We start from the raw sequence: 56399 nt of genomic DNA on the forward strand, positions 1-56399 counted from the left end.
ATCGAGGCAACGAAAGCAAACAGCAGAAAGGGCAGTAATGACGCCATGATCGGGATTCCCTGAAAATCAACACAGGTATCCATGATCGCCAGACGGCGTGCGTCAGTCTGGAAGGTTTGAGCAGCGTTTGCGGTAATCCGCCGGCGTCAGTTGATAGGCACGCCGGAACCAGCGACCGAGGTGGCTCTGATCGGCAAAACCGAGCACGCTGGCGACTTGTGCCGGCGTTTCACCGCGCGCCAGCAACTGCCGCGCCTTGGCCAGGCGCAACTGGATCAGGTAGGCGTGCGGCGCCAGACCGAAGGCAGACTTGAACGCCCGGCTGAGACGGAAACGGTCCACCCCGCAGACCCGCGCGAGATCATCGAGACCGATATCTTCATATGTGTGCGCGTGCAGATAATCCCGCGCCAGTTGCGCCACCAACGGCAGGCGCGGATCGAAAACCTGGCGCTTGCGCCAGTCGAGATGACGCGTGAGCGAGCTAAGCAGACCGTCAATGGCGGTCTGCCGGACGATGCGCAGATCGCCGTCATGCAACGCATGGAAAGCGTGATTGATCGCTGTGGCCAGACGCGGGTCTTGACTCAGCGTGTCGGCAAAACCGGGCTGACTGTCGGACGGTGCGTCTTCGAACAGCGCGTGCATTTCACGCTCCAGCCAGTGCGGATCGAGGTAGAGCATCGAATAGGTAAAACCTTCCTCGGTCGGCGCCTGGCCATCGTGGATTTCCCCCGGCTCCAGCAGGAACACATTGCCCGGGGTACTGCGATGGCGTACTCGGCGGCAATTGAATTGCTGCACGCCTTGCTCGGTGACGCCGACGAGGAAGCTGTCATGCCAGTGTGGATCGTAGGCATGCCCCTGAAAATGAGCACGAATCGATTCAATCCCGGTGTCGGCATCCTGGGACAGCTCGATCCAGTTGCGTTTATCCACGAAGGCTCCAGTGTTCGCCATTGAACGGTGCGGCCCCATAAAATACCGCGCAATGATCATCGACGTTTAGAAGATTTGTGCAGATGAGGGGGCTAGACTCTGCAGGTCACGAGCCCTTTGGCGGCAGGTGGAATGCGATGATTAACCGATGCTCGCGCGGGGTTTTACTCACCTTGATCGCCCTCAGCCTGGCGTTGGCGGCAGGCTGCTCAGGCCGCAAACACTATCCGCCTTCCGGCGTCGGGGACGCCTGCTACGCCAAAGCCTTGCCCTCGGTCGGTGAGGGCGGTCTGGCCTGGGGCTCCAGTTTGAACATGGCCCGGCAGAAGTCGATGAGCAACTGCATCCGCTATGCCGGGCGCTCTGGGGGCACGCCGGACACCTGTCAGGTGGTGTTGGCCAAGTGCCGATAGCTTTCTGTTGACATGGTTGCTTTTGGCAAATATATAGTTGCTTTAAGCAATTAACTGAGCGTTTGCCATGTCCAGCAGCCATCTCCTCGAGCAAGCCGACGTTGTGCGCGGTTTCAACCGCTTCTACACCCATCAGATCGGTGTATTGCAGGAGCATCTGCTGCAAAGCGACTATTCGCTGACCGAGTTACGCATTTTGTATGAGCTGGCGTCGCGCGGTGACCTGACCAGTGCTGAACTGCGCCAGATGCTCGGCCTCGATGCCGGCTACATGAGCCGCATCATCAGCGGTTTCGAAAAGCACGGCTTGATCCAGAAAGTGCCGTCGCCTACGGACGGCCGCGCTGCGCAATTGCACCTCACCGACCTCGGGCGCGAAATTCTGGTCCCGCTGGAAAAGGCTTCCCGCGAACAGATCGCCGCCATGCTCGAGCGATTGCCTGAACCGCAGCAGAAACAACTGATCGGCGCCATGACGCTGATCCAGACACTGCTGCAAGGCAACAGAGACTCAACCTACGTATTACGCGATCCGCAACCCGGTGACATGGGTACGGTGATGCAACAGCAAACCGCACTGTATTCCCGCGAATACGGCTGGAATTCGGAGTTCGAGGTGCTAGTGGCCGAGGTGGTCGCCAAGTACCTGCGCGATTACGACCCCACCTGTGAGCGCTGCTGGATTGCCGAAAAGGACGGCAAGGTCATCGGTTCGGTGTTCATCGTCCGCCAGGACGCGACTACCGCCAAACTGCGCATGCTCTACGTCGACGCCAGCGCGCGGGGTCTGGGCATTGGCAGTCGTCTGGTCGAGGAGTGCCTGCGCTTTGCCCGGCAGATGGGTTACCGGAAAATGACCTTGTGGACGACCAGCAACCTGACGGCTGCACGCAAGATTTATCAGCAGGCCGGGTTTGAGTTGGTGGAGGAAGAAGCGGTTCACAGCTTTGGCAAGGATCTGCTGAGTCAGACGTGGGCGCGGGTGTTGTGAGCTGTTTTTCGTCGTCGGGTGCAGTAAAAAGACAGACGAAAAAAACCGCCTTTGCGGGGCGGTTCTTTTTGTAAACCCTGGTTTGCGACCGAGGTTTGTTGCTTCACTAGCTGCTATGACATGTGCTCATGGTATGAGTCTTTGCGTCCCCTCGCAACATTAATATTCTGTATCAGGTGGATGCATACGTTATCCAATGTTGAAAAGAGCAATACTGGCAGAAATAACGTTTTACAAAGCCGATGAATTACCTGGTCATGTATCGTTCTATTGAGGGTTATGATGCTGACGCTCACATGTCTGAGCAGCGACGAGGTTTGGCTGGCAACTCAACGGTTTCATTCCCTCTGACACGGTTTTGCACCCGTGCCGGGATGATACTTCGGAGGGCTTTCAACCGGCCGCCTCACTAGCTGCTATGACATGCCAGCTGAAGACAAGCATGATCCGGTAAGCTTGCTGGAGGTTTGGCCCCCAGCCCTGGAGGCCAAAACGTATGAAGCTTTTGCTGCGTACGCTGAGCCTTGTATGGAGATTGTTTAAAGCATTTCGCTTTTACGAGTTCCTGCGAGACCACTTTGACGACCTGAAGTAACGGCCGTTAATGTGGGAAAAGCCCGTTCCGGTTTCGACTGGAACGGACTTTTTTTGCTCTGGAATAGCTGTCAAAAGTATGGTTTTCCTACATTTGATTTCTTTGTTGCGTAGGCCGTTTCTTCGGCACGTGTAGGCTTAGTTCAAAGCCTTCACTCTAACCCTCTTTCGGAGGGAGAGGGGACTGACCGAGGTGATCTCAAACGCTACGCCGACCTGAATGTTTTCTTACCGAATCGATTATGGATTCAGTGAAGGAAAAACAGGTCGAGGTCGGTTTTGATTCAGTGAGCCATGCTCAGGTCGGCGTAAATCTCCAATATCCCCGGATCGGTTCCCTCTCCCTCTGGGAGAGGGTTAGGGTGAGGGGCTTCTGATTCTAGAAGGACACCTCCGCCGGCTGCGACAACCGCAGCACCGACAAGTCCCCCGTAATACGCTTGTAAGCCAGGCGAATCGCTTCAATGTTGCCCGCATTCTTCGGGCTGTTCTCATGCAAGATCACAATCACCTTGGTGCTCAAGCGTTCAGGCTCTTTCGCGCCCTTATCCCGCCACTGCCCATAAGCATCGAACACACTGAAACCATCAGGAAATCGCGACGTCACCTCCTGATCAAGAAACTCGCGCCAGCGCGCCGGGCTGACTGCACCGTCCTTGCCATCGATCGAACCAACGGAGAAGTACAACTCGGTGCGAATCCACTGCGCCTGCGCCGGCCGCGAAATATCACCTTGCAAGGTCGAACTGGCGGGATCATGGGTGTGAACGGACGCAGGAGGAGGGCTGGCACAACCGGCGACGGCGACGAACAGCGCCGCCAGTAGAAAACGTCGAGGCATGGAACATCCTTATTGAACGATGAGTAAACCGCTCGAGTATAAGGTTGCCGTCTGACCGCCAATAAAGACCTAAAAAGCAGGCATTTAGGCGCTTCCGGAATAACCCTTCACCGCGCAAAAATTGTGGGAGCGAGCCTGCTCGCGAAAGCGATTTTTCAGACAGCGAAAATATTCCATGCCAGAGCCTTACCGATTCATTACGCACTCGCCGGCGGTTTCGCCAACGCAATCTCTGCCGCACCCAGCCGCTTGAGAATCTCGAACAGCAAATCACTTTTGGTCACCCCGACAATCCTCGGGCTAGCCACGTACCCGGTCACCGTCAAAGTAATTCCGTCAGGCGACAATTTGCTGAAGCGCACGAACGGTGCCGGTTTATCGAGGATGGTTTCGTTCTCCCGATACGTGTTGAGCAACAGGTCTTTCACCTCTTCAGGATCGATATCCAGCGGGAACACCAGTTCCAGTGACGCCACGCCTTGCGCGCTGCCGCCCAGGGTGACATTGCGCAGGTTCTGCGAGATCAGTTGCGAATTGGGCACGATGACGATCGAGCGGTCGCTGAGCTGGATTTCCGTGGCGCGCACGTTGATGCGGCGGATGTCGCCTTCCACACCACTGATGCTGATCAAGTCGCCGACCTTCACCGGTCGTTCGGTGAGCAGAATCAGCCCCGAGACAAAGTTCTTCACGATCTCTTGCAAACCGAAGCCGATGCCCACCGACAACGCACTGACGATCCACGCCAGATTAGTCCACTGCACGCCCAGCGACGACAGCGTCAGCAGAATCACGAAGGCGTAACCGATATTGGAAAACAGCGTGCTCAACGAGGCACACATGCCCGGGTCCATGTCGGTCCTGGGCAGGAACTCGTTGTCGAGCCAGCGACTCAGGGCACGGATCAGCCAGATGCCGATCATCAGCGCCAGCACGGCATTGAGCAGGTGGCCGGGGACGATGTTCAGCTTGCGCAGCCCGGCGCCGCCAAGGATCGCCATGATATTGCTCGCCAGTTGCCCGAGCGTAGTGCCGATGCCACCGACAAACAGGGCGATCACCGCCAGCAGCATCAGCGCGGCCCGACTGAAGCCGGACAGCAGGATCGAGATCTGATCGAGGCGGCGATCACCGATGCCCAGTAACTGTTTGAGCGCTTTACCGCTGGCGTGCCGTGGCGAAAAAACGTGCTCGCAGACGTCCTTGATCAACTGGATCAGCAGGTAGAAACCCGACAAGACAATGTACGCCCACACCAGCTCATAACTGATGAACCGCGCCAGCGACACATAGCCGGCGAGCAGGGCAATCGCCGAGACAAACATCGAGACGCTGGCAAGGGTGTAAATCACCCCGGCAAACGTACTGTTCGCCGCTGCCGCATCATTGGCCGCGACCAGCGCCTTGCGCACCTTGCCGACGCGCAACAACAGGACCGTCACGATCGCCAGCACAACGATCGAAATGACCCCGCGCCCGGCAATCACGATCTGGCTGCTCATGCCGGTGGCATTGCTCACCTGCACCAGCGTCACCAGCACCAATAACGTGCAGGACAGGATGCGCGGGTAGGGCCTGAGCGCCAGCGCCACCGAATCGGCAATCGCCGGCAGGCGCCACGAGGGATGTTCGGTCGACAGCAACGCGCGGCTCAACCCGGTGAGCAGCACGCAGGCATACACGACTTTTTCGAACTCTTCGGAGAAGGTTTCCAGCACTGGCGGCAAAGGTTGATGACGGGTGCAGGCGTAGAACAGTAATTGCAGGGCAATGGCGGTGGTGGCGATGGTCGCCAGCGCCGAGGCGAACGCCAGCGCACTGCGGCGCAGACGTCCCTCGGGCATGCGGTAAATGCACACCCAGGTCAGACCGCGTTCGGCCAGCCGGCGGCCGAAGGTCCAGATGATCAGTGCCAGCGCCATCAACATACTGGTGTAGATGCGTTCGCCTGGTGCCCACACGGTGGCCCAAGTGTCGCGCACCTGCGCGACGAAAAAGCGCAGACGCTGACGATCATCGTCACTCGGACTCACCAGCGGCGACCAGAAACTGGGGCTCAGCACGCTGTCAGTGCCCAGCGTCAGCTCACTTTCCAGCAGTGTGCGGCGTATCCCGGCGATCTGCGTAATCAGATCCGCCGCGCTCTGCTTCAGCGCCGCCAGGCTCTTCAATGTGCCGTCGACCTTGCTCTTCTGCTCGGCCAACGACGCCCGTTGCGCGACGATGTCTGCCTGCTCTTCCGCTAGATCGGCATCCGGCGCGGCCCCCAGCACCCCCAACTGCACTGCCAGTTGCGCCTGCTGCGGCAACAACGCCGCCGACAACCGATCGACATCCAGAATGAACGCCTGCACCCGATCCTGCGGGCCTTCGAGCTGGTTGTAATTGTTCGCTGCGGAAATCTGTTGCTTGAGGCCGTCGAGGCGTTGTTGCAGCGCCTGCAGTTCGCTTTGCGAAATCACCGGCAGCGGCGCGGCGGCGGTGGTTGCCGGCGCCGGCAAGTCGGCGGCCCATAGCGTCGGACTGCCGCCAACCGCCAGCATGAATGCGAAAAAAAACAACGACTTCAATGTGTTGCGCATGGGTGAGGCGGCTCGAATGGATCACACAGTCTATGAGGTTAGGTGATCGAGGCGATTGGCGCGCAAAAGTTTCCCGCAGAGCAGGGCCGGTGAGCAGAACTTGCAGACGCAAAAAGCCCGACGGGAGGTCGGGCCTTTATTCGGTGACGGCGGTAAAGCGCTGCACTCAGACGGCGCGGCGTTCGAGCAAACGGTCGGAACCCCCTTCGGCAACGGCATCGCTGAACAGCGGGTCGGTTTCGGTGGCGGCGGCAACGGCATCGCTGAACAGCGGGTCGGTTTCGGTGGCGGCGGCAACGGCATCGCTGAACAGCGGATCAGTCTGGGTGGCGGCGGCTACTGCGTCGCTGAACAGCGGATCGGTTTGAGTCGCGGGAGCGGCAACAGCATTCAGGGCGAACAGTGAGAAAGCGATGCTGAGAAGGGCTTGGCGTTTCATGAGTGTGTGCTCCGTGATGTAGTGGTGGGGTCTGGAGCCGATGTTACGCCGCGCATTTGATAAGAGAACTTCATTGAATCAATGGTTGTTATTGATGCGGTTAATGGCTGTGCTTTGTGAAGGCGCAACCCTGCACTCAGTCATAGCCGATCTTGACCTGCGCACTGATCAGCTCGGCCAGCATCCGTACAGGTTCGGTGAAGGTCTGGCGCGATCGGTGCACCAGCCCGATATCACGGTGGAACGTGTGCTGACCGAGGTCGAGCACCCGGACGCCGGCAGGCCAGGCAAAGCCGGGCGCCGTCTGCGGCACCAGCGCCACGCCGACACCGTTTTCGACCAGTTTGATAATTGCCTCCAGTTCATCCAGCTCGCAGACCTCGTGCAGGGTGAAATGCATCTGCCGTAAAAAGCGGTCGACCTGCCTGCCGCCGAAAGAGGAGCGGTCATATCGTATAAACGGCTGGCTACAAAGTAATTGGCTCCAGTCATCGCCCGGCACATCGCGTGGCACGATCAACCGGTAAGGCTCCAGCGCCAGCGTGGTCCAGCGCAGATCACTTTGCAGTGAGAAGGGTGGGCGGATGATCACGGCCATGTCAATCTCGCCAGCATCCACCAGATTGACCAGTTCCATCGACAACCCCGGAACGATCCGGGATCTGCACTGCGGGCAGTGCTGGTGAAACTTCGCGAGTGCATCGGGTAGATAAGAGCGCTGCACCGACGCAATGGCGCCGATGTTGACCAGCACGCTGGGCGGCAGCCCCACCGTTGTCGAGCCGAGGCTGTCGTAGAGCCTGAGCAGTTCTTGCGCTTGCAGCAGTATCTGGTGGCCCATTCTGTTGAGGTGTGCCGAGCGCCCCTTTCGGTCGAAAAGCTCGAAGCCGAGTTCGGCTTCCAGGCGCTGGATCTGGGCGCTGACGGCAGCCTGCGTGAGTCCGATCCTGTTGCCGGCTGCAGCGAAAGTACCTTCGCGTGCTACGGCGATGAGTGTCTTCAGTTCTTTGATCATTCACAAATATTAATTGTGTTTCTAAGAAATATATATTGATTTTTATGTTTGGTTTTCCGCCCTAGGATGTTTCCCATCCCCCGGCAGCGGCTGAACCCAAGGCGCCGATGACGGCAGGAATGTTCACCAACCAACAAAAACATGATTGGAGTTTCTGATGAGCCTCTCGCCTTTTCACCTCGCTATCCCCGTTTACGATCTGGCTGCAGCGCGCACCTTTTACGGTGAAGTCTTTGGTCTTGAAGAAGGGCGCTCCAGTACTCAGTGGGTCGATTTCGACTTTTATGGCCACCAACTGGTTATTCATGAACACCCGAAAACCGCGTCCCAGGAAAGCGTTCACAGCAACCCGGTCGACGGTCACGACGTCCCTGTTCCGCACTTCGGCATCATTTTGGGATGGCAACAGTGGGAAGCATTGGCCGAACGTCTGAAGTCCTTTGGCACCGAGTTTGTGATCGAACCTTACATCCGCTTTCAAGGGCAGGTGGGTGAGCAGGCCACCATGTTCCTCTTTGATCCTTGCGGTAACGCCTTGGAGTTCAAGGCGTTCAAGGATATGAGCCAGCTCTTCGCCAAGTGACAACCGTCATGGCACAACCCGGTTGTGCCATTTGGTCCCTAGTGAGCTGGAAGCTCATGACTCTAGCAACTGCCGCTGACGCAGACCTTTCCTTCCAACAAAAAGGCTAGACATGAAACGTATTCCCCTGGTGTGGCAAATCGTTGCCGGGCTGTTGCTTGGCGTGCTCGTCGGTTGGTATTTCAATACCCATCCGCAATATCAAACGTGGGTCAGCACGGAGATCCTCAAGCCCCTCGGTGACATCTTTATCAAGATGATGAAGATGGTGGTTGTACCGATTGTCTTCTGTTGCATGATTCTGGGCATCGCTGGCGGTGGCGATAACAAGTCGTTTGGCCGCATGGGCATCAAGTCGCTGGGTTATTTCTTTGCTATTACCGCGCTGGCCATTGTCATCGGCTTGTGTTTCGCAAACCTCTTTGAACCGGGTAGCGGCACCGATATTTCCGGCCTGTCGCATGGCACGGCATCGATCAACATGGAGCCCTCGAAAGGCGCGCTGGTGATCGTGCAGAACATCGTGCCGGACAATGTTCTGGTGGCGATGTCGGAAGCGAAATTGCTCTCGGTACTGTTCTTCGCCGTGCTGTTCGGCCTCGCTTTGAATGCGCTGCCAAGAGAAAAAAGTGCGCCAGCCATCGCGGTGGTTCAGAGCATTTCCGATGCGATGTTCAAAGTGGTCTCTATTGTCATGGCCTACGCGCCGGTTGGTGTCTTCGGCATGATTGGCGCCACGGTCGCGACCTTTGGTTTTGCCTCGCTGTTGCCATTGCTCAAGTTGATCGGCGTGGTTTACCTGGCGCTGGTGGTCTTTGCATTGGTGATACTCGGTGGCATTTGCTACTTGATTGGGGAGAACATTTTCAAATTGATTCGCTACTTCCGCAGTGAATTGATTCTGGCGTTCTCAAGTGCCGCATCCGCCGCCGTCATGCCGCAGTTGATGAGCCGTTTGGAGCGCTACGGTGTACCGCGGCGGATCGTCAGTTTCGTGGTGCCGGTGGGTTATGCATTCAATCTGGACGGCGCTTCGATTTTCCTCGGTGTCGCGACGATCTTTGTGGCGCAGCTCTATGGCATCGACCTGTCACTGTCGCAGCAGATCCTGCTGGTGGTGACGATGGTACTGACGTCGAAAGGCGCGGCGGGGGTGCCCGGGTTTGCCATCATCATCCTCTCCGCTACGTTGGCTTCGGCCGGTCTGCCCCTGGAGGGCGTGGCATTGATCGCGGGTATTTTCAGGATCATCGACAGCGGTACGACCACGCTGAACGTATTGGGCAATGCCATCGCACCGCTGGTGATTGCCAAGTGGGAAAGAGCCGCGCTTGAACCGTCAGGTGTTCATCCCGCTGCCGAAGTGTGAGCCTTCAAGCGTCGGCCCCTCACGTTTGAAACCGCACCGATAACGAGTGCACGCCCGCTGGCGCAGGGGCGTTTTTTTTGGGTTGCTTTACTAGACGACCGGTCTATTGAATAGGAGTGCTTATGATTGATAACGCTGTTGATACCGACCTTTTTTCGCCCATGCAGATGGGCGCGCTGCAATTGGCCAATCGAATTGTCATGGCCCCCGTGACGCGCAGCCGGATGGCCGACGACGGCGTACCGAATGAAATGCATGCGACTTACTACGCTCAGCGTGCGAGTGCAGGTTTGATCATCGCCGAGGCGACGAACATTTCCGCTCAGGGACGTGGCTATGCGATGACGCCGGGCATCTGGTCGCAAGCGCAGGTCGCCGGGTGGAAACAAGTCACCGATGCGGTGCACGCGGCCGGCGGAAAAATCGTCTGCCAGCTGTGGCACGTCGGGCGTTTTTCCAGTGTCGAGTTGCAGCCCAATGGCGAAGCGCCGGTCGCACCCTCGGCCATCAAGGCTGAGGGCAGCACGTATACCGAGAAAGGTTTTGTCGAGGTATCGATGCCTCGCGCGCTTGAGACCGCGGAAATTCCCGGAATCATCGAGCAGTACAAACTCGCCGCCGAGAATGCCAGGCAAGCCGGGTTCGATGGCGTCGAAGTGCATTCGGCCAACAGTTATCTGCTCGACCAGTTTCTGCGTGATTCGACCAATCAGCGCACGGACCTCTATGGCGGCTCCATCGAGAACCGTGCCCGGCTGACGCTGGAAGTGACGGAAGCGGTGGCGTCCATCTGGGGCAGCGACCGTGTCGGTATCCGCCTGTCTCCGGTGACGCCCGATGCCGGCAATACGCCGCCCGACAGCAACGTCATGGCGACTTACGGCTACCTGATCCAGCAACTCAATCGATTCAATCTGGCCTACCTGCATTTCGTCGAAGGCGCCACCGCCACTTCTCGCAGCGTTCCTGCGGGCGTGGATCTCGACGCGCTGAGTGCGCAGTTCGACGGCGCGTTCATTGGCAACAACAACTATGACCTGGCGATGGCGCTTGAGCGTCGGGCGCAGGGCCGTATCGATGCGGTGGCGTTTGGGCGTTTGTTTATTGCCAACCCCGACCTGGTCGAGCGCTTACGCCATGGTCTCGAACTGACCATTGCCCCGCGTGAGAGTTACTACGGCGGTGGCGCGAAAGGCTACATCGATTGGCCAACCGCTAACGCCTGAATGGCAACCCTGACACCGACCGGGCGCAATCGCATTCACTGCAAAGAGGAACGAAACATGAATTATCTACACAACAAAGTCGCCATCGTCACCGGTGCATCTTCCGGTATCGGCGCGGCCACGACGCGTGCGCTGGCGGCACAAGGGGTTCGTGTGGTTGTCGCTGCGCTGGACGAAAAGGGCTTACAGGCTTTCGTCGCCGAGTTGCGTGAGGCCGGCCATGACGTGGTCGCTTTTACTGCTGATGTGACCCGGCTTGAGCAAACCAGAGCACTCGCCAGGTTCGCGCAGGACACCTATGGCGGTGTCGACATTCTGGTGAATAACGCCGGGCTGATGCTGTTCTCCAATTGGGTCGATCTGGTCGTGGAGGATTGGGAAAAGATGATCGACGTGAACATCAAGGGTTATCTCAACGCTACCGCGGCAGTGCTGCCTGTGATGCTGGAGCAGCGGTCCGGGCAGATCCTCAACATGGACTCGGTGGCCGGCCATCAGGTCGGGCCGGCGGCGGGTGTTTACAGCGCCACCAAATTTTTTGTGCAGGCCATGACCGAGTCCATGCGCAAGGAATTGGGCGTACAGCATGGCATCCGCGTCAACACGGTCAGCCCCGGCGTTATCAATACCGGTTGGGCGGACAAGGTCAGTGATCCGCAAGGGCGCAAGGCCGCCCAGGAACTCAACCGCATCGCCATCGCGCCTGACGATGTTGCCCGGGCGGTGATCTATGCGCTCAACCAGCCGGGAAACGTCACCGTCAACGACCTCATCATTTCGCCGACGCGCCAGGACTGGTGAGTGTTGGCTGCTCCAGCCGCCGGGTGCCAGCCTTGGCTTCCGGTGGCCTTTGTAACTCCCCCCCAACGAAAGGAAACAACCATGTCGAAGAACATCAAGGCTGTACCGACCGCCGAATACACCGCTGTCATCGCCACCGCCAATCAATACGTCGAAGGTCTTCGGGTCGGTGATGCTCAAGGCGTCGCTCAAGCCTTTCATAAAGAGGCGGTGATGTACGGTTTCACCAACGGCGAATTGCTCGGCGGCCCGATCAAGAACCTGTTTGATTTCGTCGAGAAAAACGGCGCTGCCCCGCAAATCAGTACGCGTCTAGACGTGCTGGCGATCACACCGACCACCGCAGTGGTGCGCGTGGACATGGAAACCGATGCGATCGGTGCTGACTACAACGACTACCTGACCCTGATCAAAATTGGCGGCGTCTGGAAGGTCATCGCCAAGGTTTATCACCAGTTCGAGGCCTGAGTATCGGTCGATCCCGGTAGTCCGCTGCCGGGATCGGCGGATGATCAATTACAAGGGGATACGAGATGTCGAAGGTTGAGTTTTCCGCTGTCGTGGAAGGCGCTGCACAACAGGTCTGGAACGTGGTGAAGCAGTTTGGCGAGATCAAGAACTGGCACCCTTCGATTGTGGACAGCCATATCGAAGGCGCAGGACCCGAGATTGTGGGCTGCATTCGCACGCTCACGTTGAGCGATGGCGCCGTTGTCAGAGAGCGCTTGTTGTCGGTTGATGACTCGACGTTGAGGCTGTCCTACCGTTTTGAAGAGTCGCCCTTACCGCTGGACAACTACGTGGCCAGCGTGGAACTGGTTGCTTTGTCAGGCCAGGACAGAACACTGGTCAGTTGGCTGGCCAGTTTCGATCTTCGAGAACCGAACAGTGCCGAGCACTATCAGGCACTGATTCGCAGCCTGATCGTCGACGGCCATGGTGGGCTGCAGGCGCTGCTTGCTCGGTAATACAAAACCCAGGTTCACATGCCCCGCATTCCCGCAAGGAATGCGGGGCATGAAGCGAATGAATTTTCCCTCTCGCGCTCTTCGGCGTAGCGTGCTCGAAAAACCAGGAGCATTGCCGTGAGCCAAACCTCGACCAGCCCCGCAGAAAAATTCGACACCTCCCGCGCCAGCGAATACGCCCGCCAAAGCCGCATCGCGCTGGCCGGCTACGACGCCTGTCATGATCTGGCGGCCTGCATGTTGGCGGCGAGCCTGGGTTCGCGTCCGGCCAACATACTGGTGGTCGGCGCTGGCGGCACGGCGCAGGAAATCATTGCGATGGCGGCGCTGGAGCCGCAATGGCATTTCACCGCAGTCGACCCTTCCGTACCGATGCTGGAAACCGCGACAGCGCAACTGCAGGCCAACGACTTGCTGCACCGAACCCAGGTGCATCTTGGCCACGTCGAAGACCTGCCGGCTGCTGCCTCATTTGATGCGGCAACGTTGATCGGCGTGCTCCATCATCTGAACGGTGATGAGCCCAAGCGCCAGATCCTGCAAGCGATTCAGGCGCGACTCAAACCGGGCGCACCGCTGATTGTCGCCGGCAACCATTACGCCTATGCCAGCCAACCGTTATTGCTCCAGGCGTGGGGACAGCGTTGGCGGCAGCAGGGCGCCAGTGCGGAGGAGGTGAAGGCCAAGCTGGGCAAGATTCTGCAAGGCGCCGACCCGCCGCATTCCGAAGCGGCGGTTCAGGCGTTGTTGCATGAGGCCGGGTTTGGCGAGGCGACGCGGTTTTTCAGCAGTTTGTTCTGGGGGGCTTGGCTGGCGTGTAAAACGCCTTCTTGATGCGGACTGGTTCGCAAGGTGCGCTCAGACATGCCATTAACGTCACCGTCGGCGTTCGGTCCATTGTTCCTTGGTCAGCCCATAGCACTTGCACAGGGCCGGTGCACTGGAGAGGCTCAACTCGGCGTCGTACAAGTATCGGCGCAGAAAAGGAGAACCGCTCACATGTCCGTTCTCACAAGCCTATTAATGTTTTTGTTCCGGATCCTGCCATATTGTGCATTGCAAGAAGAAGTACCCCAACAACGTACCTATTGGAAAACCAAACATCAATAACGCACCTATGAACTCTGATGCTTTTCTCGAAGACTCAAGTCGGTTTCTGCTTCCATAGGCAAGCAGTAAATGGACGAAAACGGCTGCTGCGCAAAACACAGGTATGCCTATTGAGGTGCTTTTATCAATCATGCATAGCCATGCAGAAAGTGAGCAGATGAGGAAATAGAATAATGCCAGGGTGATATGAAATCTCATCAGTTTAATATGATTTTTTTCATAGTTTGGCGAGCTATTTGTCATCGTGAGTCTGGCTCCGAAATAGGCGCAAGCATAAAAATAAATGTGTCGTAAATTTGGTCGGTAAACGCCCAAAACGGACAGGAAAAAAACGACCACCCGGCCCGGTCAGCGAAACGCGTGGCGCCGGTGGCGGAGAAAGACCTCTACATTGACCGGGCGCTGGCGAATATTGCGCCGTTCTTGTAGAGCAGGGATCAGCTCTCGCTGGAATCGATTGATTCCACTGCTGCCTCAGCCTCCAGTTTCGCCCGCTCAGCCTTGCTGATGTACTTGGGCTTTTTCGGCGCCAGTTTGGCGCTGGCCTTCTTGGCCTTTTCCTTGAACAACTGCTGCAGTTTCTTTTGACGATTCATGTTTTCTGTCCGGCCTGCTCTTGCGCGCAAAAGGGGCGAATCCTGACGTAAGCGTCGGGCCAAGGCAATGCCCATTCTTCACATTGCGATAAAGTCGCGCACTGCCTTGATGGTCGGTGCCGGCGCCTCTTCCATCAACCAGTGTCCCGCCGCCGGTATCACCACTTCGGTCACGTTGTCCGCGGCATTGCGCATGACGATCGCTTCGTTGTTGCCAAAGGACTTTTCACCGCCCACGGCGAGCACCGGCATGGCCAGGTGTTTCTGCAGAACGGGGGCGTTGTCGAGGGCGTCCTGACGAATGCTGCGGAACTGGGCGAATGCGGCGTGCATGGCGCCGGGGCGGGCGTAGAGCTTGGCGTAATGCTGGCGGGTGCCTTCATCGACTTTGGCCGGGGTGCCGGCGAACTCGTTCCAGAAGCGGTCGAGGTAGATGCGTTCGCGCCCGGCAACCAGACGCTCCATGTCCGCGCCGCCGAAGTCGAAGTGCCAGAGCATCGGCGAACGAACGATGTCGTTCCACGGTGTGATGCCGGGCACGGGCGCATCCATCACCACCAGGCGCTCGGTCAGCTCGGGATAGCGCGCGGCATAGGCGAACGCGACCATGGTGCCGATGTCATGCCCGATGACCACCGAGTGCTCGATCTTCAGCGCGCTCAACACCTGACGAATGTCGCCGGCCTGGGTCTTCTTGTCGTAGCCGTCCTGCGGAATCGACGATAACCCCATGCCGCGCAGATCCGGCACCACCACGGTGTGATCGCGGGCCAGATCCGCCGCCAGCGGCGCCCACATGTCGCCGGTATCACCGAAACCATGCAACAGCACCACGGCCGGACCCTTGCCACCAACTCGCACATGCATTGTCGCGCCTTCGACTTTGATGTCCTGAGTGTGGAAGGTGGCGGGGAAGGGAGTGACGTCGGCGTGGACCTGGAAACTCAGGACGAGCAGGGCGAGGCCAGTCAGCAGTGGGCGGGTCATGGCGAAGTCTCCAAGCGTGGTGGCGATGGAGAGAGCGTAGACGTATCGATCAGGGGCGGCGGAGTTTCATCCGCAAGCAAATGCTGCCTCGATAAATGCCCCCAGCGCCTTCTCTTCGAGAATCTCGATCGAGAAATGCCCGAAGCGCTTGGGCAACCAGATGATGCGGGTTCCGGACGGCGATTGCAGGTTCTCGCGAGTCAGCGGCTGGCCGTTCTCGTCTTCCGGCTGAACTCCGCTGGCGAGCAGTTCGTCGTAGGCCAACTCGATATCAGGTGTCGTGTAGCAATGACGGTAAATCATGCCTTCGCCCACTGTATCCAACAGTTCCTTGAGATTTCCCGCCAGCGGCTGGACCAGCATGAAGCGTTCCTGACCGATCAACGCCACGGCATAGCGTACGTGCAGGCCCCCGCGATTCCAGGTCTGCGGTGTGGAGATCCGCGCCTGAAGGATCTGCGCGTAATAGGCACAGGCTTCTTCAAGGTCTTTGACCAGTACGTCGATGTGGCTGAACTTCAAATCCATGAAATAGCTCCTGTCAGGCAGTGTCGATGGGCTGGGCGTAATCGACGATCGGTCAGCCGGAATAAACTAAGCTGATGTGTAACGTCAAGATGACACAGGAGCAACCCACCATGAAGGCGCGCCGCATGAACAAGTCACGCACGTTGATTGCAACGATTTCCTCTCTTGCGCTGGTTGTCAGCTCGGCGATGGCATTGGCTGATCCCGGTAATGGAAAGGGCCAGGGCAATGGCAATGGCAATGGCAAGGGTAATTCGCAGAATATGCAGGGCCACGGTAACCAGAAAGGCAATGGCAACAAGGGCAACAACTCTGGCGGTGACTGGAGTCATGCCCCTAGTATCGATCGCGGCAATGTGCTCGGGATTGTTGGCGGCTACCGCGACTACTGGAACCCGGGACCTGCGCTGCCACCGGGCATTCAAAAGAATCTTGCACGCGGCAAACCGCTGCCGCCCGGGATCGCGAAAAAGCTCGATGGACGCCTGGTCGGTCACCTGCCGCATTACGATGGCTACGAATGGCAGCAGGTGGGCACGGATCTGATATTGGTTGCGCTGGCCACCGGCCTGATTTACGAGGTGCTCAACGGGGCGTTTGATTAAGATTTCCTGCCCCGCTGCGCACCACCTACCCCGATCAGACGATTTTCAAAGCGCTCAGCACGATCAGCGATTGCTCGGCAAAGGCCTGGGCCTGCTCGGTCAGCGCGGCGATGTTGGCTTCAGCGGTGGTCAGCGCTTTGCCGTCCTTGACCAACACTTCGTTTTGTTCGGCGATGACGCTCCACGCCAGTTGCGCCCACTCCGCCGGGTGCTGCTTGCCCTGACGGATCGCAATCAGGAACAGTTGCTGGAAACGACTGACGGTGACGCCACCCCCGGTGACCGGGCTGCTCAGCACTTGAATGTCGGCGTTGAACAGCGCGCGTTTGCACAGTTGCAGGTTGAACGCAGCGCAGCGTTCATACACCAGAGCCTCGGCAGCTTCGCTCTGGCACGGGGCTACCGCGCCCATGCTGACCAGGATGGCGATGGCCTGTTCCAGATCGTCATAGGCCATTGGTGACACCGCATCGAGCAACTGCTGCATCGTTTTGGCTTCATACATCTGATCTGCGAGGGCATTGAGGAGCGGGCGGTAAATTTCCGCTTGCAGCGTCGCTGCGCCAGCGGGGCCGGTGACGCTGGAGGCTACGTTTTCTGTCGGCTGCATCAGCACGAATCGCGTATTGAGCATGCGCGAACGGCGCTCGGTCGCGCTGAGTCGGTTGGCACCGCGCACGTACAGGTCGCGACGGAAAGCCTGGTTGACGAAATAGTCACGCGCCTGCTCGCGCATCACCGGGTGTTCGATACCGTCGAGAAAGGCCAGGCCTTCGGCGCTCAGGTTGAGTGCGTCGACCGAATCCATCGGCACCGCGGTCGTGACGTAATCGAGCTTGGCCGGGGCCAGTGCATCCACCATGTCGGCGAAATACATGCAGTTCCAGTCGCGATTGAAATATTCGTGGGCGACGTATTGGCGGTCCTGACCTTTGATGGTCTGCAGCCGGGCACCCAGACTCGGCGCGGCAATGGCGTACTTGGGGTTGGCCGCCAGCAGCGCTTCGGAAAACTGCAACGCGGCGTCGATGCGCTGATCCGCCCGCGTCGAGTGATTGGCGAAGCGGTCGTGCAGGCTGAACAATTGGCGCAACGGCGCAGCAGGCGACCAGCCCGGGAATGCGTTGTAGCTGACGTAGAGATGACCACCCGGTTTGAGGTGGCGTCGGGCGAATTCGACGATCAGTTTCTGGTTGTCACGGCTGACCCAGGTCCAGATGCCATGCAGGCTGATGCTGTCGAACTGCGGCAAATCATGGCGCGCCAGCAGTTGCTCGAAGCTGTCGTCGTAGAGTTTTGCGCCATTGTTGCTGAGTTCCGCCAGCTCAATGGCATGGGCCGCCTGACCGGGGTGGAAGTCCGTCCCGACGAAGCCACCAGGGTTGGCCGTGGCGTGGATATTGATCGACACACCCTGGCCAAAGCCGAGTTCACAGTGGTAACCGTCGGGATTGTCCAGCCCGGCAAAGCCGCGCAACAACAGGCAGTAACGCTGGAATACCGGATTGATTTCCCGGCTATAGCTGTAGGTGTAGCCTTCGTCGGTGAAATAACCTTCGTTCCAGGCGTTGCTCATGGGTGCAGCCTCTTGAATCGTAATGGAAAGTGGCTCTTGTAAAAGGATGGACGTGCGTCGTTCAGTCTTGCGCAGGTCATCAGCATGTTGTCGGCAGGATCGAACCATCCGATAGGGTTCGTGCTGATATTTTGCCGGGTTTATTCATGATCGGAGTTGGCCGCTCCTCACAAACGCACGCCCATCTCCAGGGCACGGGTTTCGAAGCCGAACTCGGCATACATGCGTACCGCGCGCTCGTTGAATGGCCACACCGTCAGGCGCAAGTCCTGAGCATCTTGCTCGATAGCCCAGTCTTTCACCCGTTGAATCAGTGCGCGGCCAATGCCTTTACCCCAGAACGGCTCGGCGACACACACCGAGCCGATGCGCACCACATTCTGCGGCTGCATCAGCGGGCCGGAACTGGCGGACAGGATGGCCGTGATGAACGCCACGGGCCGTTCACCTGCGCTGGCGATGAAGACGATCTGGCCAGGCTTTTCGAATACCCCCGCCCAGTGCGGCAAATCGCGGGCAAAATCTTCGGTGGCGGCGGCGTAGATGTCAGGGCGAGCGGCGTGGTGTACCGAGTTGAGCAATTGGCCCAGCTCGCACATCGCCAGAGCATCTGCAGCGGTGGCGGTGCGGTAGGTAATGACTTCTTCCATGAATAGCGCTCGTTGATTTCGTGAGGGATCTGGCGTTGTGGTTGAAAAAGAAGTCATCGGACACACGCGGGCGGTGGTCGACAGCACGCGCCGCATGTTCGTGAGCCAGTGAAAAACTCCGGCAAAGGCGTCAACGTTCCGGTTGCTGCGCCGCCCAGTGCTTCATCTCTTCTGCGATGAAGTGATTGATCAGGTCGCTGTACATTTTCTCGATCGCGTCTGCGTTCAAACCTTCGGCGCAGGCCCATTCGCGGCGGGTGGCCAACATGGCCTGGAAACGCTCAGGTGCTCGAACCGACGTCGTTGAGGTTTTGAACTTCGACGCGGCAATGACGTACTGGAAACGTTTGCCCAGCAGTTTGATAACCGCCTGATCGAGACGATCGATTTCACTCCGGATGCCTTGCATGTCCGCACAATCGGCGGGTTGTAATGTGTTGATCACTTCCATGTACGTCGTTCTCTCTTCGGGGGAATCTTTGCCGGGCAGGTGACACGCGAAAGAGGTGCCGAGGATACCGGCATCCATCACTAAGATACGCTTCGCCAATGCAACCTCCCTGTTGTCGCCTGGCCGGCCGTATTGCGGTGTGCAGCATAGATGAGGTTCTAGCGGCCTGACTACGATGCTGAGTTATGACTGACATGCTTGGGCCCCGCCAACGCCCAGGCAATCAAGCCGAACAGCGGCACAAACACGATCAGCACAATCCATACACCTTTGTTGCTCGCTTTCCCCTCGCTCTTGCGCACCCGATTGATGGCCCAGAGTTCGATTAGCAGAAGAACTGCCGCCAGTACGATCCACACGGTTTCGATTTGCATTGGCTACCTCCTGATGGTCTGTTCGTTAGGTGGCGTGCGGTGCGACGGGTTCATTTATTTTTCTTCAGTGCATTGAGCAGGCGGGCCAGTTGCAAGGCGACGCGGCCGCTGTTGTAGGTTGGCAGCAGGTGGGTGAAAGGGATCTCGATGATGCGGTTCTCGCGCACCGCGCGCAGTTGCGAGAGGACCGGGTCGTGGGCCAACAGGTAGCGTTTGCGGCGGGCGGGCGACCATTCGGCGTCGGCCAGCAGGATCACGTCCGGGTCGCTGGCCAGCAGGGTTTCGCTGTTGACGGTGACTCGATAGAGGTTGATGTCGGCGAACACATTGCGTGCTCCGGCAGCCGCCAGCAGCGGAGTGACAAAGCCACGCCGACCTTCGCTGTCGAGACCTTTGACTTCGCTGTCGAGATAGAACACGGACAACGGTTTACCTGCACCGGCCAAGGCTCGGGCGCTGGCAATGTCCTTTTCCATGGAGTCGATCAATGCTTGGGCTTTTTGCTGCTGGTGCAGCAGCTTGCCCAAGGTCAGCAAGTCATTGCGCACATGCGCGAAATAATCCAGCGAGTGCCCATTGCAGGCGGATTCCAGCAGATACGTACCCACGCCATTGCGCGCAAGCCCCGAGCGCGAGGTCACCCCGTCGCCGAACGCCGTGGCAAAACCGCCGATCACCAGATCCGGCTTCGCAGCGTAAAGCACTTCGCTGGCCGGGTACTGCCGCGCGATTACCGGTACGCCGAAATACTCGGCTTGGCGCTGACCGGCACCGGTGTCATCCAGATACGCCACGCCGACCAGCGCTGGCCCGGCACCCAGTGCGAGGACGAGATCGGCCGCATGCTGATTGAGCGCGACGATGCGCGAAGATTGATCGGCGCTCCATTCTTCGCCGCAATTGCGGTAACTGTCGGCGAGTACAGGCATTGAGCAGAGCAGGGCGCCAAGTACGTACAGAATCGATCTCATGTCTGCGCCTTGATCAGCAAATCCGCAACCATTTCACCGCCCACCAGATGCCCCTCGACCAGCCGCTGCACATCTTCATGGCTGCGCACGCCATACCAGCAGCGTTCCGGGTACACCGTCACAATCGGCCCCAGATTGCACGGGAACTGACAGTGCGTACGGGTCAGCAAGACGCCGCCCGGCGTCTCGATGCGATCGTGCGCCAGTAAGTGCCGGCGCAAGGTTTTCCATAACTGCAACGCGCCGCGCTGGGTGCAACGCGGGCCGGTGCAGACGAATACATGGCGCGCATGCTCGGGCACCTGCGACCAGTCCGGGTGCGTGTCGACGCCGTCGACGGTTTTGATGTCACTCATCAGAAGCGGTACGTGTAGCGCACTTCGGAGGTGAACGGCCGGCCGAGGTTATCGACGTTGCTCGAACGGCTGGTGACGTAATCACGGTCGAACAGGTTCTCCACCAGCAGGCTTACGCGGTGTTGGTGGGCGTTGTCGAGGTAGCGATAGGCGTCGGCGTCGACCACTGAATAATTGCCGTACTCGACCTGCTTCGAGCTTTTGATGTCGCGGATATAGCGGATCGCACCGCCGGCACCCCACAGGCGGCTTTCCGATTCATAGCCCACGCGCGAGCGGGCGAAGAAGCTCGGGATATCGTTGAGGGTCACACCGCTGCGCGATTCGGTGAGGTTGCGGGTCATGTCCGCTTGCAGGCTCCACTGATCGTTGAGCGCGAGTTTGGCGTCGGCCTCGAAACCACGCATACGCACCTGGCCTTCACCGTTGACCCATTGAATGTCGTCGAGGGTGATCAAGTCGTCGATCTTGCGTTTGAACAGGGTCACGCTGGCGCTGAGTTCGCGGTCGAGCAGAAAGCCTTTGTAGTCGACACCCAGCTCCGCATTGCGGCTTTTTTCCGGCTTCAGGTTGCGATTGCCGATCTCGTCGCCTGGTTCATTGACGAACAGCTGCTCGGCGTTCGGCAGTTTGTAGGCGCTGCCGTACTGACCGCGCACCGACCAGTTGTCGTTGAGGTCATACAGCGAAGTGAGCATGCCGACCGTGGCACTGTCGCCGCCGCTCATGGCTTCGTGGCGAACGCCTATGCTCGGGTGCCAGTCGGGCAGGGCGTCGATCTGCGGACGCAGTTGCGTGTAGAAAGCGTGGGCTTCGGCCTTGTCGTTATCGATGATCAACACATCATCCTGGCCCTTGAACCATTGATTGTCGGTGCCAAACACCAGTACATGATCGCCGGGCAATTCAGCCTTGCCTTCGGCCTGCACACCCCAGTCGGTGAAGCCCCAATAGTCGTTGTGGTTAATGACTTTGGTGCCGCCGCCCTCCCGGTTGTTGACGCGGGTATAACGCGTGTCCCAGTCGTTGATATGGCCTTTGACGAAGTAGCTCAGGCGCTCATTGACGGCCTGCTCGAAGGTCGCCGTGGCGATCTGCTGCACGCGGTCGTTAGTGGTCTTGTGGTTGTCGACCGGGCGGGCGAAATCGAGGTTGGCGTCGGCGTATTGGTAAAACAGCTCCAGCCGCGAATCATCGTCGAACGACTGAATCGCCTTGCCGCCGAACGTGGTGACTTCGTAGGCGCGATCCTTGCCGGAATCGTTTTTCATGTCGCGGTTGCGATAGGGCTGGTAACCGTCGGAGACGTTGTGACTGACGTACGCCAACAAACCGAGGTCGCCGAAGCCGTTAGTGAAGATATTCTCGACGCGGGCGTCTTCGGTGGTGCCGCCAAAGCTGTCGACGCCTAGATTCACTTCGCCGGCGGCTTTGCGCGATTGCGGGCTGCGGGTGACGATGTTGATCACACCGGACACGGCCTGGGTGCCGAACAACAGGCTCTGCCCACCCTTGAGCACTTCGATGCGTTCGATGGCGTTGGCCGGCAGGGTGTCCAGATAGAGGCCGCCGTACAGGCGATTGTTCAGGCGCACGCCGTCGAGCAGGATCAGCGTGTCGTCGTTGCGCCCGCCGAGCAGCGAATAGGTGCCGTAGTCGAAAGGGCCGTTTTTCGGCGCCACATACAAGCCTGGAATGAACATCTGCATCACGCGGCTGACATCGGCGCTGGGGCCGGCGCGTTCGATCTGTTCGCGGCTGACGATTTCGACCTTGCTGCCGAATCTGGCCATGTCGGCGACGGTGGTGGACTCCACCGACGGTGCGGAAACGATTTGTTGATTGAGTTCCAGCGGCGCGTCGTCGGCCAGTAGCAGCGGGCTGAACAGGCAGCCAAGGAACAGGGTTGGAGCAGAAGTGTTGAAAGGTCGAATCATTGTCTTCTCGAAAAGGATCTTCGCAGAAGAGCATGCAAGAGAAGGCATCGCGCACAGCCAATACCGGCCCATGCCCGCCCACCGCAGGATTTTGCCAAACGAAATTCCAGGCCGGTCTCCGGGCTCGCGCGTATCGAGGTTTTCACCTTCCCATGGCCGTCTGGCCACAGTGGTGTATTGAAAACATCACGCGCATACCGTTGCGGGGGCAGCACCGGACTTGTTCGAAAAGAACGTACCGGTTTCCCGTTTCACCCCATGCACGGCGGCATGGGACACCTGAAACTGGCCGGCATCTGAACATTCGAGGAGCGTCTCGTCAATGTGGCAACCAACGGGGGGGAGCTATTGGATGCGTTCCAGAGCGACAAACTGGCCACTCAACCACGCATAAAGCTGAGACACCGCCGGGGTGATCTGCTTGCGATGCGGGCACACCAGACTCAACGGTGAGGCATTGCCGGGAAAATCCTTCAGTAGCACGACCAGTCGCCCTGCGATCACGTCTGCACTGACGTCCAGCCAGGATTTGTTGGCGATGCCTTCGCCGCTCAACGCCCAGCGGCGCACGATGTCGGCGTCGTCGCTGAACATCGGTCCCGAGACCTGGATCGTTTCACTGCCCAGGCTCCACTTGTCGTAGATCCGGCCGCCTTGCTGGTAGAGCAGGCAAGCGTGGTTGTGCAGATCGTCCGGCGTTTGCGGGTATCCGTGGCGCTCCACGTATTCCGGTGCGGCGACCAGCACCCGCCGGTTCCACGGTGCCAGCGGCAGCGCCACGTAGTTGGCATCTTCATTCGAGCCGTATCGAATCGCCACGTCTACCGGGTCACGAAACAAGTCGGCCATCTGGTCCGACAGGGAAAAGCGCAAGGTCAGTTCCGGGTGCTGGCGGCGAAACAGTGTGAGCCACGGCAGCAAAATGTTGCGCCCCAGATCGGACGGCGCCGTCACTTGCAACACGCCGCGCAACGTGGCGTTTTCACCGCGCAGGTTTTCCTTGCCTTGCTTGAGCGCCTCCAGCACCGAGTGGGCGGTGGGCAAGTATTGCTCGCCCTCGGCGGTTAATCGCAGGCTGCGGGTGGTGCGCGCAAACAGGCGCACGTCCAGCTCACGCTCCAGACGCTTGATCGCCGCGGCAACCTGACCGGGCAATAAATCCGCCTCATGGGCGGCAGCGGTGAAGCTGCCCAGCGCGGCGCTGCGGGTGAACAAACCAAGATCATCGATGCGGATCATTTTCACTCCTGCAGTGAAAGTGTTGGCGCATTCTGCTGGTTTTTCTTTGTGCTTGGGAAGTCGAAGATGGCGGCAAGCGAGCACATCAGCTCTTCAGACAGCGAGTTTCCATGAAAGCCATCACCTTCACCCAACACGCTTTGCCCATTGAAGATCCGCAATCGTTGCAGGACATCGACCTTCCGGTGCCAACTCCCGGCCCCCGGGATTTGCTCGTAGAAGTTCGTGCGGTGTCGGTCAATCCGGTCGATACCAAAGTACGCGCCGGAACTTTCACCAAAGAACCGAAAATCCTCGGCTGGGATGCCGCCGGTATTGTCCGCGAGGTCGGGGCTGAAGTGACGCTGTTTCAGCCTGGCGACGAAGTGTTCTACGCAGGCTCCCTTGCCCGCACCGGCAGTTATAGCGAATTTCATTTGGTGGACGAGCGAATCGTCGGGCACAAACCGCGTTCGTTAAGTGCTGCGGATGCCGCGGCATTGCCGTTGACCTCGATCACCGCCTGGGAGCTGTTGTTTGACCGTCTCGGTGTCACCGAAGGTTCAGGGCAGGGCAAGTGCCTGTTGATCACGGGGGCAGCGGGCGGCGTCGGTTCGATGCTGGTGCAATTGGCCCGACAGTTGACGCAGCTGACTGTCATCGGCACCGCCTCACGGCAGGAAACGGCTGACTGGGTCCGGCAATTGGGCGCGCATCACGTCATCGATCACAGTCAGCCGCTGCTCGCACAGTTGCAGGCACTGGGCATCGACGAGGTCAGCCATGTCGCCAGCCTGACCCATACCGAGCAGCATTTTGCGCAGCTGATCGAAGTGCTTCAACCACAAGGGCGTCTGGGCGTGATCGACGATCCTGAAAGCCTCGACGTGATGCCGCTCAAGCGCAAGTCGCTGTCGCTGCACTGGGAGCTGATGTTCACCCGTTCGCTGTACGAAACCCCGGACATGATTGAGCAGCATCACCTGCTCAATCGCGTCAGCGATCTGATTGACCAGGGCATTTTGAAAACGACTGTCGGTGAACATTTTGGCGCGATCAACGCGGCAAACATGCGCCGTGCCCATGCCTTGGTCGAGAGCGGCAAGGCCCGAGGCAAACTGGTGCTTGAAGGTTTCTGATTTCACTCATTCAGACGGGCCTGCAAGCGGGCCGGTCAGGAGCAGCTCATGCGTATGAAAAAGCTTTCTGCTGCATTGGCCATGGTCATGGCAGCGCCGTTCGCCCATGCAATCAGCGCCGTCGCGTTGCCGGCCAATGCCCCCGCCGACCGATCCTTCGGCAAGCTCGAACAGGTCCATGCGTTCTACGACGCGATGCCCACCGGCGTGACCGTCACCGAGACCGGGCGCATCTTCGTCAACTTCCCGCGTTGGGGCGACAACGTGCCGTTCACCGTGGGCGAGATCCGCGACGGCAAAGTCGTGGCTTACCCGAACGCGGCGATCAATCAGGAAAACCTCAACGATCCCAGTGATGGTCTGATCAGCGTACAGAGCGTGGTGGCCGACGGGCGGGGCCGTGTCTGGTTGCTCGATACCGCCGCGCCGGGTTTCGCAGACCCAAAACCTAAAGGCGCGAAGCTGATCGCGGTGGATCTGGTCAGCAACAAGATCGTCAAGCGTCTGGTGTTCCCGGACAACGTCATGTTGCCGAGCACCTACGTTAACGACATGCGTTTCGACTTTCGCACAGGCCCGGAGGGAACGGTCTATCTCACTGACTCGTCCCTGCGTGGACCGGGCGCGATCATCGTCATGGACATCGCCAGCGGCAGTGCCATGCGCCGTTTGAGCGGTGTGCCGGCGACCTCGGTTGACCCGACGTTTGTCCCGGTGGTTGAAGGCCTGCCACTCACCGTTGAAGCTCCGGACGGCAAGCGCAAACCGCTGGGCGTGGCCTCGGACGGCATCGCGCTGTCGGCGGACGGCAAGACACTGTATTTCACTCCGCTGTCGAGTCGGCACCTGTATTCGGTGTCCACCGCGTTGCTGCGTGATGCCAACTTCAGTGAACAGCAACTGACGGCCGCCGTGCAGGATCTGGGGGAGAAGGGCGCGTCCGATGGTCTGGAGGCTGACGCCGCCGGCGCCATCTATGCCGGCGATTACGAGCACAACTCGATCCGCAAGCGTCTGCCGGACGGCCAATGGCAAACGCTGGTACACGACCCGCGTCTGCTCTGGCCAGACACATTGTCCATTGGCCCCGACGGCTATCTGTATTTCATCGCCAACCAGTTGCACCGCCAGGCGGCATTCCGTTCCGGGCAGGATCAGCGGCAAAAACCTTACAGCCTGATGCGTCTGAAGATCGACGCAGCGCCGGCGCCGACGCGCTGATTTCCAAGCGGCATTGAGTTTTGCGTTTTCACTTTTCAGATCAGGAGTTCAATCATGGATCTCGTTTCTCTGGCCAAGCGCCGTTTCACCACAAAAGTTTTCGATGCCGACCGCAAGATTCCCAGGCACACACTGGAGTTGCTGCTGGAACAACTGCGCAACAGTCCGTCGTCGGTCAACTCTCAGCCTTGGCATTTCGTGGTTGCCGAGAGTGATCAGAGCCGGGCGCGAATCGCCCACAGTACTCAGGGGCCGTTCAGCTTCAACCAGCCGAAAATACTCAACGCGTCGCACGTCATCGTCTTCTGCACTCGCACGCATCTGCCGGAGGAATACCTGCAGGCGTTGCTGGCTCAGGAAGCCATGGACGGGCGTTTTCACAATGCCGAGGCGCGAGCAGGGCAGGAGCGTGGACGGCGCGGTTTTGTCGATCTGCATCGCTTCGATCAGAAAGACCTGCAGCACTGGATGGAAAAGCAGACCTACCTCGCGCTGGGCACATTGCTGCTGGGTGCCGCCTCGCTGGGTATCGACGCGACGCCGATGGAAGGTTTCGACAGCAAAGTCCTCGACAGTGAACTGGGCCTGCGCGAACAGGGCTTCACCAGTCTGGTCGTGGTGAGCCTGGGCTATCACAGCAGCGAAGACTTCAACGCAGGCCTGCCCAAGTCCCGCTTGCCGTCCCAGTCGCTGTTTACCTTTCTCTGAATGCAGCCGGTCCCAGGAGTATTGAAGATGAGCCAGTCCACAGAAACATTGATCTCGATTGCCGTGCTCAAGGCCAGGTCAGGCCAGGAACAGGCCTTGAAAGAAGGCTTGCTGGCGCTGGTTGAGCCGACACGCGCAGAGCCGGGCAATCTCGACTATGTGTTGTTTGAACTGCGCGACCAGCGCGGCACGTTCTACATGCGCGAGGCCTTCAAGGATCAGGCGGCATTGGATGCGCATTTCGCCATGCCTTACTTCAAGCGCTTTGCCGCCGCGGCGGATGACCTGCTGGAAGAGCCGCTGCAACTGATATTTCTTGAGCACGTGTCGAACTGATCCAGTCGTCCATTCAACCTGTCAGGGTGTGCAGCCATGAAAGATACCGCGCAACGGCCGACCCACGGAACGCCGGTTCACGAAGACATCGATGCCATTGAAACCAACGAGTGGCTGGAAGCCCTGGCAGGTGTCGCGAAAGTCGGCGGCAGACCGCGCGTGCGGTTCTTGCTGCTGCGACTGGCCGAGCAGGCCAGCCGTCTCGGCGTGCAAACGACGGCGAGTGCGTATTCGCTGTACCAGAACACCATCGCGCTCGAACAGCAGCCGGTTTATCCCGGGGATCTGGTGATGGAGGAGCGCATCACCTCGATCATTCGCTGGAACGCCCTGGCCATGGTGGCGAAGGCGAACAAGGCCTATGGCGAATTGGGCGGTCACATCGCCAGTTACGCCTCGGCGGCGGAAATTTTCGAGGTCGGCTTCAATCACTTTTTCCGTGCGGACAGCGAAGCCGGGCGCGGTGATCTGGTTTACTTCCAGGCGCACTCTGCCCCCGGGGTGTACGCGCGGGCCTTTCTTGAAGGGCGTTTGCAGGCGTCGCAACTGGAGCGTTACCGGCAAGAAGTGAAGGGCGGCGGATTGTGTTCCTATCCGCATCCTTGGTTGATGCCCGACTTCTGGCAGTTTCCCACGGGCTCAATGGGTATTGGTCCGATCAATGCGATTTACCAGGCTCGGTTCCTGCGGTATTTGCAGCACCGTGGGATTGCCTCGACGGAGGGGCGGCATGTCTGGGGCGTTTTTGGTGATGGCGAGATGGACGAGCCGGAGTCCATCGCCGCGCTTTCGCTGGCAGCGCGGGAGAATCTTGACAACGTCACCTTCGTGATCAACTGCAATCTGCAGCGTCTCGACGGCCCCGTACGCGGCAACGGGCAAATCGTTCAGGAGCTGGAGTCACTGTTCAGCGGCGCCGGCTGGAACGTGATCAAGGTGTTGTGGGGTTCGGACTGGGACCCATTGTTTGCCCGCGATGACGGCCATGCACTGTTGCGCCACTTCGCCGGGATGGTGGATGGCGAGTACCAGAATCTGGGGGCCAATGACGGTGCGTATAACCGCAGCCATTTCTTCGACCAGGACCCGCAGTTGCAGGCGTTGGTTGCAGACATGAGCCCGGAGCAGATCGACGCGTTGCGCCGGGGCGGTCACGACTTTCGTAAGTTGCATGCCGCGTTCGAGGCCGCGCGCAAGCACAAGGGCAGGCCGACCGTGGTGCTCGCCAAAACCAAGAAAGGTTTCGGCATGGGCCAGATCGGCGAGTCGCGCAACACCTCGCACCAGCAGAAAAAACTCGATATCGAGGTGCTCAAGGCATTCCGTGATCGTTTCGCCTTGCCGCTGGATGATGAGGCCGTGGCAGAAATGCGCTTCTACAAACCGGCTGACGACAGCCCCGAGTTGCGATACCTGCATCAGCAGCGACGGGCGCTCGGCGGTTACTTGCCCAAGCGCAACGGTGTGTCAGCACCAATAACAGTGCCACCGCTCGACAGCTATGGCCGTTTTGCGCTGAAGGCCGATGAGCGTGAAAACTCGACGACCATGGCGGTGGTGCGACTGTTCACCCATCTGATCCGGGACAAACAATTGGGGCCACGCATTGTGCCGATTGTCGCCGATGAAGCGCGCACATTCGGCATGGCGAATCTGTTCCGGCAAATCGGGATTTATTCATCCGTCGGCCAGTTGTACGAGCCAGAAGATGCCGGCGCGCTGCTCTATTACAAGGAATCGACCGACGGGCAACTGCTCGAAGAAGGCATCACCGAAGCCGGCGCGATTTCTTCCTGGATCGCTGCGGCGACGTCCTACAGCGTCAATGGCGAGCCGATGCTGCCGTTCTACATTTACTACTCGATGTTCGGCTTTCAGCGCATTGGCGACCTGATCTGGGCTGCCGCCGACCAGCGCGCCAGAGGCTTTTTGATCGGCGCCACATCGGGGCGCACAACGCTGGCCGGTGAAGGACTGCAGCATCAGGACGGCTCCAGTCAGTTGATGGCAGCCACTGTGCCCAACTGCCGCGCCTACGACCCGGCATTTGCCAGCGAGGCGGCGGTCATCATCGACCATGGCGCCCGGCGCATGCTGGAGCAGCAAGAGGATGAGTTCTATTACCTGACGGTAACCAACGAGAACTACGTTCAGGCCTCACTTGAACCAGACGAACACGCGGACGTGATTCGCGGCATGCGCCTCTATGCGCGCTATGGCGAGGAGGTACCGGCGGTTCGTTTACTGGGTTCGGGAGCGATTCTGCGCGAGGTGATTGCCGCCGCACATATGCTGGATCAAGAGTGGCAAGTCAGCAGCGAAGTGTGGAGTGTGACCAGCTTCTCCGAACTCGCCCGGGATGCCCGCGAGGTGCAGCGTCAGCAAGTGTTCGGCGGCGATGTCGAGTGCCAGAGTCACCTGCTGCATTGTCTGCCCGGTAACGCTCCAGTCGTGGCGGCCAGTGATTACGTGCGCGCCTATGCACAATTGGTGGTGCCGTATTTACAGGCACCGTGCATCTGCCTGGGCACCGACGGATTTGGACGCAGCGACACACGCTCGGCGTTGCGCAGCTTCTTTGAAGTGGATCGCTATCACATCGTTTTGGCGGCGCTGGCTTCGGTCGATCCGCGGGCACATGCCCAGGCTCGGGCGAAATACGCTATCGACGCCGATGCCGAAGCCCCCTGGAACTGCTGAGCCTTCACGTTGTGTGTCCCTTCTTTCATCAACCAACAATCGCGACGGCACACTCTGGCTGCCTGCTGCGCAAATGGATCGCGTCGGCTGGCGAGCAACTGATCTGAATGGCCTGCTGACGTTCGGCCCTATATCCTTCCCGCCTGTTTGATGAAATGACTTAGGGAAGAATTGCATGCCGTTCAGGGTGATGGTGGTCGGGGGTTACGGAAATTTCGGCAGCATCGTGTGCAGACATCTGGCGCTGATGCCGGACATCGGGCTGGTGCTGTCGGGTCGTGACCCGCGCAAGTTGCAGCGCAAACTCGATGAGCTCAACAGCCATTCGGGAAACGTCTGCGAAGGCTGGTGCGGCGATGCCATGGGCGCGGAGTTCGAAGCCGCTTTGCGTGCGCTGAACATTCAGTTGGTCGTCCATACCGGCGGGCCGTTTCAGGGGCAATCCTATGCCGTTGCGCAGAGTTGCATCGATGCCGGCGTGAACTATTGCGACCTCGCGGACTGCCGCACCTTCGTCAACGGCATCGACGTGCTCGATGCGCGGGCGAAACAAGCGGGCGTGGCGATCCTCAGTGGTTGCAGCTCGGTGCCGACACTGTCTTCAGCGATCATCGATGAGCAGCGCCAGCGCTTTTCGCGCATTGACTCGATCGAGCATGGCATTTCTTCCTCGGCGAAAATGCCCGGGTTGTCGACCATCGAAGGTGTCCTGGCTTATGCCGGCAAACCGATCAAGCAACTCAAGAACGGCAAAGTCCATGAAGTGTCGGGCTGGCTGGACCTGACCCTGCGCAAGATGCCGCAGATGGGCACGCGATTGCTGGCCAACGTCGATGTCCCGGACATGGACATCTTCGCCGGTCGTTATGGTGCGCAAACCCTGAGCTTCAAGGCGGGCGCCGGTCTCAAGCTCGGCGGTTTCGCCAACGGCTTGCTGGCTCAGGCGCTGAAAGTCGGGCTGGTGCGCGACCATGCCTTGTGGGCCGGAAGACTGCATCGGCTGGGCATGCGATTCGAGCGATTCGGCGATGGCAAAAGTGCGATGTACATCGACGTGCAGGGCCTTGGTGTTGACGGCAAGCCGCTGTCGATGACCGCACAACTCACGGCTTTGAACGACAAAGGCCCGGAAATCCCCAGCTGCGCCGCCGTGGCCCTGGCCACGAAAATGGCCCAGGGCCACGTGCCAACCGCCGGCGCCAGACCGTGCGTGGGCGAAATCAGCGTCGCCGAGTACATGGCCGCGATCAACGACCCGGACAACCTGAGCCTGGCCGTGCATTTCTCGGACGGGCAGCGCTGACATGCTCTATCTGTGCCTCAAGTACCTGCACATCATCGCCGCGATCTTCCTGTTCGGTTTCGGCATGGGCTCCTACCTCTACCTGATCGCCGCCAGCCGCACCGGCAATCCGCACGTGATAGCGCACGTCGCGCGCATGGTGGTGCGCTTCGACACCTGGATCACCACGCCGGCCGGGTTTGTGCAGATCATCACAGGTTATCTGCTGATGCGGCTTTCGGGGTTGTCGATGAGCGCCGAGTGGGTGCTGACCTCGCTGATCGTCTTCTTCTGCGTCGGCTCGCTGTGGCTGCCGGTGTTGCTCCTGCAGAAGCGCCTGTATGTGATGGCGTCGAGTGCGAGCGAGGCGGGGACGGGGCTTGATGAGCAGTATCAAGCCGTTTACCGGAAGTGGTTCTGGATGGGCGTGCTCGGGTTTGCCGGGATGTTTGTCATCGTGCTGATGATGGTGACGAAGATGACGCCGGTGCAGTTGATTAGCTTTCTGGCGTAGTTGTTTTCAGAAAGCGCTGTTGATGATCCGGGGTTGGCAGCAGGCAGGTGTCGTACTTGCCGAACAGTCGGTATCGGTTCAGCGCGATGCGGTCGTAGGCCCAGTCGCGCAGGCCGCGCGGGAATACGCGTAGCAGCCGCAATGGCTGCCAGCGGGCGGGTAGTTGGCTGATGACTTCGAAGAACGCGTCTGAACGTTCCCAATAGTGACGGTCACGGATTACCGCCATGGTGTCGAATTGATCGACTGGCAGGCCGGCCCACGCGAGCAAGGCTTGTCCCTCCGGCGACTGCACCGCTGCCAGACGCACGCGACGTTGATGATCATGGCGAATCAAAAAACGCGCCCAGCCGTTGCAGAGTTTGCACACGCCATCGAACAGGACCACGGATTCGCCGGGGTTGAGAAACGGGGCGGGGGTAGGGCGGGTTTTCGGGGTGGGCATGGGTTTTGTGTTCAAGACGTCGGGTGTTGCGATCATAGCGCCGCCAGCAGTGGTTCGCGAATGACTGCGCTCGCTTAGGCACATGAATGTGAGAGACAGGCCACGTTCAGCAGCGCGATCTGTCGCCTGTCGCCGTCAAGCCGTTGACTCACTTGCCCGAACGGCCCCCACTCGATCCTTGGAGCCGGCCCGAAGTTTATGCCGAAACTTCAACGCTGGCCGCTCGACGCAGTAATACGAAACACCACTGAGCAAGAACGACAGCACCAACACCGTTGCAACCTTGGACCAATCGAATGAGGTGATCGGCCAGAGGCCGTGCAGGAAGTAAATCACCAGGAAGTGATTGAGGAATACGCCATAGCTGATGTTCCCGAGAAACTCGTCAATCCGGTGAAATTTGAGTGTTGTCAGCCCGTACACCGCAGGGATGCCCAGGGCAATGCCGGCGGCCACTTCGGCGTTGGACGGCCGACGTTCGATCCAGCCCATCATGATCGCTGCAAAGATCAATGCCGCTGCCACAGCGGTACCGCCAGCAATCGCGAAACCCTTCGCCTGCGGTTTGTAGAGGTAGCTGCCGCACAGGAAGATGAACAGGACACCCGGCAACAGACGGTAGCCGTAGTAGTCGGTGTTGATGAATCCAAGGCAGGCGGGGATGAAGACCGCAACCGACAAGGCGAAGGCCGCGCCCCGTAGTCTGTAGATGAGCAGGAACGGGATCACCAGGTAGAAACACATCTCCAGTCCTAGCGACCAGGCCGGTGGCACGATTCCCGCTCCGGTCACGCCGAACATATAGAAACCGAGGGGCACTATTGCAAGGCTCGCGGCGATGTTTTTGACGTTCAGTTCAGCCCATTGCGGCGTGCCAGGCAGGAGGAAATAGATCACCGCACAAGAGAGGATGAAGTAGAACAGGAATTGCGGGTAAAGGCGCAGGGCGCGGTCCAGGTAGAACCGGCCAACTTTCTCGGGCGCCTGGTAATTGCGCTCGATCAGTGAGGTCATCACAAAACCACTGATGAGCAGGAAAGAAATCACCGCCACCACGCCCGGGTTGAACCCCATGAACATCTTGCCCATATGCGAAACAGCGACCAGGACGGCCAACAGCAGACGATAGGCTCCCACGTGTATCCCCAAAACGACCTTGTAGTTATGGCGGGTAAATTACGATGGTTTATGGGTGGATAACAGGTTTTTCTATGCGTTCGGGCGGGACACGGCGTGGCCAGCCAGCGCTTCGGATACCCCCAGCCCGGTCGCCATCGGCGTCAACAGGTTGGCCGGAAGGTACTCAGCGGGCAGCAAGCCAAACACGGCCTGGCCTTTGGGGGGACCCCGGTGGCGTGGTCGAACTGGGTCGCCTGCGCGGTCCCCGACCAGGCGGAAACGGGGGGATGGTGGTAGCGTCTGTACAGTCGGCCATCGCCACAGACGCAGCTGCTGGTGGGGCAATGTTTAGCTCTCCAAGCGGAGCCGATCCGCCATAGCGGCTCTCTACTCCGCCAGCTACCGGCGCCCCAAAGATGACAGAGCTGAGGCTCAGGTTGAGCCTGAACAAGCCGGTTACGCCCCCGGTTGGACCGCCGGCGTAACCCCGACACCCCCGGCTGCTAGGGCGTGGGTGCCCTTGTCACTGGGCTCATGAAATATCGATCTGGTACCTGAACCCCTCGGCCGCCGCGCGGGAAATTCGGTATTCGAGCGGGGAGCGGTCATAGCCGAGGGCGGTGCGCTCGATGGTGACGACCGGGGCGCCTTCTTTGATTGAAAGGGTCTTGGCGGTGGCCCGGTCGGCTTGCTCTACGGTGAGGGTCTCTGTCGCCGAGCCGATACATTGTCCGCACTGGGTTTCATAAAACGGGTAGAGCAGTTCGCCGAAGCTTTCGGATTCAATTTCCAGCAATACGCCGAACCGTGTGGCGGGGAGCCAGATATCCTCGTGAAACAGTGTGCGGCTTTCAACCATCCGCAGCCGTTCCAGGTGCACGACGTCTTCGTCGTCCTGCAACTTCAGGGCTGTTGCCACAGTTTGAGAGGGTTTTTGCCGGCTCTTTGCCAGGATGCGGCTGGTCGGTATTTCGCGCCCGCCAGCGGCATTCACTTGCCTGAAGAATCGCGCCAGTGAGGCATCGAAGTTGGGACGGCGCACATAGGTGCCCCGGCCCTGGCTGCGCAGGAGCAGGCCTTCATTGACCAGTGTGTCCACGGCCTTTCGTACCGTGCCGATGGCTACACCATAGTGTTTGGTGAGCTCGGCCTCCGTGGGGATGGGCGCGCCTGGCATCCATTCGCCGGTGGCGATCTTGGCGAGCATTTCTTCTCGCAGGCGCTGATAGAGCGGCAAGCGCTCGTCGTATCCGAGGGTAGGGGCGTTCATTTTTTCTTTGATTCCTTTTCGGCATGCGCAGCCACTTTAGCACCTGCGTGAGGTTTGACAGATATCCATCCCTGAATATATGGTGATCTAGTCATATATATGAATTTAAGCTTCTGTACACGTGCTGACGATGGCAGATTGGGCCAAAGAACCTGATTTCTCATGGCGGCAGGTGATTCTCCATAACAACAAACGATCGGGGTTATCTGTTTATGACCAGTCTTCACCCGCCTGCCTTCACCGGTGTGGACACGCACGCCCACGTCTTCCGCCAGGATCTGCCGATGGTTGCCAACCGTCGCTACAGCCCGCGTTACAACGCTTTGGTGGAGCAATACGTGGATCACCTGGATCGCCACGGGTTTTCACACGGCGTGTTGATTCAGCCGAGCTTTCTGGGCACCGACAATCACTTCATGCTCGACGCGTTGCGCCGTTATCCGCAGCGTTTGCGTGGGGTGGCGGTGGTGGATGTCGACGTCAGCGAAACCCTGCTGGACGAATTGGCCGAAGCGGGTGTGGTTGGTATCCGTTTGAATCTCATTGGTAAGGCGCTGGCGGATTACAGCGGCCCAGCCTGGACCACTCTGTTCCAGCGGTTGGCGCTGCGGGGATGGCAAGTTGAAGTTCAGCGCGGCATCGATGACCTGGCGCCGATCGTATCGGCCATCAGGGCTTGCGGTGTGACCGTGGTCATCGATCATTTCGGCCTGCCGACGGGGGGCATCGATGCCGGGAACCCCAACCATCAGGCGTTTCTTGAGTTGCTGAAGGATGACGGGGTGTGGCTCAAGCTTTCCGCCCCGTACCGCAGTCGATCCGATCTTGCCCAGGCATCGCATGGGCTGGCGCTGTTGCGCGACGCGAGTGGCGGTCTCCAGCGACTCGTCTGGGGCAGCGATTGGCCCAACACTCAGTATGAACAGCAGACGGACTATTCCCGGCAAGTGGCTTTCCTCGAAGGCTTGCTGCCGGACGCGGCCGAGCGGGCGCATGTGCTGAAGGACAACCCAGCGAAGCTGTTTGGCTTCGAAACACGCTGCTAAACGATCAATAACAACAATAGGACTTCCATCATGATGAGCCTGCTCGTCGTCGCGGCAATCGTTGTCGCCGTTGCCCTGGGTTACAAGACCAAGATCAACATAGGTCTGTTCGCCATCGCTTTTGCTTACCTGATCGGCTGTTACGGCATGGGGTTGAGCCCGTCCGACGTCATCAGCCTGTGGCCGTTGAAGATTTTCTTCATCATCTTCTCGGTTTGTCTGTTCTATAGTTTTGCCACCGTCAATGGCACGCTTGAAAAATTGGCGGAGCATCTGATTTATCGATGCCGGTCGATGCCTCAATTGTTGCCGTTCGCGGTCTTCTTCACGGCAACCACCATCTCGGCGATGGGGGCGGGCTACTACACAGTGCTGGCGTTCATGGCGCCCATCACGCTGCTGCTGTGTGAGCGCACCGGGATGAGCCTGATCACGGGCGGCATGGCGGTCAACTATGGCGCCTTGAGCGGAGCCAACTTCGTCTCCAGCCAGAGTGGTATCATTTTTCGTGGCTTGATGGTCAATGCTGGCATCCCGGAAAACGAGGCCTTCATCAACGCCGCAGCGATTTTCGCCAGTACCCTGGTGATACCGCTGGCGGTGATTTCGGTATTGGTGTTTCTCACCGGCCATGGCAAGGCGATGAAAGCGTCCGCTTATGCGATCGCCGTGCCGACGCCACTGAACCGCGAGCAGACAATCACCCTATGGCTGACGTTAGCGATGATGGTGATCGTACTGGCGGCACCCGTTGCGCAAATTGTCTTCCCGGAAAATTCCACGGTGAGCTTCATCAATTCGAAGATGGACATCGGTTTGATCGCCAGCCTGTTCTCGGTGATCGCGCTCTTGCTGAAATTGGGCGACGAACGCAAGGCAATGGCGTCTGTGCCTTGGGGCACGTTGATCATGATCTGTGGTGTGGGCATGCTGATCTCGGTCGCGATCAAGGCCGGGACCATCGGCTTACTGGCATCGTGGATGGGCAATAGCATTGCGCCGATCATGGTGCCGATTGTCTTCGGTGTGGTGGCAGCGTTCATGTCGCTGTTCTCCAGCACGCTGGGGGTGGTGACGCCGGCGCTGTTTCCGTTGGTGCCACCGCTTGCCACGGCACTGGGGCTAGATCCGATGATCCTGTTTGTGGCCATCGTCGTTGGCGCTCAAGCCACCTCCATCTCGCCGTTCTCCTCTGGTGGTAGCTTGATATTAGGCTCATGTGCCACGGAGCAGAGTCGCAGCTCACTGTTCCAGCAGCTCCTGTTTCGCGCAGCGCCACTTGGCTTTGTCGCGGCACTGGTGTTCAACGCTGTCCTCACGTTCCTCTAAGCACGGCTCTTCACGGCCCGGCGCCTTTGCCGAGCCGTTGCATTTGGCACGTCGATCAATCAATAGGGGAAAATGACCATCATTGATGTGCTGGGAAGTGTGCAAGCCATCCGATATCAGTCAAATCGAATGGGGTTGCTTGCCGTCGCCCAGCACGTTAAGGCTTTTATCGCGCTATCTGAACCGGACGCTGAAGCCCATGCTCGTTAATTTACGAGCGCTCTATCCAGAGTTGATCCACCTGATGCCGGGAACCAGCCTACAGATCTCCGCCTAGCGATTGCAGCTTTTATAGCTACGCTTGCCAGCAAGAGACTGGTGCAAGTGCGCCAACTCCTTAATTGTCTGGCAAGGGAGCCAACAACCATGGATAGCACTCAGGGCGTTTATCCATCAGCGACCGTTCTGGTGGTCGACGATACCCCCGACAACCTGATGTTGATCGCCGAGTTGCTGAAGGACAAATATCGGGTCAAGGCCGCCAACAGCGGCGAAAAGGCCCTACGCCTTCTGCAGGCCGACCCGCTTCCCGATTTGATCCTGCTGGACATCATGATGCCGGGCCTGTCCGGTTATGACGTTGCCGAGCAGCTCAAGCTTGACGTTCGCATTCGCCATATACCGATCATTTTCCTCACCTCCATGACTGCCACGGAGGACGAGATTCGCGGCTTGAGCCTCGGGGCTGCGGATTACATCACCAAGCCGATCATCCCCCCGGTGCTCATGGCCAGGGTCGAGACCCAAATCAAGCTCAAGTCCGTTGCCGATTTCCTGCGCAATCAAAACGAATTTCTGGAGCGGGAAGTGCAGCGCCGCACCCGGGAGGTGATCGCCATCCAGGATGTCACCATCCACGCCATGGCTTCGCTGGCCGAAACCCGTGACAACGAAACCGGCAACCACATTCGCCGTACCCAGCACTACATCAAACACCTGGCTGAACTGTTGCGCAACCACCCGCGTTTCCGGCACTTTCTCGACGAGGACAGCATCAAGCTGCTCTTCAAATCGGCACCGCTGCACGATATCGGCAAGATTGGCATTCCCGATCGCATCCTGCTCAAACCGGGACGGCTCACCGCTGAAGAGTTCGAGATCATGAAGACCCACACCACATTGGGGCGGGACGCCATTCAGCACGCGGAGGATCAATTAGGCATAAACGTCGATTTCCTTCATTTGGCCAAGGAAATCGCCTACGGCCATCAGGAAAAGTGGGATGGCAGTGGCTATCCGCAAGGCGTGGCCGCCGACGATATCCCGATCAGCGCCAGGTTAATGGCCGTGGCAGATGTCTACGATGCGCTGATCAGCCGCCGCGTGTACAAGCCCGGCATGCCTCACGAGCAGGCGGTGAAAATCATCGGCGAAGGCCGGGGCTCGCATTTTGATCCGGACATCTGTGACGCGTTTCTCGCCAATGCCGAGCAGTTCCGCGCAATTGCCGAGCGATTTGCCGACAGCGACCAGGACATGGCCAGGCAGTTAGCACTGCTTGAGCAGATTGCCGAACGTCCCTGAATCCCGCGCATTACTCTGCACATCCAGCTGAAAGAGGCCGTTTATGAACAGACTGTTCGAGATGCTCGAGCGCCTGTCTCTGCGCAGTAAATTGATCATCGGCTTCGCTGCGCTGCTGATATTGATCCTGATATTGGGCGTGCAAAGCCTGCGCACGCAGTATTCGCTAAGAACTGAAATGCAGCAGTTGTACCAACAGGATCTGGTAGGTATCCAGCATGTGCAGGAGGTTCGGGTGCAGTTGCCGCATCTGTTGCTCGCCATGCAACGTGCAATCGCGACCAACAACGCAGACATCCGTATCAGCGCCAGAGCCCAGATGGATGTCGCCCAGGCGCGACTCCACGAAGCGCTGGAACAGGTTCGTCCAACGCTGCGCAGGCAGAGCAGCGTCAGCAGCCTGCTGGAATTCGAAATGGTATTAAAGCGTCTGCAAAAAGACGGCGATGAGGCACTGGAGCTGGCCGGCAAGGGTTCCTTGGGTCAGGCCTTGATGTTGCTCAACAGTAAGGATTTTCTTGCGCTGGAACAGGGCGGCGACGGGCTGCTCAACCAGATCGAGAAAAACAAGGAAGCCGACATCCACGATACAGCGAAGAACCTGGCGGAGTACGCAGAGCGTAGTACTGCGATCACGTCCATCTTGCTGCTGGGTGGGTCGACGCTGGCCTTGCTGTTGACCTGGCTGGTCAGCTATTCCATACGCGTGCCGTTGAATCGCGTCCGCGTGGCGGTGGACGAATTGGCGTCCGGCAAGCTGGACGGTCAGATCCCGCACACCGATCTTCGCAACGAAACCGGCGACCTGGCGCGTGCCATCGCCACGCTGCAGCTGGAAGCTTGTCAGCTTGAGCGACAGCGCTGGATCAAAAACCACACGTCGCTCCTGCAAGTGGATCTGCAACAGGCGGAGACACCGCAGCAGTTGGCCCAGGCTTTTTTCAGCCACATCGCGCCGCAGTTGGGCATGTGCCAGGGAGCGCTTTACGTTCTCTATGAAGGCGCGGCACGCCTGCGCCTGGTTGGCGGTTATGCGGTGGACAGTGTTCACCCGCTACCCGCTGAACTTGATCTCGGTGAAGGGTTGCTTGGCCAGTGCGCACTGGATCGCCAGCCCCGCCAGCTTCAGGATCTACCGGAACCGTTTTGGCATGTACGCACGCCATTGGGCGCAGCCCCGGCCAGCGTCCTGTTGGTTCAGCCCGTGATGCGTGGCGAACGCCTGCTCGGGGTGATGGAAATGGCCGGTTTTCGCCAACTGGAAGAGAACGAAGCGCTGCTGCTGCAAGAAGTCCTGCCCCGGCTGGCCGGCGCCATGGCCATTATGGAACGCAGTGAGGCAGCTCAGGCGCTGCTCTTGGAAACTCGCCGTCAGGCAGACGAAATGGGCGCGCAGGCTTTGCAACTGGAGCACCAGGCCAGCGAGCTGGAGGCCCAGCAGGCCGCATTGCGCGCCACCGAAGCCTGGTACCGCGGCATCATCGAGGCAGCACCGGACGGCATGCTGGTGCTGGGCGCCGACGGTCGCATCCTGATGACCAACCCGCAGATGGATACCCTGTTTGGCTACGCCCCCGGCGAGCTGATTGGCGCCAGCATCGAGCGTCTGGTACCGCAGGCTGCCCGCGAGCGCCATGTCAGGTTACGCGACGGGTTCATTGCCAGCGGCGGAACCCGGCAGATGGGCGGCGATCTTGACGATCTGAGCGGTGTACGCAAAGACGGCAGTTTGTTCTCCGTAGAAATTGGCCTTTCCCATCTACCGCGCCTGGAGGGGCGTGGCGTCTGTGTGTGCGCCTCGGTGCGCGATGTCAGTGAGCGCAGGGCGATGGAAGCCAGGCTGCGCACGGCCAGCGATCGTCTGAATCTGGCGCAGGAGTCCGGTGACATCGGGCTGTTCGACGTCGACCTGGTCAGTGGCACAAACTATTGGACACCCCAACTCGAAACCCTGTTTGGTCTGGAGCCAGGCGGCTTCGGCGGTACGCTGGCGCACTGGAAGGCACTGGTGCATCCCGACGATCTGGCGCGGGTCAGCAGCACGTTCGAGAGTGCCGTCCAGAGTGGCGATGATCGCGCCGAGTTCGACTTCCGGATTGTGCGTAAAAACGATGGGCAGGTGCGCACGTTCCGGTCGCTGAATCGCTTCTCACGTACGCCTGACGGCAAGCCATTGCGCGCAACCGGCATCAACATCGATGTAACCGCACTGGCAGAGGCAAGGGCTGCGGCCGAGGAGGCCACGCAGGCCAAGAGCGAGTTTCTCGCCAACATGAGCCATGAGATCCGAACACCGATGAACGCCATCATCGGCATGAGCCACCTGGCGCTGCGTACCGAACTGGATAAACGCCAGCGCAACTACATTGAAAAAGTCCACCGATCAGCGGAGAACCTGCTGGGAATCATCAACGACATTCTCGACTTCTCAAAGATCGAAGCCGGCAGGATGAGTCTCGAACAGATCCCGTTCCGTCTGGAAGATGTGCTCGACAGCTTCGCTGCCATGATCGGCTTGAAGACCGAGGACAAGGGTCTGGAGTTGTTGTTTCAGATTCCGCCTGACCTGCCCACGGCACTGCTGGGCGACCCCCTGCGACTGGGGCAAGTGCTGATCAACCTCGGCAACAACGCGGCCAAGTTCACCGAACACGGTGACATCGTGGTCGGCGTTGAAGAAGTTGCTTCTCACAACGAACACGTGCAACTGCATTTCTGGGTGCGCGATACGGGCATCGGCATGACCGTCGAGCAGTGTTCACGTCTGTTCCAGTCGTTCAGTCAGGCTGACAGTTCGATCACTCGCAAGTACGGGGGCACCGGGCTGGGATTGTCCATCTCGAAGAAGCTGGTGGAGCTGATGGCCGGTCGTATCTGGGTTGAAAGCCAACCGGGAGTCGGCTCCACGTTTCATTTCCAGGTACAACTCGGCGTACAGCAAAATGTTCCGCCGCGTCGCATGTTCAAGGCTGGCGAGCTGTTGGGCATGCGCGTGCTTGTCGTGGATGACAACGCCAGTGCCCGTGAAATCCTTTCGGGCATGGCGCGCAGCTTTGGTCTGGAAGTGGATGTCGCGCAGAGCGGTAGTCTGGCGCTGCGCATGTTGGCCGACGCCGAGCACAAGGTGCTGCCTTACGATCTGGTCTTGATGGACTGGCGGATGCCCGGCATGGATGGCATGGAAGCTGTGAGCAGAATGCATTCCGCCAGCCTGATGCGTACGCCATCGGTGATCATGGTGACCGCTTTTGGCCGCGAAGAAGCCCGCGAAGAAGCCGAGCGCCAGGGCATCCAGTTGCCGGTGGTACTGACCAAACCTGTCACGCCGTCCTCGTTACTTGAAGCCATCGGTGTCGTGCTGGGCAGAGACACCCACAGCGATACTCGGGCTGGCGAACGCTCCCTGCACAATGCCAACACCGTCGCCAGCCTCAATGGAGCGCGACTGCTTCTGGTCGAAGACAACGATCTGAATCAGGAACTGGCCAGCGAGCTACTGGAGAGTGTCGGAATACGCTTGCGACTCGCCACGCACGGCCAAGAGGCCCTGGATATTCTCGGCGAGGATGACGACTTCGATGGCGTGCTGATGGATTGCCAGATGCCGGTGATGGATGGCTACACGGCCACCCGGAAAATTCGCCAGCAACCGCGCTTCCGTACTCTGCCAGTGATCGCCATGACCGCCAACGCCATGGACGGTGACCGCGAGCGCGCCCTCGAATGCGGTATGAACGACCATATCTCCAAGCCACTCAACGTCGAAACCATGTTCGCCACAATGGCAAAATGGATCAAACCACGAGTCGCTCAAGCTTCGCTGAACGCAGGTTTGGTCGATGGATTGCCAGATCGTCTTGAGGGCATTGATCTGGCTGCGGGACTCGCCACCTGCATGGGGCGGCGGGATCTCTACTTACGTCTACTCTGCAAGTTTCGCGACACTCAGACAGATTTTTCCGAGCAATTCCAGGCCGCACGAATCGATCCGGATTCTGCTGCTGCCGCACGACTGGCGCACAGCTTGCGCGGCACCGCCGGCAACATCGGCGCCAAGGCCGTGGCGCAGGCTTGCACGTTGTTAGAACAGGCCTGTCAGGACGACGAGCCGGCTGAGGTCGTGCAAGCGCTAGCGATGCAGGTCGAGCATTACTTGCTCCCGACCCTCGCGAGTCTGGCGAACCTTGAGGCGGACACACTGGCTTCCACGGAGGGTGACCTGCTGGACGACGCGGCAATCAGCGAGCAACTGAACCGGCTTATTGTTCTTCTGGACGAAGGTGATACGGCGGCTTTGGACGTGCTGGCGGCCCTGCGCAACAGGCCACTCGATCAAGCGCTGGCAGAACGTCTGGCACTTGCCGCGGCGCAGGTGGAGCTGTTCGACTTTGATCGCGCCTTGAAGCTGCTTCAGTAAAATTGAGTTGGGTAAACACGTAGCCGTTTAGTTTTAATTGCAACTGACGGCTTTTGGCCGAGAGCGGCCACCCAATGCAATCTTTATCCCTTTGTGACAGCAGCCAGAACGCCGCCACAAAGGGATTACTCATCAATCCACCGGCACAATATTATCCAGCGCTTGATTTACCGCCAATTCGCCCAGCATTACCACTTGCGCAATGCCCTGAAGGGTCTTGCGCGCGGGGCCTTCCACCATTCCGATCACGTTGCCCAACATCACCGAAGCAGAGCCTAGCGATTCACTGGCATTGACCAGTAATTCTTCTGTCGCAGTTTTCGGGTTGGCCTGGAACATTGTGCTGGGTCGGTACGGCGTGGCCATTATCCGGTCGGCCGGTTTGAGGTAGTGGTCGAGGGCGCGTTCGGCGGCTTCGTGGAATTTCTTTGAGTCGGGTGATTCGTACGGAGAGGCCGGATCTGTCTCCGGCGGGTTTGGCGTGATCTTGAACATTTCTTCTTTTTCCTGTTGGGTGGCCGCCGCTCCGAGCTACTAAACAGGGGGTGGCAGCTGTACGCAGGTTAGTAGACCGGGGAAAAGAAGAAAGCCGGCGCGCCCGAGGGCGCCCTACGCACAGCCGCCATCAAGTGCAGGTAAGTGAATACCTTCTAATGGACGCTTGTGCACTTTCATTTACCACGGGCTACTAAACCCGATCACTGGGAATCAGTGACGCGAACAAAGTTACCGGTGGCCCTTGAGACGCACAAGCCGGCGGATTCTGGCGTAGTCGTAGGCAATGGCGCAAGACGTTGTAGCCTTAAGCAGGTAACGCGACGTGTCTTTTAAACAACCATAAAAAACGCCTAAACACGGCTCATCAACACGCTGTTCAAAATGACATTCGTCGGTCCACTCTCCAGCTCAGGCAGTGGCGGGGAACCCTCACGACAGGGCACGCACCAACACTAGGTTACAACCCCAAAAGACGAGGAAGGATACCCATGTCAGTTCACCCGATTTTGTTCCTGGGTGGTTCCGGCGCCATTGGCCACCGTTCTGCCGAAGCGTTGCGTGCTGCTTATCCCGGCGTCCCGTTGCTGATCGGCGGCCGAGACCTGGCCAAGGCTGAGCAAGCCGCCGAGGAAATGGGCGGGGCGCAGGGCGTGGTCATTGACCCTGCTGCCGATGACCTTGGGCTGGGTGATCGCCCGGTCAGCGCCGTAGCGGTTTTCTATATGGATCATTCCCTTGCCGGGTTGCGTTTCGCGCAGAGGCGCAAGGTCCCGCACCTGAGCATTTCTTCTGGCATTTTCGAGATGGCGCCGCAAATCGCGAGCTACATCCACCGCCCTGATGCGGCGCCCATCGTGCTGGGTTACGAGTGGATGGTAGGCGCTACGACCGTTGCGACGCTGCACCTCGCCGAGGCCTTTGCCCGGGTGCGCGATATTCGTATCGATGCGTTGGTCGACGAGCAGGATGGCGGCGGGCCGACCGTGGCTAAGGATTTCGAACACCTGAACAAGCTGCTGCCCGCCGCCCTGACTCGGCGCGAGGGCGATTACCTCTGGCGCGAAGGGGCGGACAAGAACGTCAGCTTCAGAGCGCTGGACGGCACGCCGATGCAAGCCAGCGGCTTCTCGTCCATCGATGTCACCGGGCTGGCGGCGGCCACCGATGCGCCAAATGTTCAGTTCAATCTCGCCAGCGGAGTGAGTTCATCGCGGCGCGCCGGTCGGCCGATGTCGACCGAGATTCTCATCGAACTGCTGGGTGAGGATCATCAAGGGCGACCGTTGCACACCCGGCATGCTCTCGTTCACCCGGCAGGCGCTGCAGCGTTGACGGGGCTGAGCGTCGCCATGCTGCTGGAGCGATTGCTTGGGCTGGATGGTCAGCCGCCGACTCCGGCAGGTCTTTACTTTCCTTATCAGTTGCTTGACGCCGGTGCATATCTGCAGCGTCTGAGCAAGAGGGTGGTGAACTGCTGGAACTGCAAGTGCAGTAACCGTTCTGCGCAGCACCGCCGACTTGCCGCTCATTCAGGTCGGCGGTGATGCGCATTCACTCAACGGTTGAAACGTAAAACCGTTTTGGTGCGCCTGAACGACTCACCGAATTATTCAGAGAGAAACTTTTTACAGTCCAATAGCACGTCACCCAAGAATGGATGGATTTGCGTCGACTCCATTAAAACCAGCAACTCGGTGGCTCGTGTCCTGATGGGCATCCATTCTGCGTGATCAAAGATCAGGCGATCATTACAGTGAAATGCGGCCTCAGTAAGGCTATTGCAACGCTCCCAAATGTCTTCCAGCCGGCTCTTCACGTCCTCCGATAGCCCACTGCCGCAGATTGAAAGTACCTTTTCTATCGGGAGAATCATCTCGGACCAGACTTCACAGGCGGGGCAATCCGGGATAGTTGCCTGCTGTATGTCCGAGGCTTGAGCCAGAAACCCAAGCGCCTCGATGACCTCGCACACGGCAAGAACCTGCTTGTACTCATTCTGGCCGTACCAAGCCCATAACGTGGAGGAGAACCCCATATCAAACTCCAGAAAAATCCAGCCCCCGAGATCTCACATTTTCCATCGCTTCGAGAAGCTGGCCGTCGAAGTACTCGGAGCCATCTCTTTCCCGCACTTCGATGCGGTGTTTTGCCTCGATTAACAGGTGTTCGGGTGCGATATTCTGATTCAAAAAAGTAGCGACCATCAGATCGCTCAAATGCACTAGCGGTGTATCCCATGACTCCTTGCAGCGTTGCATCAGCCCGGTATGGGCATCCCCGCGCCATGGCCCTAAAAGATTCGAGACTGCCAATTCGGAGATCATTAACGTGCCTTACATGAATAGTCGAATTGCCGGACCGCTGGTGGCCAGCGCGAGACGCTACGTGGGCGTGCCGCTCGCGCATTCGGCCACAAAAAAGCATCAGGATGATAGCAAATAGATGGCGCTCCTCTTACGCTAGGTCTTCCGTTAGTCAGCCAGTAATCAGGTGCAGTCACCGTGCGTCAGGTCCTCGGCTTATACACCCCGGGCCATTGGCTTTGCTCGCTCGGGGGATGAAAATCGCCTCTTAATCAAATCCTTAATGTTGCCTACAAGAACCTGATATGAAAAAGCTAAGTAACGATTTCAGCGGAGCACTCCGAACGTTCGCATATTTCATGGCCAGTGGAAGCCACTACATGCTCAAGGACGTGAAGTACCTCGATATGTATGGCTCAGAGCCCAGTGCGATTGAACAGGTCTTTGCGATATTTGCGAATGTCATAGAGATGGACGACGAAGGCAATGTCCTCAATTTCACTTACGCGCAAAAAAGGGCGACTGACTACCTACGGTCATACTGCGATCGGTCTTTCGAAGTCAAACCGCCTTTTGAGGACTGGGAAACCGAACTCTATGGGCCACCCAAAATCACGCGCTAATGTCTAGTTTACGTGCCAGCCCGAGACATCCGAGGGATGCCCGGGTTTGTATCCGCCAGGCGTCGGCGTGGCGCTTGAGAATCCTCATGGCGACTGCCAAATCCCACCAAGCGTATTACCGATCTGTTTGAGCATGATTAAGCCTCCGTCCAGTCCACCGTCGCCGTTTCGCGCCATTTCACCTCGGTGATGCCAAACCGTTCGGCCTGGGGTTTGGAGATGACTTTCAACGGTGGCTTGCCGGGTTTTGGAATCGGCGCAATGCCGGCGTCGCAACTCGCCCAGTGCCATGCGTCAGCGTTGCGCATGGTTTTTGCGCGGATGACGAATGACTTTGGCTGGCCGTGAAGTTTGTATTCGATGACGAAGATGTCGACGTTACTCATGCGCTCCTCCTTACGCTCATACGCAAATGAGTTTTGCCGACGAAAAAAATTCAAAGGATTTTCGGGAGTTCGTTTAAGGCCGCTGGTAGGTGTTTTATTTTGAACGGTTGGAACCGGCGGCAGCCTAACGATCAAGCGTCTGCCAGGCAGGCACAGGACGAAAAATCCCCACGATTTCAACCCCGGAGGTTAGCGGTGAACAAGACCATCAGCGCCAGGGATTTGAACATTCAGCTTAAGCACAACGATGACGGTGGCTTGTTCAAATGGCTGCTCGCGAGCTTCTTGATGGGCAAGCGGATACAGGCTGAAATCGCTGCCGAAGCGTATCGGGTGATTGCCGATAAACACGGGCGCGATACGCCGCGCAAACTGGCTGCGTGCAGCCATCGTGAACTGGTCGCGATGCTAGGGGAGGCGCATTACGTGCGTTACGACGAGACCACTGCCGTGCGGCTGCACGCCTTGGCACGCAAGCTTAACGACGAGTACGCGGGCAAGGTCAGCCACATGGTCGAGGCAAGCCCTGATCGCCAGGCATTCGAGAGGCGACTGGCGGAGTTCGATGGTATCGGTCCGAAGACCGTGGAGATCTTCATGCGCGAAGCCAGCGCTGTAATCAGCCTTTGATCGCGGCCGTAAAAAACGGTCACCGCCCGCGTCGTGCAAAGCCTATTTGCCTCGACGGCCAGAACGATTGATCGCCAACAAGCACAGCCCTACCAGCAATGCCGCGCCTGCAACCAACAGCGCAGAAGGTTGCATCGGCTGGCGGCCGGCTGTCGTGTGCCGCTGCGATATCGTCAGAGGTCGGGTTTTAACGGTCACTTCGTCAAACGTCCGCAATGGTGAAACGGCTTCTGCCTGAAACGGCATTTCCTCGATGCTCAGACGCAACCCATCCGCCAGTTCCAGTGTCCGCGCGGTAATCGTGCCAACGATTCTGCCCGGATAAACCGGCTCGCCATTGGGATCGAGTTGGTCATACAGGAAATTCTGTCCTTCAAGCCAGCCGACGGCCGTCTGCAACTCGGGGCCCAGGTAATACTTGCCATCGAGGAAAAATCCAGGAAATTGCGGCGCGCGCTCGACGCTTTCAATGCAGTAACGCTCACCCGGTTTCATACCGGTTTCAGGGGCAATCATGGTCAATTCCTCCACTGTAGGTTCAGTGGTAGAGAGCAAGGATCGACCGTCGTTCCATGTAACGGAGGAAAGGTAGCGGTTGTCCCGGAACGGATCTGTAACAGGCGAAAACAACTTCGCCCGACCAAGGCCGGGCGAAGCAGTGTTACGCGATCTCGATCAATAATCCCAGATCGCCGGAATCCAGCGGAACCCCTCACCATTGACGGCAACGCGGCCGACCGACGGGAAGGGCAGGTGCGTGGCGACAAACAGTTCGCCACTGGCCGCTGCTTCCTGCAGCAGGCGCACGCGCACGCGCACCGCTTCATCAGGATCGTGCTCGAAGCCGTTGTGCCAGTCCGGATGGTCGAAGGCAACCGGGAACAGGGCGTCGCCGGCAAAGGTCAGGCGTTCGTCGCCGGAGTTCACGTAAACCACGCAGTGGCCCGGGGTGTGGCCGCCAGTGAGTTTTGCGACCACGCCGGGGGCGACTTCGAACGCGTCCTCGAAGATATGCAGTTTGCTTTGGTATTGCTGGATGAAGGCGTTGGCGGTGGAGCGCAGCACGTCCGGCACAGGCGCGGGCATGTCGGTGCTGGTGAAATCCGGCGAGGTCCAGAAGTCGACTTCGGTGGCGGTGACGTGGATGCGCACGTCGTCGTGCAGACGATTTTTCACCGTCTCGACGAGTAAGCCGCCGATGTGGTCCATGTGCATGTGCGTGATGACAATATCGGTGACGTCCGCGAGGTCGATCCCGGCCGCCGCGAGGCGTTTGGGAAACTGCCCGGCGCGAGGGAAACCGGGAAATTGTCCGCCGAGGCCGGCGTCGACGAGGATCACCTGCTCGCCGCTACGCACCACCAGGACATTGAGTGCCCAGTCGAACGCGTCGGGACCCAGATACATCTCTTTGAACCACGCAGCGCGCTCGGCGGGATCGGCGTTGGTCGACATGGTTTGGGTCGGCAGCGGCAGGACGCCGTCGCTGATTACCATCACGTCGATGTTGCCGAGGCGCAGCGCGTAACGCGATGGCACCAGCTCTTCGGTCGGGGTTTGCAGGGTGGCGTTGTGGGCGGTGAAGGAATCCAGATGCATGGTCATGGTGTTCTCCTTTTTATCAGGCAAGACATTGGTTCTTGGACAATGGGGGCGAGATCAGGCCACCGGAATCATCGGGTCGGCAGCGGCGAGGGCAGTGCGACGGTCTGCGGCCGGCGGGTAGATCCACACGCTGTTGATTTGCGTCTTCAGTTCCTTGGCTTCGGCTTTCACCAGCTTCAGTTGGCGATCCCAGCCTTCGGTGTACACCGCGCCCCAAGCACCCAAATCGAGGCAGGTCACGTACTTCGGCTGACGGTAGGTGGTCGGCGTCACGCCAAGCAGATCAGCAATGGCGTTGTTGCCGGCATGACGACCAAGGCTGATCGCGTGCTGGCAGGACATCACCGAGATATTGCCGACGTCGTCGGTGGCAGCACGGGCGACATCGCCGGCGGCGAACACGTGCTCAAGACCTTGCACTTTGAGATTGCCGTCGACGTGCAGACGCCCCTGGCCATCGCGTCCGGCATTGAGCTGTTCGGTCAGTGGACTGGCGCGGAAACCCACGGTCCAGATCACGGTATTGCTCTCGATGTGGCGACCGTCGGCGAGGGTGACGCCGTTGGCATCCACGGCGGCGACCGTGGCGTCGATGATCCACTCGATGCCCAGTTCTTTTGACGCTTCGATGATGGACGGACGGATGCCGTCGCCCATGGTCGCGGCGATGTCTTTGCTGCGATCAACGATGATCACTCGAATGTCTTGCAGCTCGCCGAGAATGGCGCGCAGACGATTCGGCATTTCGGTCGCGGTTTCGATCCCGGTGAAGCCACCACCGGCGATGACCACGGTGTTGCGCGCGGCGCTGGCCGGTTGGCTGGCCAGCGCGTGCAGGTGGCGCTCCAGGCGTGCCGCCGACTCGATCTGGTCGACGTCGAACGCATTCTCTTTCAGGCCCGGCACCGGCGGACGCGCCAGTTGGCTGCCGCTGGCCAGCACCAGGCGATCGTAAGTCAGCTCACCCGGGCGACCGGCCTCATCGCGATAACCGACACGGCGTGCCTGGCTGTCAAGGCTCTCGGCGGTGCCTTTGACGAAACGCACACCCACGGCAGCGAGCAGCGCATCCAGCGGCGCGTACATGCTGTGGACATCGGGTTCGTAGAAGCGCGGACGGATGCGCAGTTCGGCTTGCGGGGCGAGCAGTGTGATCTCCACATCGTGGCGGTCATGCATATCCAGCAAACGCGCGGCGCTCAACGTGCTCCACAGCCCGCCGAACCCCGCACCGATCACCAATAATTGTTGTTTCATAATGTGCTCCCTGATGCTGATGGATGGATAACCCGAGTTTTTTCCGACACTGGCGTGATGATCACTGGCCGCCGCAAACTGCTTGCCGTACTGCTTGGCGCTTAATCGTCCGCTGTCGAAATCAATGCTATGGCGTGGGCGCTGCGGGCGCAGTTGTCCATCGGTGTGTGCGGATTACGCATGGGTCGAAGGGCGGTATACGAAGGTATCGAACACACTACAGAGGACGGTTCAGGGCAAAGTCGATGTGGTTGAGAAGGGTGTCGGGCGGGAAGGGTTTGGGCAGACAAGCGATGACGCCGGGCGCGCGGGTGTGGAATTCTTCGGGATGGGCGGTGACGAAAATCACCGGAATGCGCCAGCCTTGTGCGCGTAATGCTTCGTGCAGTTGCGGGCCGCTCATGCCAGGCATCTGGATATCGGAGATCAGGCAGTGTGTCTGCGCCGGGCTTTTTGACTCAAGGAATGCCTGCGCGCCCGGATAGGTGAACACCTGATAACCGAAGGCGCGAAGCAAACCTGCGAGTGCATCGCGAATGGCCTCGTCGTCGTCAACCACCGCAATGACAACCTTATGCTGCATAGGGCTCCCTGGCCGGACGGGCACATATCGCGACTCCTGTCGTTCTTGCACCATACGCCGTCGGCACCGGCGCAAAACTATACCTAGGTATAGTCCGTGGAGACTTTTTGAGCGTCAGCGGTTTTCGGCATCAACCTTCGCGGCTGAAGCGGCTGCGGTAGTCGCGCGGTGAAATCGACAGGTGACGCTGGAAGCAGGCGCGCAGCCGCTCTTCATCACCGAAGCCGCAAAGACGCGCAACCTTGTCGATGGTGTGCGCCGAGTTCTCCAGCATGCGCCTGGCCGCTTCGAGGCGGAACAGTTCGATGGCTTTGGACGGCGTGCGCCCGGTGCTCTGCTTGTAGACGCGGGTGAAATTGCGCAGGCTCATTTTCGCCTGTTCGGCGAGTCGCTCTACAGTCAACTTCGGATCGTCCAGGTGATCGATCAGCCACAAGTGCAACGGGTCGAACTGCGGGCTGTCCTGCACCTGCGCTTGCAGCAATGTGCTGTATTGCGCCTGACCACCGGGGCGCTTGAGGTACACCACTAGCTCGCGGGCAACCTGCAACGCCACTTCGCGGCCGTAATCGGCCTCGACCAGCGCTAAGGCCAGATCGATACCGGCCGTGACCCCCGCCGAGGTCCAGACCTTGCCCTGCTGGATGAAGATCGCATCGGCATCCACGTCGATCGCCGGGAAGCGCTCGCGCAGGTTGTCGCACATGGCCCAGTGCGTGGCGGTGCGGCAGCCGTCGAGCAAACCGGACTGGGCCAGCAGGAAAGCGCCGCTGCACACCGACACCACTCGCCTCGCGACAGGGGCATTACGCCGCAACCACGCGGTAAGTTCGGCGTGCTCGTCGAGGGTCTGGCAGATATCGGGTGCGCCGGGTACGACGAGGGTGTGCAGCGCGGCAATGTCCAATTCGCGCAGCGCTCGGGTGTCCACGGCCAAACCTTCAACGGTATTGACCAAACCACCCTCAAGGCTGGCGGTGTGCAACTGATAACCGGGTTGGCATCTTTCGGCCAAGGCTTTGCTCGCGGCCCAGAACACCGTTTGCGCGCCACTGAGGTCGAGCAGGCTCATTCGCGGGTAGGCAATAAACACCACGTCGCGCGGTTCGGGCGTAGCGGTGAAGGGAATGCTGGACATTGAAATCCTGCCTGTTCAAACGGCTGAAGAAGGAGGGGAAAGGGCATGGCCGATTTTCAGGGGTTTCTGGCCTGTCGGCAATGCGCGTCGACTGCTAGCCTGCTGCGCGACCGTTTGGCTGGCCTCTGGCTGCGTTCGCCATCATGGACTAGATTTATTCACCTGCACATCGCACACGTTGCGATCTCGCCGAGGACTCACGATGACCCTGTGGTCGCATTCCAGCCCCAGCGCAGCCCCGTCCGTGCTGAGGGAACCGGTGGTTTATGTGGTCGACGACGACACCTCCATGCGTCAGGCCCTCGACGGTTTGCTGCGTTCGATCGGCCTGCAGGTGCAGACCTTCGAAACGTCCCGTGACTTCCTCGCTTCGGCCAAACGCGACGTGCCCGGTTGTCTGGTGCTCGATGTGCGTTTGCGCGGCGAAAGTGGCCTGACCTTTCAGGAGCAGATGGAAAAAAACGGCCTGCGCATTCCCGTCGTATTCATGACCGGTCACGGCGATATCGCCATGAGCGTGAAGGCGATGAAGGCCGGCGCGGTGGATTTCCTGGCCAAGCCTTTTCGTGATCAGGACATGCTCGATGCGGTGGCCAGTGCTTTGGCCCGCGACAGTGCGCGACTGCTCGCCGAACAATCCGGCGCGGCGTTGCGTCAAGCCTACGAAACATTGACGGCACGTGAGCGCGAAGTGCTCGGTTTCGTCATTGGCGGGCTGATGAACAAGCAGATCGCCGCGCAACTCAACCTCAGCGAAGTGACGGTGAAAGTCCATCGCGGGCAGGTCATGAGGAAACTCGCTGCACGTTCGGTCGCCGATCTGGTGCGTATTGCCGAATCGCTGGGCATCGAGCCGGCGCGGCGGACAAGCTGAACCGAGCTTCAGCGCGTGACAGAAACCCCTTTGACGGTGTCGACTCCGATGGCCAGCAAACAACAGATTTTGTGGGACGACGGCGAGCGGGTGTTCTCCCGCAAACGAGGACAGGGGGAGAGCGCCAGCGTGCTGATAGTGCGTCCGGCAATCGCTCAGCCTTTGCCCGCAACCCTCGACCGGCTGGCGCATGAATACGGCCTCAAAGACGCTCTGCACAATGAATGGGCGCTGCAACCGCAAGCCCTTGAACGCGCGGGCGGAACCACGCACTTGTTATTCGACGACCCCGGCGGCGAGCCGCTGTCGCGTTTGCTGATCACGCCGCTGGACACTGAAACCTGCCTGTTGCACGCAATCAACATAGCCGTAGCGCTTGGCCGTTTGCACCTGTGCGGGCTGGTGCACAAGGATCTCAAACCGCAGCACATCCTTGTCAACTGCCACGACGGACAAGCCCGGTTGATGGGGTTCGGTCTGGCCTCGCGACTGCCGCGCGAACGTCAGGCCCCCGCGCCGCCAGAAACCATTGCCGGGACCCTGGCCTACATGGCGCCGGAACAAACCGGTCGAATGAATCGTTCGATCGATTCGCGCAGCGATTTGTATGCCTTTGGTGTGACGCTGTACCAGATGCTTACCGGCTCGCTGCCGTTCAACGCCAACGACCCGATGGAGTGGGTGCATTGCCACATTGCGCGGCAACCGATGCCTGCATGCGAACGCGTGGCCACGGTGCCGTTGATGCTCTCGCGGGTAGTCATGAAACTGCTCGCCAAGACCGCCGAAGCGCGCTACCAAACCGCCGCCGGCGTCGAGCATGACTTGCGTCGTTGTCTGGACGACTGGCGTCGGGCGCGGCGGATCGATGTGTTCACGTTGAACGAGCAGGGCGCGATCGATCGCTTGCTGATCCCGGAAAAGCTCTACGGTCGTGAACGCGAAGTGCAAACCCTGATCGATGCTTTCGCCCAGGTGGTGCGGGCTCCTTCGCCGAAGCTGGTGCTGGTGTCCGGTTACTCCGGCATTGGTAAATCCTCGGTGGTCAGTGAACTGCACAAAGTGCTGGTGCCGTCGCGGGGATTGTTCGCCGCTGGCAAGTTCGATCAGTACAAGCGCGACATCCCCTATGCGACGCTGGTCCAGGCCTTTCAAGGATTGGTGCGAACGCTGCTGGGCAAGCGTCGCGAGGTGCTCGCTGACTGGCGCGCGGCGTTGTTGCAGGCACTGTCACCGAATGCACGGTTGATGACCGAGCTGATCCCGGAACTCAAGTTGATTATCGGTGAGCCGCCAGCGGTGCCGGAGCTTGAACCGCAGCAGGCGCAGCAGCGCTTCATGGCGGTATTGCAGCGCTTCATCGGCGTGTTTGCTCGGCCGGAACATCCGTTGACGCTGTTTCTCGATGATTTGCAATGGCTCGACGCAGCGACCCTCGATCTGCTCGAAGATCTGCTGACCCGCTCGGAGCTTGGGCATTTGCTGCTGGTGGGCGCGTACCGCAATAACGAGGTCGATGCCGACCACCCGCTCAGCGGCAAACTCAAAGTGCTGCGTAATGGCGGCGTGCATATCGACGAGATCTGCCTGACCTCGCTGGCCAGCGTGCACATCGAGCAACTGATCGCAGAATCCCTGCGCTGCCCACCCGCGAGCATCGTTGCCCTGGCGCGCCTGGTGCTGGAAAAGACCGGCGGCAATCCGTTTTTCGTCATCCAGTTTCTTCACGCGTTGGCCGAAGAACAGCTGCTGATCTACGACCACCAATTCAACCGTTGGCGCTGGGATCTGGCACTCATCAACGCCAAGGGCTACACCGATAACGTGGTCGATCTGATGGTTGGCAAACTGGCGCGTCTGCCGTTGGACACGCGTCAGGCCCTGCAACAATTGGCCTGCCTGGGCAACGTAGCGCGCATTGACACGCTGGCCACCGTGCTCGACCTGCCGACGGCGCGGGTGCACGCGGCGCTCTGGCCGGCGGTGCGCCAGGAACTGGTGGAGTTTCACGACGGTACTTGTGCGTTTGTCCATGACCGTATCCACGAGGCGGCATACTCACTAACCGCGGAAACCGAACGTGCGCAAACTCATCTGCGTATCGGCCGTTTGCTCGCCCTGCAGACGCCAGCGGAGGGGCGTGAAGACGCGATCTTCGAAATCGTCGGGCAACTCAATCGCGGCGCCAGTCTGATCAGCGCGCGGGCCGAACGCGAACAGCTGGCCGAATTCAACCTGCTCGCAGGTCAGCGTGCCAAGGCTTCGACCGCTTACACCTCAGCATTGAGCTACTTGGGCACGGGTGCGGCGTTGCTCGGCGAGCACGGTGATGACCGTCGCCATGAACTGGGGTTTGCTCTGGAGCTGAACCGCGCCGAGTGCGAATTTCTCACTGGGCAACTGGCACTGGCCGATGCGCGCCTGACTGCACTGGCCGAGCGCGTCGAGACCACGGTAGAGCGGGCGGCAGTCACCTGTTTGTTGATGGATGTCTGCCTGCTGCTCGACCGCAGTGACCGCGCGGTGAATGTGTGCCTGACGTATTTACGTCAGGTCGGCATCGACTGGACGGCGCATCCGGACGATCAGCAGGTGCGCGCCGAATACCAACAGATCTGGAGGCAACTGGGTGAGCGCAGCATCGAGCAGTTGATCGACCTGCCACTGATGGAGGATCCGGCCACGCTGGTGACACTGGATGCGTTGAGCAAACTGTTGGCCCCTGCGTTGCAGTCGGATGCGAACCTCGCCTGCCTGACCATATGCAAAGCCGTTAACCTGAGCCTGGAGCACGGTAATTGCGACGCCTCCTGCATGCTCTACGCCAATGTTGTGCGGGTTGCCGGGCGGCGCTTTGGCGATTATGCCAGCGGTTACCGCTTTGGCCGCTTGGGCTGCGATCTGGTCGACCGCCGTGGCCTTGCGCAATACGAAGCGCGTACCTACCTGTGCTTTTCGATCTTCGTGGTGCGCTGGATGCGCCCGGTGCGCGAGTGCCGCGAATTGCTGCGGCGTGCGCTCAGCGCCGGCAACCGCACCGGCGATTTGCCCTATGCAGCCTACGCTGGCAATAGCCTGATTTCCGACTTGCTGTTCATTGGCGAGCCGCTGGCGGAAGTGCAGGTGCAGGCTGAAACGGGTCTGGCTTACTCGCAAAGAATCCGCTTCGGTCTGGTGATCAGTTTCATGAGTTGCCAACGGGCACTGATCCGCATGTTGCGAGGGCAGACCCCGGTGTTTGGCAGTTTCAATAATGAAGAATTCGATGAGACACGCTTTGAGGCGAACCTCGCTGCTCCGGACCTGGCCTTGGCTCGGGGCAAGTACTGGGT

At 59.3% G+C, this 56399-nt stretch carries 55 protein-coding genes, 1 pseudogene and 1 riboswitch (2 of these 57 only partly in view); of the genes and pseudogenes, 27 read left to right on the forward strand and 29 right to left on the reverse strand.

The window, feature by feature from the left end:
• Both LOY43_RS12330 and LOY43_RS12335 read right to left on the reverse strand, forming a co-directional pair.
• Positions 1-47, reverse strand: partial view of a LysE family translocator gene (locus LOY43_RS12330; RefSeq protein ID WP_095049859.1) — the start only. The gene continues 550 nt to the left of window position 1, outside the view; only the first 47 of its 597 coding nucleotides appear in the window; the start codon lies at positions 45-47; its stop codon lies beyond the left edge, outside the window.
• Between the two features lie 55 nt (positions 48-102).
• Positions 103-939 carry an AraC family transcriptional regulator gene (locus LOY43_RS12335; RefSeq protein ID WP_095049860.1) on the reverse strand — a complete coding sequence of 279 codons (837 nt, stop codon included), beginning with the start codon at positions 937-939 and terminating at the stop codon, positions 103-105.
• 137 nt (positions 940-1076) lie between these two features.
• On the opposite strand from LOY43_RS12335, the gene LOY43_RS12340 reads away from it, so the two are divergent.
• Positions 1077-1352 carry a hypothetical protein gene (locus LOY43_RS12340; protein WP_095049861.1) on the forward strand — a complete coding sequence of 92 codons (276 nt, stop codon included), beginning with the start codon at positions 1077-1079 and terminating at the stop codon, positions 1350-1352.
• A 67-nt stretch (positions 1353-1419) separates the two neighbouring features.
• Entirely contained in the window at positions 1420-2343 is a 924-nt protein-coding gene (locus LOY43_RS12345) for a helix-turn-helix domain-containing GNAT family N-acetyltransferase (protein WP_258709735.1), read from the forward strand.
• A 973-nt stretch (positions 2344-3316) separates the two neighbouring features.
• Here LOY43_RS12345 and LOY43_RS12350 read toward each other — a convergent pair.
• The 4 genes from LOY43_RS12350 to LOY43_RS12365 all read right to left on the reverse strand — a co-directional run bounded on the left by LOY43_RS12350 (position 3317) and on the right by LOY43_RS12365 (position 7814).
• On the reverse strand, positions 3317-3778 hold the full coding sequence (locus LOY43_RS12350; protein WP_095049879.1) for a DUF3574 domain-containing protein: 462 nt from the start codon (positions 3776-3778) through the stop codon (positions 3317-3319).
• Between the two features lie 197 nt (positions 3779-3975).
• Positions 3976-6360 carry a DUF3772 domain-containing protein gene (locus LOY43_RS12355; protein WP_095049880.1) on the reverse strand — a complete coding sequence of 795 codons (2385 nt, stop codon included), beginning with the start codon at positions 6358-6360 and terminating at the stop codon, positions 3976-3978.
• Positions 6361-6526: 166 nt separating this feature from the next.
• Entirely contained in the window at positions 6527-6799 is a 273-nt protein-coding gene (locus LOY43_RS12360) for a hypothetical protein (protein WP_258709736.1), read from the reverse strand.
• Positions 6800-6935: 136 nt separating this feature from the next.
• Positions 6936-7814, reverse strand: coding sequence for a LysR family transcriptional regulator (locus LOY43_RS12365; RefSeq protein WP_220558728.1), 879 nt, complete (start codon positions 7812-7814; stop codon positions 6936-6938).
• Positions 7815-7971: 157 nt separating this feature from the next.
• Between LOY43_RS12365 and LOY43_RS12370 the strand changes: the two genes are divergently transcribed.
• The 7 genes from LOY43_RS12370 (at position 7972) to LOY43_RS12400 (ending at position 13595) form a co-directional block, all read left to right on the forward strand.
• The gene (locus LOY43_RS12370) at positions 7972-8397 is read left to right on the forward strand and encodes a VOC family protein (RefSeq protein WP_026000724.1); all 426 of its coding nucleotides are present in this window, start codon (positions 7972-7974) and stop codon (positions 8395-8397) included.
• Between the two features lie 112 nt (positions 8398-8509).
• Entirely contained in the window at positions 8510-9766 is a 1257-nt protein-coding gene (locus tag LOY43_RS12375) for a cation:dicarboxylate symporter family transporter (RefSeq protein ID WP_095049883.1), read from the forward strand.
• 122 nt (positions 9767-9888) lie between these two features.
• On the forward strand, positions 9889-10992 hold the full coding sequence (locus LOY43_RS12380; RefSeq protein WP_095049884.1) for an alkene reductase: 1104 nt from the start codon (positions 9889-9891) through the stop codon (positions 10990-10992).
• Between the two features lie 57 nt (positions 10993-11049).
• Complete coding sequence (locus tag LOY43_RS12385) at positions 11050-11793, forward strand: SDR family oxidoreductase (protein WP_220558730.1); 744 nt, start codon at positions 11050-11052, stop codon at positions 11791-11793.
• An 81-nt stretch (positions 11794-11874) separates the two neighbouring features.
• Complete coding sequence (locus LOY43_RS12390; RefSeq protein WP_095049886.1) at positions 11875-12261, forward strand: nuclear transport factor 2 family protein; 387 nt, start codon at positions 11875-11877, stop codon at positions 12259-12261.
• 65 nt (positions 12262-12326) lie between these two features.
• Positions 12327-12761 carry an SRPBCC family protein gene (locus LOY43_RS12395; protein WP_095049887.1) on the forward strand — a complete coding sequence of 145 codons (435 nt, stop codon included), beginning with the start codon at positions 12327-12329 and terminating at the stop codon, positions 12759-12761.
• Between the two features lie 117 nt (positions 12762-12878).
• On the forward strand, positions 12879-13595 hold the full coding sequence (locus tag LOY43_RS12400) for a class I SAM-dependent methyltransferase (protein WP_095049888.1): 717 nt from the start codon (positions 12879-12881) through the stop codon (positions 13593-13595).
• A 713-nt stretch (positions 13596-14308) separates the two neighbouring features.
• Here LOY43_RS12400 and LOY43_RS12405 read toward each other — a convergent pair.
• From LOY43_RS12405 to LOY43_RS12415, 3 genes are all read right to left on the reverse strand, one after another.
• Positions 14309-14467 carry a DUF2986 domain-containing protein gene (locus LOY43_RS12405; RefSeq protein ID WP_095049889.1) on the reverse strand — a complete coding sequence of 53 codons (159 nt, stop codon included), beginning with the start codon at positions 14465-14467 and terminating at the stop codon, positions 14309-14311.
• Positions 14468-14545: 78 nt separating this feature from the next.
• Positions 14546-15454, reverse strand: a complete 909-nt coding sequence (locus LOY43_RS12410; protein WP_258709737.1) for an alpha/beta fold hydrolase — start codon at positions 15452-15454, stop codon at positions 14546-14548.
• A gap of 66 nt (positions 15455-15520) precedes the next feature.
• On the reverse strand, positions 15521-15982 hold the full coding sequence (locus tag LOY43_RS12415) for a VOC family protein (protein WP_258709738.1): 462 nt from the start codon (positions 15980-15982) through the stop codon (positions 15521-15523).
• A 125-nt stretch (positions 15983-16107) separates the two neighbouring features.
• On the opposite strand from LOY43_RS12415, the gene LOY43_RS12420 reads away from it, so the two are divergent.
• On the forward strand, positions 16108-16587 hold the full coding sequence (locus LOY43_RS12420) for an RcnB family protein (RefSeq protein WP_258709924.1): 480 nt from the start codon (positions 16108-16110) through the stop codon (positions 16585-16587).
• Between the two features lie 34 nt (positions 16588-16621).
• On the opposite strand, the gene LOY43_RS12425 is transcribed toward LOY43_RS12420, so the two are convergent.
• From LOY43_RS12425 to LOY43_RS12460, 8 genes are all read right to left on the reverse strand, one after another.
• Positions 16622-18163 (reverse strand): class I SAM-dependent methyltransferase, encoded by a 1542-nt coding sequence (locus LOY43_RS12425; RefSeq protein WP_095126431.1) that lies wholly within the window; start codon positions 18161-18163, stop codon positions 16622-16624.
• A 167-nt stretch (positions 18164-18330) separates the two neighbouring features.
• Entirely contained in the window at positions 18331-18813 is a 483-nt protein-coding gene (locus LOY43_RS12430) for a GNAT family N-acetyltransferase (protein WP_258709739.1), read from the reverse strand.
• A gap of 130 nt (positions 18814-18943) precedes the next feature.
• Positions 18944-19264 (reverse strand): isochorismate lyase, encoded by a 321-nt coding sequence (locus LOY43_RS12435; RefSeq protein WP_258709925.1) that lies wholly within the window; start codon positions 19262-19264, stop codon positions 18944-18946.
• Positions 19265-19434: 170 nt separating this feature from the next.
• Positions 19435-19638, reverse strand: a complete 204-nt coding sequence (locus LOY43_RS12440) for a PLD nuclease N-terminal domain-containing protein (protein WP_095049894.1) — start codon at positions 19636-19638, stop codon at positions 19435-19437.
• Between the two features lie 50 nt (positions 19639-19688).
• A complete protein-coding gene (locus LOY43_RS12445; RefSeq protein ID WP_095049895.1) occupies positions 19689-20609 on the reverse strand; it encodes an ABC transporter substrate-binding protein in 921 nt (306 codons plus the stop codon).
• Positions 20606-20965 carry a ferredoxin gene (locus tag LOY43_RS12450; protein WP_258709740.1) on the reverse strand — a complete coding sequence of 120 codons (360 nt, stop codon included), beginning with the start codon at positions 20963-20965 and terminating at the stop codon, positions 20606-20608. The genes LOY43_RS12445 and LOY43_RS12450 overlap by 4 nt, the downstream gene beginning before the upstream one ends.
• Entirely contained in the window at positions 20965-22902 is a 1938-nt protein-coding gene (locus LOY43_RS12455; protein ID WP_258709741.1) for a TonB-dependent siderophore receptor, read from the reverse strand. The genes LOY43_RS12450 and LOY43_RS12455 overlap by 1 nt, the downstream gene beginning before the upstream one ends.
• A 91-nt stretch (positions 22903-22993) precedes the next feature.
• Positions 22994-23200: riboswitch (cobalamin riboswitch) on the reverse strand.
• A 47-nt stretch (positions 23201-23247) separates the two neighbouring features.
• Positions 23248-24141 (reverse strand): LysR family transcriptional regulator, encoded by an 894-nt coding sequence (locus LOY43_RS12460; protein WP_093433378.1) that lies wholly within the window; start codon positions 24139-24141, stop codon positions 23248-23250.
• 110 nt (positions 24142-24251) lie between these two features.
• Here LOY43_RS12460 and LOY43_RS12465 point away from each other — a divergent pair, with 110 nt between their 5' ends.
• The 7 genes from LOY43_RS12465 (at position 24252) to LOY43_RS12495 (ending at position 32020) form a co-directional block, all read left to right on the forward strand.
• Positions 24252-25259 (forward strand): zinc-binding alcohol dehydrogenase family protein, encoded by a 1008-nt coding sequence (locus LOY43_RS12465; RefSeq protein ID WP_095049898.1) that lies wholly within the window; start codon positions 24252-24254, stop codon positions 25257-25259.
• 48 nt (positions 25260-25307) lie between these two features.
• On the forward strand, positions 25308-26480 hold the full coding sequence (locus LOY43_RS12470; protein WP_095126428.1) for an L-dopachrome tautomerase-related protein: 1173 nt from the start codon (positions 25308-25310) through the stop codon (positions 26478-26480).
• Positions 26481-26534: 54 nt separating this feature from the next.
• Entirely contained in the window at positions 26535-27188 is a 654-nt protein-coding gene (gene nfsB / locus LOY43_RS12475) for an oxygen-insensitive NAD(P)H nitroreductase (RefSeq protein WP_095049900.1), read from the forward strand.
• Between the two features lie 27 nt (positions 27189-27215).
• Positions 27216-27524, forward strand: a complete 309-nt coding sequence (locus LOY43_RS12480) for a putative quinol monooxygenase (protein WP_095049901.1) — start codon at positions 27216-27218, stop codon at positions 27522-27524.
• A 36-nt stretch (positions 27525-27560) separates the two neighbouring features.
• Positions 27561-30224, forward strand: coding sequence for an alpha-ketoglutarate dehydrogenase (gene mdeB / locus LOY43_RS12485; protein ID WP_258709742.1), 2664 nt, complete (start codon positions 27561-27563; stop codon positions 30222-30224).
• A 175-nt stretch (positions 30225-30399) separates the two neighbouring features.
• Positions 30400-31527, forward strand: coding sequence for a saccharopine dehydrogenase family protein (locus tag LOY43_RS12490; protein ID WP_095049903.1), 1128 nt, complete (start codon positions 30400-30402; stop codon positions 31525-31527).
• A 1-nt stretch (position 31528) separates the two neighbouring features.
• Entirely contained in the window at positions 31529-32020 is a 492-nt protein-coding gene (locus LOY43_RS12495; RefSeq protein WP_095049904.1) for a DUF2269 domain-containing protein, read from the forward strand.
• Here the strand turns inward: LOY43_RS12495 and LOY43_RS12500 are convergent.
• Entirely contained in the window at positions 32004-32465 is a 462-nt protein-coding gene (locus LOY43_RS12500) for a thiol-disulfide oxidoreductase DCC family protein (RefSeq protein WP_095126423.1), read from the reverse strand. The genes LOY43_RS12495 and LOY43_RS12500 overlap by 17 nt on opposite strands.
• A 135-nt stretch (positions 32466-32600) precedes the next feature.
• Positions 32601-33602: an acyltransferase gene (locus LOY43_RS12505; protein WP_258709743.1), complete on the reverse strand. Its 1002-nt coding sequence runs from the start codon at positions 33600-33602 to the stop codon at positions 32601-32603.
• Positions 33603-33791: 189 nt separating this feature from the next.
• On the opposite strand from LOY43_RS12505, the pseudogene LOY43_RS12510 reads away from it, so the two are divergent.
• Positions 33792-33937: pseudogene (locus tag LOY43_RS12510) on the forward strand (MFS transporter); the annotation flags it as partial.
• A 179-nt stretch (positions 33938-34116) separates the two neighbouring features.
• On the opposite strand, the gene LOY43_RS12515 reads toward LOY43_RS12510, so the two are convergent.
• Positions 34117-34854 (reverse strand): GntR family transcriptional regulator, encoded by a 738-nt coding sequence (locus tag LOY43_RS12515; RefSeq protein ID WP_258709744.1) that lies wholly within the window; start codon positions 34852-34854, stop codon positions 34117-34119.
• Between the two features lie 212 nt (positions 34855-35066).
• On the opposite strand from LOY43_RS12515, the gene LOY43_RS12520 reads away from it, so the two are divergent.
• From LOY43_RS12520 to LOY43_RS12535, 4 genes are all read left to right on the forward strand, one after another.
• Positions 35067-35900, forward strand: coding sequence for an amidohydrolase (locus LOY43_RS12520; protein ID WP_258709745.1), 834 nt, complete (start codon positions 35067-35069; stop codon positions 35898-35900).
• A 30-nt stretch (positions 35901-35930) separates the two neighbouring features.
• Positions 35931-37229, forward strand: coding sequence for an SLC13 family permease (locus LOY43_RS12525; protein ID WP_258709746.1), 1299 nt, complete (start codon positions 35931-35933; stop codon positions 37227-37229).
• Between the two features lie 366 nt (positions 37230-37595).
• Positions 37596-38753, forward strand: a complete 1158-nt coding sequence (locus LOY43_RS12530) for a two-component system response regulator (protein WP_095049907.1) — start codon at positions 37596-37598, stop codon at positions 38751-38753.
• 43 nt (positions 38754-38796) lie between these two features.
• On the forward strand, positions 38797-43170 hold the full coding sequence (locus tag LOY43_RS12535; RefSeq protein ID WP_258709747.1) for a response regulator: 4374 nt from the start codon (positions 38797-38799) through the stop codon (positions 43168-43170).
• Between the two features lie 132 nt (positions 43171-43302).
• Here the strand turns inward: LOY43_RS12535 and LOY43_RS12540 are convergent, their stop codons facing one another.
• Positions 43303-43665, reverse strand: coding sequence for a DUF6124 family protein (locus tag LOY43_RS12540; RefSeq protein ID WP_258709748.1), 363 nt, complete (start codon positions 43663-43665; stop codon positions 43303-43305).
• A gap of 491 nt (positions 43666-44156) precedes the next feature.
• On the opposite strand from LOY43_RS12540, the gene LOY43_RS12545 reads away from it, so the two are divergent.
• On the forward strand, positions 44157-45212 hold the full coding sequence (locus tag LOY43_RS12545) for an NAD(P)-dependent oxidoreductase (RefSeq protein WP_258709749.1): 1056 nt from the start codon (positions 44157-44159) through the stop codon (positions 45210-45212).
• Between the two features lie 62 nt (positions 45213-45274).
• Here LOY43_RS12545 and LOY43_RS12550 read toward each other — a convergent pair whose 3' ends face one another.
• Together LOY43_RS12550 and LOY43_RS12555 are read right to left on the reverse strand one after the other, a co-directional pair.
• Positions 45275-45703, reverse strand: coding sequence for a hypothetical protein (locus LOY43_RS12550; protein WP_258709750.1), 429 nt, complete (start codon positions 45701-45703; stop codon positions 45275-45277).
• A 1-nt stretch (position 45704) separates the two neighbouring features.
• Positions 45705-45992, reverse strand: coding sequence for a hypothetical protein (locus tag LOY43_RS12555; protein ID WP_095049912.1), 288 nt, complete (start codon positions 45990-45992; stop codon positions 45705-45707).
• Positions 45993-46276: 284 nt separating this feature from the next.
• Here LOY43_RS12555 and LOY43_RS12560 point away from each other — a divergent pair, with 284 nt between their 5' ends.
• On the forward strand, positions 46277-46594 hold the full coding sequence (locus LOY43_RS12560) for a hypothetical protein (protein WP_095049913.1): 318 nt from the start codon (positions 46277-46279) through the stop codon (positions 46592-46594).
• Positions 46595-46731: 137 nt separating this feature from the next.
• Here LOY43_RS12560 and LOY43_RS12565 read toward each other — a convergent pair whose 3' ends face one another.
• Positions 46732-46980 (reverse strand): DUF6555 family protein, encoded by a 249-nt coding sequence (locus tag LOY43_RS12565; RefSeq protein ID WP_077572547.1) that lies wholly within the window; start codon positions 46978-46980, stop codon positions 46732-46734.
• Between the two features lie 195 nt (positions 46981-47175).
• On the opposite strand from LOY43_RS12565, the gene LOY43_RS12570 reads away from it, so the two are divergent.
• Positions 47176-47610 (forward strand): DNA methylase, encoded by a 435-nt coding sequence (locus tag LOY43_RS12570; protein ID WP_116255646.1) that lies wholly within the window; start codon positions 47176-47178, stop codon positions 47608-47610.
• 42 nt (positions 47611-47652) lie between these two features.
• Here the strand turns inward: LOY43_RS12570 and LOY43_RS12575 are convergent, their stop codons facing one another.
• The 5 genes from LOY43_RS12575 to LOY43_RS12595 all read right to left on the reverse strand — a co-directional run bounded on the left by LOY43_RS12575 (position 47653) and on the right by LOY43_RS12595 (position 52193).
• Positions 47653-48126, reverse strand: a complete 474-nt coding sequence (locus LOY43_RS12575; protein WP_258709751.1) for a short chain dehydrogenase — start codon at positions 48124-48126, stop codon at positions 47653-47655.
• Between the two features lie 159 nt (positions 48127-48285).
• Positions 48286-49215 carry an MBL fold metallo-hydrolase gene (locus LOY43_RS12580; protein WP_258709752.1) on the reverse strand — a complete coding sequence of 310 codons (930 nt, stop codon included), beginning with the start codon at positions 49213-49215 and terminating at the stop codon, positions 48286-48288.
• 54 nt (positions 49216-49269) lie between these two features.
• Positions 49270-50472 carry an NAD(P)/FAD-dependent oxidoreductase gene (locus tag LOY43_RS12585; RefSeq protein WP_258709753.1) on the reverse strand — a complete coding sequence of 401 codons (1203 nt, stop codon included), beginning with the start codon at positions 50470-50472 and terminating at the stop codon, positions 49270-49272.
• 217 nt (positions 50473-50689) lie between these two features.
• Entirely contained in the window at positions 50690-51055 is a 366-nt protein-coding gene (locus LOY43_RS12590; RefSeq protein ID WP_093433326.1) for a response regulator transcription factor, read from the reverse strand.
• 130 nt (positions 51056-51185) lie between these two features.
• Entirely contained in the window at positions 51186-52193 is a 1008-nt protein-coding gene (locus LOY43_RS12595) for a GlxA family transcriptional regulator (RefSeq protein WP_186624206.1), read from the reverse strand.
• A 202-nt stretch (positions 52194-52395) separates the two neighbouring features.
• Between LOY43_RS12595 and LOY43_RS12600 the strand changes: the two genes are divergently transcribed.
• Together LOY43_RS12600 and LOY43_RS12605 are read left to right on the forward strand one after the other, a co-directional pair.
• The gene (locus tag LOY43_RS12600; RefSeq protein ID WP_258709754.1) at positions 52396-53067 is read left to right on the forward strand and encodes a response regulator transcription factor; all 672 of its coding nucleotides are present in this window, start codon (positions 52396-52398) and stop codon (positions 53065-53067) included.
• 48 nt (positions 53068-53115) lie between these two features.
• Positions 53116-56399: the 5' portion of an ATP-binding sensor histidine kinase gene (locus LOY43_RS12605; RefSeq protein ID WP_258709755.1), read on the forward strand. 2185 nt of this gene lie beyond the right edge of the window; 3284 of the gene's 5469 nt are visible here — the first part of the coding sequence; its start codon is at positions 53116-53118; the stop codon falls past the right edge of the window.

This window comes from Pseudomonas sp. B21-041, from assembly GCF_024748675.1.
Lineage (GTDB): Bacteria > Pseudomonadota > Gammaproteobacteria > Pseudomonadales > Pseudomonadaceae > Aquipseudomonas > Aquipseudomonas neuropathica.

Bases quoted from the DNA above. Each gene is read 5' to 3' on its own strand.
- LOY43_RS12340 (WP_095049861.1), top strand. From the start codon at position 1,077: ATGATTAACCGATGCTCGCGCGGGGTTTTACTCACCTTGATCGCCCTC.
- LOY43_RS12345 (WP_258709735.1), top strand. From the start codon at position 1,420: ATGTCCAGCAGCCATCTCCTCGAGCAAGCCGACGTTGTGCGCGGTTTC.
- LOY43_RS12350 (WP_095049879.1), bottom strand. From the start codon at position 3,778: ATGCCTCGACGTTTTCTACTGGCGGCGCTGTTCGTCGCCGTCGCCGGT.
- LOY43_RS12355 (WP_095049880.1), bottom strand. From the start codon at position 6,360: ATGCGCAACACATTGAAGTCGTTGTTTTTTTTCGCATTCATGCTGGCG.
- LOY43_RS12360 (WP_258709736.1), bottom strand. From the start codon at position 6,799: ATGAAACGCCAAGCCCTTCTCAGCATCGCTTTCTCACTGTTCGCCCTG.
- LOY43_RS12365 (WP_220558728.1), bottom strand. From the start codon at position 7,814: ATGATCAAAGAACTGAAGACACTCATCGCCGTAGCACGCGAAGGTACT.
- LOY43_RS12370 (WP_026000724.1), top strand. From the start codon at position 7,972: ATGAGCCTCTCGCCTTTTCACCTCGCTATCCCCGTTTACGATCTGGCT.
- LOY43_RS12375 (WP_095049883.1), top strand. From the start codon at position 8,510: ATGAAACGTATTCCCCTGGTGTGGCAAATCGTTGCCGGGCTGTTGCTT.
- LOY43_RS12380 (WP_095049884.1), top strand. From the start codon at position 9,889: ATGATTGATAACGCTGTTGATACCGACCTTTTTTCGCCCATGCAGATG.
- LOY43_RS12385 (WP_220558730.1), top strand. From the start codon at position 11,050: ATGAATTATCTACACAACAAAGTCGCCATCGTCACCGGTGCATCTTCC.
- LOY43_RS12390 (WP_095049886.1), top strand. From the start codon at position 11,875: ATGTCGAAGAACATCAAGGCTGTACCGACCGCCGAATACACCGCTGTC.
- LOY43_RS12395 (WP_095049887.1), top strand. From the start codon at position 12,327: ATGTCGAAGGTTGAGTTTTCCGCTGTCGTGGAAGGCGCTGCACAACAG.
- LOY43_RS12405 (WP_095049889.1), bottom strand. From the start codon at position 14,467: ATGAATCGTCAAAAGAAACTGCAGCAGTTGTTCAAGGAAAAGGCCAAG.
- LOY43_RS12410 (WP_258709737.1), bottom strand. From the start codon at position 15,454: ATGACCCGCCCACTGCTGACTGGCCTCGCCCTGCTCGTCCTGAGTTTC.
- LOY43_RS12415 (WP_258709738.1), bottom strand. From the start codon at position 15,982: ATGGATTTGAAGTTCAGCCACATCGACGTACTGGTCAAAGACCTTGAA.
- LOY43_RS12420 (WP_258709924.1), top strand. From the start codon at position 16,108: ATGAACAAGTCACGCACGTTGATTGCAACGATTTCCTCTCTTGCGCTG.
- LOY43_RS12425 (WP_095126431.1), bottom strand. From the start codon at position 18,163: ATGAGCAACGCCTGGAACGAAGGTTATTTCACCGACGAAGGCTACACC.
- LOY43_RS12430 (WP_258709739.1), bottom strand. From the start codon at position 18,813: ATGGAAGAAGTCATTACCTACCGCACCGCCACCGCTGCAGATGCTCTG.
- LOY43_RS12435 (WP_258709925.1), bottom strand. From the start codon at position 19,264: ATGGAAGTGATCAACACATTACAACCCGCCGATTGTGCGGACATGCAA.
- LOY43_RS12440 (WP_095049894.1), bottom strand. From the start codon at position 19,638: ATGCAAATCGAAACCGTGTGGATCGTACTGGCGGCAGTTCTTCTGCTA.
- LOY43_RS12445 (WP_095049895.1), bottom strand. From the start codon at position 20,609: ATGAGATCGATTCTGTACGTACTTGGCGCCCTGCTCTGCTCAATGCCT.
- LOY43_RS12450 (WP_258709740.1), bottom strand. From the start codon at position 20,965: ATGAGTGACATCAAAACCGTCGACGGCGTCGACACGCACCCGGACTGG.
- LOY43_RS12455 (WP_258709741.1), bottom strand. From the start codon at position 22,902: ATGATTCGACCTTTCAACACTTCTGCTCCAACCCTGTTCCTTGGCTGC.
- LOY43_RS12460 (WP_093433378.1), bottom strand. From the start codon at position 24,141: ATGATCCGCATCGATGATCTTGGTTTGTTCACCCGCAGCGCCGCGCTG.
- LOY43_RS12465 (WP_095049898.1), top strand. From the start codon at position 24,252: ATGAAAGCCATCACCTTCACCCAACACGCTTTGCCCATTGAAGATCCG.
- LOY43_RS12470 (WP_095126428.1), top strand. From the start codon at position 25,308: ATGCGTATGAAAAAGCTTTCTGCTGCATTGGCCATGGTCATGGCAGCG.
- nfsB (WP_095049900.1), top strand. From the start codon at position 26,535: ATGGATCTCGTTTCTCTGGCCAAGCGCCGTTTCACCACAAAAGTTTTC.
- LOY43_RS12480 (WP_095049901.1), top strand. From the start codon at position 27,216: ATGAGCCAGTCCACAGAAACATTGATCTCGATTGCCGTGCTCAAGGCC.
- mdeB (WP_258709742.1), top strand. From the start codon at position 27,561: ATGAAAGATACCGCGCAACGGCCGACCCACGGAACGCCGGTTCACGAA.
- LOY43_RS12490 (WP_095049903.1), top strand. From the start codon at position 30,400: ATGCCGTTCAGGGTGATGGTGGTCGGGGGTTACGGAAATTTCGGCAGC.
- LOY43_RS12495 (WP_095049904.1), top strand. From the start codon at position 31,529: ATGCTCTATCTGTGCCTCAAGTACCTGCACATCATCGCCGCGATCTTC.
- LOY43_RS12500 (WP_095126423.1), bottom strand. From the start codon at position 32,465: ATGCCCACCCCGAAAACCCGCCCTACCCCCGCCCCGTTTCTCAACCCC.
- LOY43_RS12515 (WP_258709744.1), bottom strand. From the start codon at position 34,854: ATGAACGCCCCTACCCTCGGATACGACGAGCGCTTGCCGCTCTATCAG.
- LOY43_RS12520 (WP_258709745.1), top strand. From the start codon at position 35,067: ATGACCAGTCTTCACCCGCCTGCCTTCACCGGTGTGGACACGCACGCC.
- LOY43_RS12525 (WP_258709746.1), top strand. From the start codon at position 35,931: ATGATGAGCCTGCTCGTCGTCGCGGCAATCGTTGTCGCCGTTGCCCTG.
- LOY43_RS12530 (WP_095049907.1), top strand. From the start codon at position 37,596: ATGGATAGCACTCAGGGCGTTTATCCATCAGCGACCGTTCTGGTGGTC.
- LOY43_RS12535 (WP_258709747.1), top strand. From the start codon at position 38,797: ATGAACAGACTGTTCGAGATGCTCGAGCGCCTGTCTCTGCGCAGTAAA.
- LOY43_RS12540 (WP_258709748.1), bottom strand. From the start codon at position 43,665: ATGTTCAAGATCACGCCAAACCCGCCGGAGACAGATCCGGCCTCTCCG.
- LOY43_RS12545 (WP_258709749.1), top strand. From the start codon at position 44,157: ATGTCAGTTCACCCGATTTTGTTCCTGGGTGGTTCCGGCGCCATTGGC.
- LOY43_RS12550 (WP_258709750.1), bottom strand. From the start codon at position 45,703: ATGGGGTTCTCCTCCACGTTATGGGCTTGGTACGGCCAGAATGAGTAC.
- LOY43_RS12555 (WP_095049912.1), bottom strand. From the start codon at position 45,992: ATGATCTCCGAATTGGCAGTCTCGAATCTTTTAGGGCCATGGCGCGGG.
- LOY43_RS12560 (WP_095049913.1), top strand. From the start codon at position 46,277: ATGAAAAAGCTAAGTAACGATTTCAGCGGAGCACTCCGAACGTTCGCA.
- LOY43_RS12565 (WP_077572547.1), bottom strand. From the start codon at position 46,980: ATGAGTAACGTCGACATCTTCGTCATCGAATACAAACTTCACGGCCAG.
- LOY43_RS12575 (WP_258709751.1), bottom strand. From the start codon at position 48,126: ATGATTGCCCCTGAAACCGGTATGAAACCGGGTGAGCGTTACTGCATT.
- LOY43_RS12580 (WP_258709752.1), bottom strand. From the start codon at position 49,215: ATGACCATGCATCTGGATTCCTTCACCGCCCACAACGCCACCCTGCAA.
- LOY43_RS12585 (WP_258709753.1), bottom strand. From the start codon at position 50,472: ATGAAACAACAATTATTGGTGATCGGTGCGGGGTTCGGCGGGCTGTGG.
- LOY43_RS12590 (WP_093433326.1), bottom strand. From the start codon at position 51,055: ATGCAGCATAAGGTTGTCATTGCGGTGGTTGACGACGACGAGGCCATT.
- LOY43_RS12595 (WP_186624206.1), bottom strand. From the start codon at position 52,193: ATGTCCAGCATTCCCTTCACCGCTACGCCCGAACCGCGCGACGTGGTG.
- LOY43_RS12600 (WP_258709754.1), top strand. From the start codon at position 52,396: ATGACCCTGTGGTCGCATTCCAGCCCCAGCGCAGCCCCGTCCGTGCTG.